General features: G+C 72.3%; 49 protein-coding genes, 1 pseudogene and 1 riboswitch (2 of these 51 cut by a window edge). Of the genes and pseudogenes, 31 read left to right on the top strand and 19 right to left on the bottom strand.

Annotation, left to right across the window (positions count from 1 at the left end):
* Positions 1 to 3, bottom strand: partial view of a bifunctional 2-polyprenyl-6-hydroxyphenol methylase/3-demethylubiquinol 3-O-methyltransferase UbiG gene (locus tag MUY22_RS48390; RefSeq protein ID WP_247055238.1) — the 5' portion only. 627 nt of this gene lie to the left of the window's left edge; 3 of the gene's 630 nt are visible here — the first part of the coding sequence; it begins with the start codon at positions 1 to 3; its stop codon lies off the left edge, out of view.
* A 73-nt stretch (positions 4 to 76) separates the two neighbouring features.
* Here MUY22_RS48390 and MUY22_RS48385 point away from each other — a divergent pair, with 73 nt between their 5' ends.
* Positions 77 to 1732: a folylpolyglutamate synthase/dihydrofolate synthase family protein gene (locus MUY22_RS48385; protein ID WP_247055236.1), complete on the top strand. Its 1656-nt coding sequence runs from the start codon at positions 77 to 79 to the stop codon at positions 1730 to 1732.
* 56 nt (positions 1733 to 1788) lie between these two features.
* Positions 1789 to 2148: a DUF4233 domain-containing protein gene (locus MUY22_RS48380; protein WP_247064493.1), complete on the top strand. Its 360-nt coding sequence runs from the start codon at positions 1789 to 1791 to the stop codon at positions 2146 to 2148.
* A 1-nt stretch (position 2149) separates the two neighbouring features.
* Here MUY22_RS48380 and MUY22_RS48375 read toward each other — a convergent pair whose 3' ends face one another.
* Positions 2150 to 4507 carry a penicillin acylase family protein gene (locus MUY22_RS48375; protein WP_247055234.1) on the bottom strand — a complete coding sequence of 786 codons (2358 nt, stop codon included), beginning with the start codon at positions 4505 to 4507 and terminating at the stop codon, positions 2150 to 2152.
* A gap of 123 nt (positions 4508 to 4630) precedes the next feature.
* Between MUY22_RS48375 and MUY22_RS48370 the strand changes: the two genes are divergently transcribed.
* The 7 genes from MUY22_RS48370 (at position 4631) to MUY22_RS48340 (ending at position 14111) form a co-directional block, all read left to right on the top strand.
* Entirely contained in the window at positions 4631 to 6178 is a 1548-nt protein-coding gene (locus MUY22_RS48370; RefSeq protein WP_247055232.1) for an alkaline phosphatase, read from the top strand.
* Positions 6179 to 6340: 162 nt separating this feature from the next.
* The gene (gene ndk / locus MUY22_RS48365; protein ID WP_247055230.1) at positions 6341 to 6751 is read left to right on the top strand and encodes a nucleoside-diphosphate kinase; all 411 of its coding nucleotides are present in this window, start codon (positions 6341 to 6343) and stop codon (positions 6749 to 6751) included.
* Between the two features lie 49 nt (positions 6752 to 6800).
* Complete coding sequence (locus MUY22_RS48360) at positions 6801 to 7532, top strand: maleylpyruvate isomerase family mycothiol-dependent enzyme (protein WP_247055228.1); 732 nt, start codon at positions 6801 to 6803, stop codon at positions 7530 to 7532.
* 129 nt (positions 7533 to 7661) lie between these two features.
* Positions 7662 to 10991: a phosphodiester glycosidase family protein gene (locus MUY22_RS48355; RefSeq protein WP_247064491.1), complete on the top strand. Its 3330-nt coding sequence runs from the start codon at positions 7662 to 7664 to the stop codon at positions 10989 to 10991.
* Positions 10992 to 11033: 42 nt separating this feature from the next.
* Positions 11034 to 11978 carry an ABC transporter ATP-binding protein gene (locus tag MUY22_RS48350; RefSeq protein ID WP_247055226.1) on the top strand — a complete coding sequence of 315 codons (945 nt, stop codon included), beginning with the start codon at positions 11034 to 11036 and terminating at the stop codon, positions 11976 to 11978.
* 496 nt (positions 11979 to 12474) lie between these two features.
* Complete coding sequence (locus MUY22_RS48345; protein WP_247055223.1) at positions 12475 to 13281, top strand: ABC transporter permease; 807 nt, start codon at positions 12475 to 12477, stop codon at positions 13279 to 13281.
* The gene (locus tag MUY22_RS48340) at positions 13281 to 14111 is read left to right on the top strand and encodes an ABC transporter permease (RefSeq protein WP_247055221.1); all 831 of its coding nucleotides are present in this window, start codon (positions 13281 to 13283) and stop codon (positions 14109 to 14111) included. The genes MUY22_RS48345 and MUY22_RS48340 overlap by 1 nt, the downstream gene beginning before the upstream one ends.
* Positions 14112 to 14137: 26 nt before the next feature.
* Here the strand turns inward: MUY22_RS48340 and MUY22_RS48335 are convergent, their stop codons facing one another.
* Positions 14138 to 15568, bottom strand: coding sequence for a S8 family serine peptidase (locus MUY22_RS48335; RefSeq protein WP_247055219.1), 1431 nt, complete (start codon positions 15566 to 15568; stop codon positions 14138 to 14140).
* 537 nt (positions 15569 to 16105) lie between these two features.
* On the opposite strand from MUY22_RS48335, the gene MUY22_RS48330 reads away from it, so the two are divergent.
* The 6 genes from MUY22_RS48330 to MUY22_RS48305 all read left to right on the top strand — a co-directional run bounded on the left by MUY22_RS48330 (position 16106) and on the right by MUY22_RS48305 (position 24166).
* Positions 16106 to 19186, top strand: coding sequence for a translation initiation factor IF-2 N-terminal domain-containing protein (locus MUY22_RS48330; protein WP_247055217.1), 3081 nt, complete (start codon positions 16106 to 16108; stop codon positions 19184 to 19186).
* Between the two features lie 163 nt (positions 19187 to 19349).
* Positions 19350 to 19664: a 50S ribosomal protein L21 gene (gene rplU, locus MUY22_RS48325; protein WP_247064489.1), complete on the top strand. Its 315-nt coding sequence runs from the start codon at positions 19350 to 19352 to the stop codon at positions 19662 to 19664.
* 41 nt (positions 19665 to 19705) lie between these two features.
* Positions 19706 to 19966, top strand: coding sequence for a 50S ribosomal protein L27 (gene rpmA, locus MUY22_RS48320; protein WP_155545674.1), 261 nt, complete (start codon positions 19706 to 19708; stop codon positions 19964 to 19966).
* A 107-nt stretch (positions 19967 to 20073) separates the two neighbouring features.
* Entirely contained in the window at positions 20074 to 21534 is a 1461-nt protein-coding gene (obgE, locus tag MUY22_RS48315) for a GTPase ObgE (RefSeq protein ID WP_247055215.1), read from the top strand.
* The gene (gene proB / locus MUY22_RS48310; protein ID WP_247055212.1) at positions 21531 to 22640 is read left to right on the top strand and encodes a glutamate 5-kinase; all 1110 of its coding nucleotides are present in this window, start codon (positions 21531 to 21533) and stop codon (positions 22638 to 22640) included. The genes obgE and proB overlap by 4 nt, the downstream gene beginning before the upstream one ends.
* 50 nt (positions 22641 to 22690) lie before the next feature.
* Positions 22691 to 24166 carry a class I adenylate-forming enzyme family protein gene (locus tag MUY22_RS48305; RefSeq protein WP_247055209.1) on the top strand — a complete coding sequence of 492 codons (1476 nt, stop codon included), beginning with the start codon at positions 22691 to 22693 and terminating at the stop codon, positions 24164 to 24166.
* A gap of 8 nt (positions 24167 to 24174) precedes the next feature.
* On the opposite strand, the gene MUY22_RS48300 is transcribed toward MUY22_RS48305, so the two are convergent.
* Positions 24175 to 24639, bottom strand: coding sequence for an SRPBCC domain-containing protein (locus MUY22_RS48300; protein ID WP_247055207.1), 465 nt, complete (start codon positions 24637 to 24639; stop codon positions 24175 to 24177).
* A gap of 95 nt (positions 24640 to 24734) precedes the next feature.
* Between MUY22_RS48300 and MUY22_RS48295 the strand changes: the two genes are divergently transcribed.
* Positions 24735 to 27590: an AfsR/SARP family transcriptional regulator gene (locus MUY22_RS48295; protein WP_247055205.1), complete on the top strand. Its 2856-nt coding sequence runs from the start codon at positions 24735 to 24737 to the stop codon at positions 27588 to 27590.
* 70 nt (positions 27591 to 27660) lie between these two features.
* Complete coding sequence (locus tag MUY22_RS48290) at positions 27661 to 28203, top strand: dihydrofolate reductase family protein (protein ID WP_247055202.1); 543 nt, start codon at positions 27661 to 27663, stop codon at positions 28201 to 28203.
* Positions 28204 to 28224: 21 nt separating this feature from the next.
* On the opposite strand, the gene MUY22_RS48285 is transcribed toward MUY22_RS48290, so the two are convergent.
* The 5 genes from MUY22_RS48285 to MUY22_RS48265 form a co-directional block, all read right to left on the bottom strand.
* Positions 28225 to 28614: a PPOX class F420-dependent oxidoreductase gene (locus tag MUY22_RS48285; protein WP_247055200.1), complete on the bottom strand. Its 390-nt coding sequence runs from the start codon at positions 28612 to 28614 to the stop codon at positions 28225 to 28227.
* Positions 28615 to 28626: 12 nt separating this feature from the next.
* On the bottom strand, positions 28627 to 30348 hold the full coding sequence (gene argS / locus MUY22_RS48280) for an arginine--tRNA ligase (protein ID WP_247055198.1): 1722 nt from the start codon (positions 30346 to 30348) through the stop codon (positions 28627 to 28629).
* Positions 30349 to 30420: 72 nt separating this feature from the next.
* The gene (locus MUY22_RS48275) at positions 30421 to 31692 is read right to left on the bottom strand and encodes an MFS transporter (RefSeq protein WP_247055196.1); all 1272 of its coding nucleotides are present in this window, start codon (positions 31690 to 31692) and stop codon (positions 30421 to 30423) included.
* A gap of 79 nt (positions 31693 to 31771) precedes the next feature.
* Positions 31772 to 32560, bottom strand: coding sequence for an alpha/beta hydrolase (locus MUY22_RS48270; protein ID WP_247055194.1), 789 nt, complete (start codon positions 32558 to 32560; stop codon positions 31772 to 31774).
* Between the two features lie 365 nt (positions 32561 to 32925).
* On the bottom strand, positions 32926 to 35037 hold the full coding sequence (locus MUY22_RS48265) for a RecQ family ATP-dependent DNA helicase (protein WP_247055192.1): 2112 nt from the start codon (positions 35035 to 35037) through the stop codon (positions 32926 to 32928).
* A 197-nt stretch (positions 35038 to 35234) separates the two neighbouring features.
* On the opposite strand from MUY22_RS48265, the gene nadD reads away from it, so the two are divergent.
* The 7 genes from nadD to MUY22_RS48230 all read left to right on the top strand — a co-directional run bounded on the left by nadD (position 35235) and on the right by MUY22_RS48230 (position 41708).
* On the top strand, positions 35235 to 35804 hold the full coding sequence (nadD, locus tag MUY22_RS48260) for a nicotinate-nucleotide adenylyltransferase (RefSeq protein WP_247064488.1): 570 nt from the start codon (positions 35235 to 35237) through the stop codon (positions 35802 to 35804).
* A gap of 60 nt (positions 35805 to 35864) precedes the next feature.
* Positions 35865 to 36260, top strand: a complete 396-nt coding sequence (gene rsfS, locus MUY22_RS48255) for a ribosome silencing factor (protein WP_247055190.1) — start codon at positions 35865 to 35867, stop codon at positions 36258 to 36260.
* Positions 36257 to 36871 carry a histidine phosphatase family protein gene (locus MUY22_RS48250; RefSeq protein ID WP_247055188.1) on the top strand — a complete coding sequence of 205 codons (615 nt, stop codon included), beginning with the start codon at positions 36257 to 36259 and terminating at the stop codon, positions 36869 to 36871. The genes rsfS and MUY22_RS48250 overlap by 4 nt, the downstream gene beginning before the upstream one ends.
* Before the next feature lie 3 nt (positions 36872 to 36874).
* On the top strand, positions 36875 to 37603 hold the full coding sequence (gene octT / locus MUY22_RS48245; protein WP_247055186.1) for a diglucosylglycerate octanoyltransferase: 729 nt from the start codon (positions 36875 to 36877) through the stop codon (positions 37601 to 37603).
* 4 nt (positions 37604 to 37607) lie between these two features.
* On the top strand, positions 37608 to 38471 hold the full coding sequence (locus MUY22_RS48240) for a DegV family protein (protein ID WP_247055183.1): 864 nt from the start codon (positions 37608 to 37610) through the stop codon (positions 38469 to 38471).
* Positions 38472 to 38613: 142 nt separating this feature from the next.
* Complete coding sequence (locus MUY22_RS48235; protein WP_247055181.1) at positions 38614 to 39330, top strand: helix-hairpin-helix domain-containing protein; 717 nt, start codon at positions 38614 to 38616, stop codon at positions 39328 to 39330.
* On the top strand, positions 39327 to 41708 hold the full coding sequence (locus tag MUY22_RS48230; RefSeq protein WP_247055179.1) for a ComEC/Rec2 family competence protein: 2382 nt from the start codon (positions 39327 to 39329) through the stop codon (positions 41706 to 41708). Before MUY22_RS48235 ends, MUY22_RS48230 begins: the two co-directional genes overlap by 4 nt.
* A gap of 62 nt (positions 41709 to 41770) precedes the next feature.
* Here MUY22_RS48230 and thrC read toward each other — a convergent pair whose 3' ends face one another.
* The gene (thrC, locus tag MUY22_RS48225; protein ID WP_247055177.1) at positions 41771 to 43036 is read right to left on the bottom strand and encodes a threonine synthase; all 1266 of its coding nucleotides are present in this window, start codon (positions 43034 to 43036) and stop codon (positions 41771 to 41773) included.
* A gap of 12 nt (positions 43037 to 43048) precedes the next feature.
* A riboswitch (SAM riboswitch) is annotated at positions 43049 to 43182 on the bottom strand.
* 136 nt (positions 43183 to 43318) lie between these two features.
* Between thrC and holA the strand changes: the two genes are divergently transcribed.
* Entirely contained in the window at positions 43319 to 44299 is a 981-nt protein-coding gene (holA, locus tag MUY22_RS48220; protein WP_247055175.1) for a DNA polymerase III subunit delta, read from the top strand.
* 51 nt (positions 44300 to 44350) lie between these two features.
* On the opposite strand, the gene rpsT is transcribed toward holA, so the two are convergent.
* Positions 44351 to 44611, bottom strand: a complete 261-nt coding sequence (gene rpsT, locus MUY22_RS48215) for a 30S ribosomal protein S20 (protein WP_247055174.1) — start codon at positions 44609 to 44611, stop codon at positions 44351 to 44353.
* 351 nt (positions 44612 to 44962) lie between these two features.
* On the opposite strand from rpsT, the gene MUY22_RS48210 reads away from it, so the two are divergent.
* Together MUY22_RS48210 and MUY22_RS48205 are read left to right on the top strand one after the other, a co-directional pair.
* On the top strand, positions 44963 to 45844 hold the full coding sequence (locus MUY22_RS48210; RefSeq protein ID WP_247055171.1) for a DMT family transporter: 882 nt from the start codon (positions 44963 to 44965) through the stop codon (positions 45842 to 45844).
* Between the two features lie 23 nt (positions 45845 to 45867).
* Positions 45868 to 46242: a VOC family protein gene (locus MUY22_RS48205; RefSeq protein ID WP_247055169.1), complete on the top strand. Its 375-nt coding sequence runs from the start codon at positions 45868 to 45870 to the stop codon at positions 46240 to 46242.
* Here MUY22_RS48205 and MUY22_RS48200 read toward each other — a convergent pair.
* On the bottom strand, positions 46239 to 46859 hold the full coding sequence (locus MUY22_RS48200) for a class I SAM-dependent methyltransferase (RefSeq protein WP_247055167.1): 621 nt from the start codon (positions 46857 to 46859) through the stop codon (positions 46239 to 46241). The genes MUY22_RS48205 and MUY22_RS48200 overlap by 4 nt on opposite strands.
* Before the next feature lie 115 nt (positions 46860 to 46974).
* Here MUY22_RS48200 and lepA point away from each other — a divergent pair, with 115 nt between their 5' ends.
* The gene (lepA, locus tag MUY22_RS48195; RefSeq protein ID WP_247055165.1) at positions 46975 to 48816 is read left to right on the top strand and encodes a translation elongation factor 4; all 1842 of its coding nucleotides are present in this window, start codon (positions 46975 to 46977) and stop codon (positions 48814 to 48816) included.
* A gap of 132 nt (positions 48817 to 48948) precedes the next feature.
* Positions 48949 to 49518, top strand: a complete 570-nt coding sequence (locus MUY22_RS48190) for a Uma2 family endonuclease (RefSeq protein ID WP_247055163.1) — start codon at positions 48949 to 48951, stop codon at positions 49516 to 49518.
* Here the strand turns inward: MUY22_RS48190 and MUY22_RS48185 are convergent.
* Genes MUY22_RS48185 through MUY22_RS48175 form a run of 3 tightly spaced genes read right to left on the bottom strand, consistent with a single transcriptional unit; the run spans position 49498 to position 51090 of the window.
* Entirely contained in the window at positions 49498 to 50016 is a 519-nt protein-coding gene (locus tag MUY22_RS48185; RefSeq protein WP_247055161.1) for a PH domain-containing protein, read from the bottom strand. The two genes, MUY22_RS48190 and MUY22_RS48185, sit on opposite strands and share 21 nt — an antisense overlap.
* A 20-nt stretch (positions 50017 to 50036) precedes the next feature.
* Complete coding sequence (locus tag MUY22_RS48180) at positions 50037 to 50618, bottom strand: hypothetical protein (protein WP_247055159.1); 582 nt, start codon at positions 50616 to 50618, stop codon at positions 50037 to 50039.
* 25 nt (positions 50619 to 50643) lie between these two features.
* On the bottom strand, positions 50644 to 51090 hold the full coding sequence (locus MUY22_RS48175) for a pyridoxamine 5'-phosphate oxidase (protein WP_247055156.1): 447 nt from the start codon (positions 51088 to 51090) through the stop codon (positions 50644 to 50646).
* A 95-nt stretch (positions 51091 to 51185) separates the two neighbouring features.
* On the opposite strand from MUY22_RS48175, the gene MUY22_RS48170 reads away from it, so the two are divergent.
* Positions 51186 to 51731: a hypothetical protein gene (locus tag MUY22_RS48170; RefSeq protein ID WP_247055154.1), complete on the top strand. Its 546-nt coding sequence runs from the start codon at positions 51186 to 51188 to the stop codon at positions 51729 to 51731.
* A gap of 526 nt (positions 51732 to 52257) precedes the next feature.
* Here MUY22_RS48170 and MUY22_RS48165 read toward each other — a convergent pair.
* Positions 52258 to 52389: pseudogene (locus MUY22_RS48165) on the bottom strand (TetR family transcriptional regulator); the annotation flags it as partial.
* 220 nt (positions 52390 to 52609) lie between these two features.
* Positions 52610 to 54385: a family 20 glycosylhydrolase gene (locus tag MUY22_RS48160; RefSeq protein ID WP_247055152.1), complete on the bottom strand. Its 1776-nt coding sequence runs from the start codon at positions 54383 to 54385 to the stop codon at positions 52610 to 52612.
* A 117-nt stretch (positions 54386 to 54502) separates the two neighbouring features.
* Here MUY22_RS48160 and MUY22_RS48155 point away from each other — a divergent pair, with 117 nt between their 5' ends.
* Entirely contained in the window at positions 54503 to 55552 is a 1050-nt protein-coding gene (locus tag MUY22_RS48155) for a nitronate monooxygenase (protein ID WP_247055150.1), read from the top strand.
* On the opposite strand, the gene MUY22_RS48150 is transcribed toward MUY22_RS48155, so the two are convergent.
* On the bottom strand, positions 55549 to 57009 hold the full coding sequence (locus MUY22_RS48150) for an amino acid permease (protein WP_247055148.1): 1461 nt from the start codon (positions 57007 to 57009) through the stop codon (positions 55549 to 55551). The two genes, MUY22_RS48155 and MUY22_RS48150, sit on opposite strands and share 4 nt — an antisense overlap.
* A gap of 89 nt (positions 57010 to 57098) precedes the next feature.
* On the bottom strand, positions 57099 to 57551 hold the final stretch of the coding sequence (locus tag MUY22_RS48145) for an alpha/beta fold hydrolase (RefSeq protein WP_247055146.1). The gene runs 597 nt beyond the window's last position; only the last 453 of its 1050 coding nucleotides appear in the window; its start codon lies off the right edge, out of view — the gene reads right to left on this strand; its stop codon occupies positions 57099 to 57101.

Here is a 57551-nt window from a genome sequence, read left to right as displayed (position 1 = left end):
CATGCGTCGAGAGTGCCACCTGAGGCGCACGTAGACTTGCAAGGCAAGCCGAAAACCCCAGGCCGGAGGAGATTCAGTGCCGCAGGATGAGACAGGTCGCAGGCCGGACCTGTCGGATCTGGACAGCTTCGCGGGCGTCGACGAACTGGGCGCCCAGGGGTACGAGGACGACGACGACACCGACCCCGAACTGGACGCGCGGGACACCGCGTTCGACGCGGGCGGCGGCTCGCGCGGCGGGATCGGCGGCGTCGGCCAGCTGGGTGACAACCTCGCCACGGGCCCGGTGCCCGACATGATCACCGCCGAGGACGCCGAGCTGCACGAGCTCGACGACCAGGGCGTCCCCGAGGCGTACGGCCACCCGGACGGCCCCGAGGCGCGGCGCGAGCTGATGGCCGTCGAGGCCGAGCTGAACCAGCGCTGGCCCGAGACGAAGATCGAGCCGTCGCTGACCCGCATCTCCGCCCTGGTCCAGCTGCTGGGCGAGCCGAACCGCGGCTACCCGGTGCTGCACGTGGCCGGGACCAACGGCAAGGGCTCCACGGCCCGGATGATCGACGCGCTGCTGACCCGGATGGGCCTGCGCGTCGGTCGCTACACCAGCCCGCACCTGCAGCTGGTCACCGAGCGGATCGCGCTGGACGGCCGCCCGATCTCCGCCGCGCGTTACGCCGAGCTGTGGCACGACCTGGCGCCGTACGTAGCCATGGTCGACGGCGCCGCCGCGGACGGCGTGGCGATGAGCAAGTTCGAGATCCTCACCGGGATGGCGTTCGCCGCCTTCGCCGACGCGCCCGTCGAGGCCGCCGTGATCGAGGCGGGGCTGGGCGGTGCCTGGGACGCCACGAACGTCGCGGACGCCGAGGTCGCCGTCATCACGCCGATCGGCCTCGACCACATCGAGTACCTCGGCCCCGACATCCTCGGCGCGGCCCGGGAGAAGGCCGGGATCATCAAGCCCGGGTCCGTCGCGGTGATCGCCGAGCAGGACCCCGAGGTGCAGAAGGTGCTGCTGGACCGCGCCGTCGAGGTGGACGCCGCGGTGGCGCGCGCCGGCAGCGAGTTCGGCGTGCTGGAGCGCGAGATCGCCGTCGGCGGGCAGATGCTGAAGCTGCAGGGCCTCGGCGGGGTCTACGACGAGATCTTCCTGCCGCTGCACGGCGCCCACCAGGCCCAGAACGCCGCGCTCGCGCTGGCCGCCGTCGAGGCGTTCTTCGGGGCGGGCAAGGACAAGCAGCTGGTCATGGAGGCCGTGCGCGAGGCGTTCGCGGAGGTCGAGAACCCGGGCCGGCTCGAGCGCGTCCGCTCGGCCCCGACGGTGCTGCTCGACGCCGCGCACAACCCGCACGGCGCCCGCGCGCTGGCCGCGACCGTGGCCGAGGAGTTCGCGTTCCGCCGGCTGGTCGGCGTCGTCGGCGTGATGGCCGAGAAGGACGCCCGCGGCATTCTCGAAGCCCTGGAGCCGGTGCTGTCCGACGTCGTCGTCACGCGCAACTCGTCGCCGCGGTCGATGCCGCTGGAGGAGCTCAACGACCTGGCGATCTCGATCTTCGGCGAGGACCGGGTCGTCGCCGAGACCGATCTGGAGACCGCCGCCGAGACGGCGATCGCGCTGGTGGAGACCAGCGACGACCCCGAAGAGCCCCTCGCGGGCGGCGGCGTGCTGGTCACCGGCTCGGTCGTCACCGCGGGTGAGGCGCGCACGCTGTTCGGGAAGGAGCCGGCGTGAGTGAGACCCCGGAAACCACAGAAACCACGGAAACCGCACCGAAGCCGAAGGACCCGATGAAGGGGTTCCGCGGCGTGATGTCGGGGATGCTGATCCTGGAGGGCATCACCGTCGCCCTCGCGCTGCCGGTGGTGAACAAGCTCGGCGGCGGGATCAGCACCGGTACCGGCTGGACCGTGCTGGCCGTCGCGCTCCTGCACGTCGTCCTCTGCGGGTTCGTCAAGCGGCCGTGGACGGTCCCGGTGCTCCTCGCGCTGCAGGTCGTGCTGATCGCGCTGGTGTTCTGGCTGCCCGCGATCGCCGTGCTGGGCGTGATCTTCCTGGCGGTCTGGCTGTGGCTGCTGTGGCTGCGCAAGGACGTCGCCCGCCGGATGGCGGCCGGCACCCTCGCGAGCCAGCAGCAGCCCCAGCCCTGACTCACCGCAGGACGACGACCCGCAGCGCGGGGGAGCGCAGGATGTCGGCTTCGCAGAAGCGGTCCTTCACCCACTGACCCCGGCTGTAGAGCTTCGTCTGGTCACTGAAGTACGGCGACTCCGGGTTCGCCGACTGCGAGTAGGTCAGCAACGTCGAGGAGTCGGGGCACGCGTGCCCGCTGAACCCGACCACCTGGATGTAGCTGGATCCGTGCTGGATGTCGACGACCCCGCGCGACGGGTCCCACAGCGGCGTCATCACGTTGAGGATGCCGAGCTGGCCGGGTCCGCCGTGGATCGGGATCCGCTCGCCGTCACGGGTGACGGCCTGGCCGTCCCGCAGCGGCGCGTCCGGCGCGAGCCCCGCCTTGCGCAGGTCGGCCAGCGCGTCCCCGAACGCCTTCTGCACGCCGGCGTCCGCCGTGTTGAGCGTGTTCGGCGTGGTCAGCGGCGCCTTCGGGTCGAACGGCACGGTGAACCGCGCCGCGCCGCCGAGCCGGACGGTGAACCGGTGGAACAGCAGCGAACCGCGGCTGTCGAGCGAGTACGTGTGGTCCCAGTTCGCCAGGGTCGTGCACGCGGGCCCGACCGGCTGCGGGCCGGCCGACGACGGCGCCTGCCCGCCGGGGAACGACGCGCACAGCTTCGCCAGGTCCGCCGCCGTCAGGTCGGCGAGCAGGCTGTGGTCGGCGAAGAGCAGCTGCTTCATCGAGTCTGTCGTGAACCCGCCCTTTTCGGCGCTCAGCAGCGCTTCCCGGGTCCGCGGCGAGCGTTCGGTGCCGATGTCGCCGGCGATCCGCGGGTAGCCGGTGATCGGGGTGGCCGCGTTCGCGAGCCACGCGCTGTCGTTCGTGTTCAGCTCGTAGTCCCGGCTCTGCTGCTGCGGCAGCCGCGACGGCGCGAAGATGCCCGGTTCCACCGCGCCGGGGTCGGAACCCCAGTTGCACGACGACTTCGAACCGTCCAAGATGGACAGTCCTTCGGCCGGGAACGTCTGCTGCCCCAGCGGAGTGCTGCACGTCTTCGCCTGCTCGTCCGTGACGTGCGGGACGACCTGGACGTCGGAGTACAGCGCGTGGCCCGCCCGGTCGGTGGCGATCGTGTTGACCCACGGCACCCCCTGCGTGCGGCTCAGCGCGCGGGTGATGTCGGCCGTGCTGCGCGCCTGGTCGAGCTCGAACCAGGTGTTGAGGCCGCGCAGGTTGGTGGCGTTGGCGTCGCGCACCGCGTACGCCGACTTCGCCGTCCACGGCACCGGGATCCCGGCGACGTCGCCGATCACCGGCCCGTACCGCGTCGACCAGAACGTCTGGCGGACCGGCTTCAGCGAGCCGTCGGCCTGGCGCACCTGGACCGAGACGTCGCGCGAGGTCATCTTCTCGGCCTTGCCGTCGACCAGGTAGGTCGTCGGGTCGCCCGGCTTCAGCGGGACTTCGAACAGGCCGAACGTGATCGGCGTGGACACCGTGTGCGTCCAGGCCGCGTCGGCGGTGTGCCCGATCTGGACGAACGGCATGCCGAGCAGGCTCGCGCCGGCCACGTCGAACCGGCCCGGGATGGTCAGCTGGCTCTGCCAGAACCGGCGCCCGGCCTGCCACGGGTAGTGCGGGTTGCCGAGCAGCACGCTGCCCTTGCCGGCCGCGGTGCTGTCGGCGCCGATCGCGATGCCGTTGCTGCCGAGCCCGCCCCCGCCGAGCGTCTCCCGCACGCGCGTCGCGAGCTGATCCGCGGTGCCGGGTTCGGTCGTCGCGCTCGTGGTCGGCGGCGCGGTGAACAGGCCGTCGGTGATCGCGCCCTGCCCGCCGGTGATGGCGATGGCGTAGTAGTGCCGGTAGAAGTCCTGCTCGGTGATCGGCCGGACCCAGCCGGCGCCGCGGCAGGCCGGGTCGCTGATGCCGGAGCGGCCGGTGCGGGCGAGGTAGGCGTTGAAGCCTTTGACGTAACCGGAGACGATGTCGCGGACCTCGGGCCGCGGACCCAGCGGCGCCGGCTGCGCGACCAGCCGGTCGACGACGTGGGAGTCGTTGAGCTGCTGGAAGAACAGGTCGCTGTGCAGGTTGTTCCCGGCCTCGGACAGCGACGGGTAGCCCTCGCCGTCCGGGCCGAAGTACTGCGAACGCTGCGCGCTCACCGTCAGGTAGATGTTCGCGAGCTCGCAGACGTTGTCGGTCGCCGCCGCGAAGCCGTAGCCGTAACCGAGCCCGGCGAAGTCCTTCGCGACGATGTGCGGGACGCCGTGTTCGGTGTAGCGCAGGACGGCTTTGCCGCCGTCCTGTCCCGCTTCCGCGATGCCGGTGCCCAGCGTGGTGACGGTGAGCGCCGCCGTCAGCACCGCCAGGGTTTTCCTGAATGGTCTCATCTGACCCCCTTGTCGTGATCGCCACGTTACCGACGGCGAGCCGCCTCGGACATCGGGGAAACCCCCGGGATCCGTTCACCCGCACGCCATCCGGCGTTGGCCGGGGCGGGGTTGGATCCGCGCATGACCGAACCGACCTGCCACTCCCGCCGCACGCTGTTCAAGGCCGGCCTGACCGGTGCGGCCGCCAGTCTCGTGCTGCCGTCCACCGCCTTCGCCGCGACGCCGCTCGTGCGCCGCGACCGGCCCGTGCTCACCCACGGCGTCCAGTCCGGCGACGTCACGCCCGGGTCCGCCGTCGTCTGGTCGCGCGCGGACCGCCCGTCGCGCCTGGTCGTCGAGATCGCGCGGGACCCGTCGTTCCGGCACGCCCGCCGGATCACGGGCCCCGCCGTCGGCCCGGACAGCGACGGCACCGGCCGGGTGCGCGTCGCCGGGCTGACGCCGGGAACGGAGTTCCACTACCGCGTCACGGCGGAGTCGCCGGACGGGCGCGCCACGAGCGAGCCGCTGACGGGCACGTTCGCCACGGCGCCGGTCGGCCGCAGCAGCGCCCGGATCCTGTGGTCGGGCGACGTCGTCGGCCAGAACTGGGGCATCAACCCGGACCTGGGCGGCATGACGATCTTCTCGGCGATGGCCGCCCGCCGCCCGGACCTGTTCCTGCACAGCGGCGACACGGTCTACTCCGACGGCCCGCTCACCGAGACCGTCGCGCTGCCCGGCGGCCGCACCTGGCGCAACGTCGTCACGGCGGAGAAGGCGAAGGTCGCCGAGACACTGGCGGAGTTCCGCGGCCAGCACGCGTACAACCGCCTCGACGAGCACTTCCGCCGCTTCGCCGCGCAGGTGCCTTCGTACGTGCAGTGGGACGACCACGAGGTCTTGAACAACTGGTACCCGGGCAAGATCCTCGACAACCCGGCCTACACCGAGAAGCGCGTCGACGTCCTCGCGCCGCGGGCCTACCAGGCGTTCCACGAGTGGCACCCGATCGACTCGCGCCAGGCCGTCGACGGCCGCGTCTACCGCAGTTTCCGGTACGGCACGCGCGCCGAGATCTTCGTGCTGGACATGCGGACCTACCGCAACGCCAACACGGCCGACCAGACCAAGCCGGGCTACATCCTCGGCGACCGGCAGGCCCGCTGGCTGGCCGACGCGCTCGGCCGCAGCACGGCGACGTGGAAGATCGTCCAGGCGGACATGCCGCTGGGCCTGGTCGTCCCGGACGGCACCGCGATCGAGGCCGTGGCGAACAACCTGCCCGGCGCGCCCGGCGGCCGCGAGACGGAGCTGGCCTGGGTGCTGCGCGAGATCCAGCGCCGTCGCGTCCGCAACGTCGTCTGGCTGACGGCGGACGTCCACTACACGGCGGCACACCACTATTCGCCGGACCGCGCGGCGTTCCAGGACTTCGACCCGTTCTGGGAGTTCGTGTCCGGGCCGTTGAACGCGGGCGCGTTCGGCCCGAACACGCTCGACCCGACATTCGGCCCGGAGGCGGTGTTCGTCCACGCCCCGCCGGTCGCGAACACCGCCCCGATCGACGGCTTCCAGCACTTCGGCGAGCTGAACATCGACGGCGCCAGCGGCGACCTGACGGTGGACCTGCGCGACGCCACGGGCGCGTCGCTGTGGTCGAAGAAACTGCACCCACAAGGCCGCTGAAGTGAGTCCAAAGCCGTGAAGGCCTCCTTCCCGGCCATAAGAGCCGTGAAGGAGGCCTTCACGGCTTTCAGGCCGGTTTGTGACGTCGACTACGAAGGGCCGGAAGACCGTCGGCTAGGCTCCGCGCACCGACACTTAACCGCAACAAGGAGAAACACCGTCGTGACTGAACGCACGCTGGTCCTGGTCAAGCCCGATGGCGTCGCGCGCGGCCTCGTCGGCGAGGTCATCTCGCGGATCGAGCGCAAGGGCCTCAAGCTCGTCGCCGTCGAACTGCGGACCGTCCCCCAGGCCCTGGCCGAGGAGCACTACGCCGAGCACAAGGAGCGTTCGTTCTTCGGCGAGCTGCTGGAGTTCATCACGTCGGGCCCGCTGGTCGCGCTCGCCGTCGAAGGCCCGCGCGCGATCCCGGCGTTCCGCCAGCTGGCCGGCGGCACCGACCCGGTCGAGAAGGCCACCCCGGGCACCATCCGCGGCGACTTCGCGCTGGAGACCCAGTACAACCTGGTGCACGGCTCGGACTCCGCGGAGTCGGCCGAGCGCGAGCTGAAGCTCTGGTTCCCCGACCTGTGATCGGCACCGGGGCCACCCCCGGGTGGCCCCGGCCCGCCCCGGAGACCCGATGACGACGATGCCGTTCCCGGCCCGCGACTACCTCCCCGTGCTGGGGGAGCTGACCGACGGGTTCGCCGAAGTCCTGCGCACCGCCGACCCCGCCGCGGCCGTGCCGGACTGCGGCGGCTGGACGCTGCGCGACCTCGGCACGCACCTGGGCAACGTGCACCGCTGGGCCACTTCCGTCGTCATCAGCGGGGAATCGCAACGGCAGAGATTCGACGACGGCCCGAGCGCCGACCTCGCGTCCTGGTACGCCGAAAGCGCTCAAGGCCTGGTGGACGCGCTCGAGGCCGCCACCCCCGAGGACCGTTGCTGGCACTTCGCGGGCACGGAGAAGGTCAAGGCCTTCTGGTTCCGCCGCCAGGTCCACGAAACCGCCGTCCACCTGGCCGACGCGCACGCCGCGGCCGGCATCGCGGTCACGCTCGACCCGGCCGTCGCCGCGGACGGCGTCGACGAGGTCCTCACCGCCTGGCTCCCGCGCGTCTCGCGCTGGCACGCCCCGCCGCCGCTGGCCGCGCCGCTCGCGCTGCGCACCACCGACACCGGCGACGCCTGGACGCTGCACCCGGGTGAGCCACCCGCGCTCGGCCCGGCCACCGAACCCGCCGCGACCGCCGAGGCGACGGCGCAGGACCTCCTGCTGCACCTGTGGAAGCGCACCGCCCCCGCGCCGCGTCTCACCGGCGACACCGGGACCGCCGAGCAGTTCCTCCAGGCCCCTTTCACGGCCTGACGCCGCAGCTGTTCTAGACCATTCAGGCGGCGTTCACCGCGAAGCCTTCCCGTGGCCGTGCCGCTGCGCTGTGCTGGTCCGGTTCACTCTCACTCGATACTGGGGTACCCGGTGAAGAAGTCACGCTTCATGCTCTCCGGCGCGCTCTTGGCGCTGTTCACGTCCGGTCTCGTCGTCCCGGCCCACGCCGACCCGCTCGCGGCGCCGCTGGGGACGCCGCCGATCGAGGGCGCGCCCGCCGCGTCGTCGGCCCACGAGGGCCCGGCGACGTTCGCCGCCGCGGACCCCGACGACGGCCTCGTCACCGGCAGCGCGACCACCGAGGTCGCGCCCGGCCTGGACCTCACCCAGTTCGACCGGTACGACCCGGCGGGCTGGATCCGCGGCGACACCCTCGCCGTCGACCTGGGCAGCAAGGTGCTCCGGCCGACGTACCTCAGCCCGGGCACCGTTTCCGCGCGCACACCGCTCTCGCAGCAGGTCGCGCGCACCGGCGCGGTCGCCGGCGTGAACGGCGACTTCTTCGACATCAACGCCACCGGCGCGCCGATCGGCGTCGGCGTCGACCAAGGGCAGCTGCAGACGGCGCCCGCGGCCGGCCACAACCTCACCGCGGCGATCACGGACGAGGGCAAGGCCCGGCTCGCATCGGTCTTCCTCGAAGCGACGGTAACGCTGCCCGGCGGCGCCGTTGAGGCCACGAACTTCAACAGCCCGGTCCTGGACCGCGACGCGATCGGCGTCTACACGCCGTTGTGGGGCCGCTCCGGCCGCGCGACGTCGGTGGCCGGCGCCGCGCGGGTCCTCGAGGTGGAGCTGCGCGACGGCGTCGTCACCCAGGTGCGCACCGCGCCGGCGGACGGCCCGATCGCGGCCGGGACGACCGTCCTGCTGGCCCGTGAGGCCGGCGCGGACGCGCTCGCCGCGCTGAAGCCGGGTGACGCGGTCGGCGTCACGTACGCGCCGCGCTCCGACGCCGGGAAGATCACGGTCGCGGTGGGCGGCAACGAAGTCCTGCTGCGCGACGGCGTCGTGCAGCCCGTCGACAACGTGGCGATGCACCCGCGGACCGCGGTCGGCTTCTCCGCCGACGGCACGAAGCTGTGGCTGGTCACTGTGGACGGACGGCAGGCCGACAGCCGCGGCATGACCGAGCTGGAACTGGCGCGGCACATGAAGAGCCTCGGCGCCGACGACGCGATCAACCTCGACGGCGGCGGCTCGTCGACGCTGCTCGCGCGCACCGAAGGCGAGGCCGCGCCGAGCATCCGCAACGCGCCGTCCGACGGCGGGGAACGCCTGGTGCCCAACGGGATCGGCTTCGGCACGGTGCCCGGCAGCGGCCGGCTGACGGCGTTCGCGCCGGCGCCCGCGGTGGCGACGGCCGACGCGACCCGCGTCCTGACCGGCCTGACCCGGCACCTGGTCGCCGACGGCCACGACGAGACCGGCGCCGCGGTCGCCGCCGACCCGCGCTGGACGACGTCCGACCCCCGGCGGGCCTCGGTGACGCACGGGGTCGTCACCGGCCACGGTCCCGGCGGGGTCGACGTCGTCGCGAAGTCCGGCCGGGCGGCCGGGAAGACGGCGCTTTCGGTGCTGGGCAAGCCGGTCCGGCTCGGCACCAGCACCGAGCAGGTCGCGCTGTCGGCGACCGGCGCGACCAGCACGTTCAAGGTGTACGGCTACGACGCCGACGGCTACGGCACCTGGGTGGAACCCGACGACGTCAAGCTCGATTACGACCACTCGGTCGTGCGCGTGACCCCGGCGGGCGACGGGTTCTCGGTGACGGCGCTGACGGCGTCCGGCGCGTCCGCGATCACCGCGACGGCCGCCGGCCTGACCACCCACCTGGCCGCGTCCGTGGGCACGGTCGCGCAGGTCGCGGCGCCGCTGGACGGCCCGGCGGGCTGGACCGCGACAGTGTTCCCGGCGGTCGTCGGCGCGGCGCTGTCCGCGGCGCCGGGGCGGGACGGCGGCGCCGGGCTCGCGCTGGACTACCGGCTGACCGGCACGACCGCGACGCGTGCCGCGTACGTCACGCCTTCGGCGTCGCTGCCGGTACCGACGGGCACGCAGAAGATCGGCCTGTGGGTCAACGGTGACGGCAAGGGCGCCTGGCTGCGGGCCGAACTGCGTGACGCCGCGAACGTCGCGTCCATTGTGGACTTATCACTGAGCGTGGACTGGACGGGCTGGCGCTACGTCACCGCCGCGGTGCCGGCCGGGCTGCCCGCGGGGCAGCGGCTGGCGCGGTTCTACGCCGTCGAAAACGTGCCGGACCAGCAGTACGAAGGTCACCTGGTGTTCGACGACCTGACGTTCGAGGTGGCGCCGTCGGCGACGGTGCCCGCGGACCCGGCGCCGCACGACCCGGCACTGGTCACCGACGGCACGCTCGCCGGCGGCCTGCGCGTCGCGGTCGTCAGCGACGCGCAGTTCACCGCCGACGACCCCACGGGCCCGCTGGTCGCCCAAGCGCGGCGGGCGCTGCGCGAGGCCGTCGCGGCGAAGCCGGACCTGGTGCTGCTCAACGGCGACTTCGTCGACCGCGGCACCCCGCCCGACTTCACGCTGGCGCGGCAGGTGATTTCCGAGGAGCTGGACGGCAAGGCGCCCTGGTACTACGTGCCGGGCAACCACGAAGCCGAAGGCGGCAACGGCCTCGCCGACTTCCAGGCCGTCTTCGGGGACACCCACCGCGTCGTCGACCTGCGCGGGATCCGGCTGGTGCTGCTGGACTCCTCGCGCGGTTCGCTGCGGGCCGGCGGGTTCGACCAGGTGCGGATGCTGCGCTCGGCCCTCGACTCGGCGGCCGCCGACCGGAACGTGCGCGGGGTCGTCGTCGCGATGCACCACCCGGTGAAGGACCCGAGCCCGACCGGGAACTCCCAGCTCGCGGACCCGAAGGAAGCCGCGCTGCTGACCGGCTGGCTCACCGGTTTCGAGCAGACGTCCGGCAAGCCCGCGGCCGCCGTCGCCTCGCACGCCGGCGTGTTCTCACTGTCCCGTGTGGACGGTGTGCCGTACCTGGTCAACGGCAACTCCGGCAAGGCACCCGCCGCCGCACCGGGCGACGGCGGGTTCGTCGGCTGGACGCTGCTGCGCGTCGACCCGGCCGACCGCGCCCAGCCGGTGCGGTTCGAGACGCGCCCGAACGTCGACTCGCTGACCCTCACGGGTCCGGCCGAGCTGTCCCGGGGTGCCCACGCCGACGTCCGCGCGACGCTGCGCCAAGGCACCCGCGACGTCCCGGTGTCGTACCCGGTCAGCGCGGACTGGACCGGCGCGTGGGGCACACACATCGCCTCCTCCGGCTGGCCGCCCGCGCCGTGGGACGTCGCGTCGTTCGACCCGTCGACCGGGGTGCTGACGGCGTTGCGCCCGGGCGTCGCGCGGCTGTCGGTGACGGTCAACGGGGTGACGAAAACGCTGGTGTCGACCGTTCGCGGCTAAACCGTTCGGTTTTTGTCGGTGGCGGGTCCTAGGGTTCGGGATGTGGACCAAACGGAGGAGCGAGAGCCGGCGCTGGTGCAGGCCAAGGCACTGGTGAAGCGGTTCGGCGAGTTCGAAGCCGTGCGCGGGATCGACGTCGAGGTGCGGCGCGGGGAGGCGTTCGGCTTCCTCGGCCCCAACGGCGCCGGGAAGTCGTCGACCATGCGGATGATCGCGTGCGTGTCACCGCGGACCGACGGCGACCTGCGGGTGCTCGGCCTGGACCCGGACGCGGCCGGCCCGCGGATCCGCGCGCGCCTCGGCGTCGTGCCGCAGCTGGACAACCTGGACGTCGAGCTGACCGTCCGGGAGAACCTGATCGTGTACGCCCGGTACTTCGGGCTGTCGCGGGCGGTGGCTCGCCGCAAGGCCGAAGAGCTGCTGGAGTTCGCCCAGCTGACGGACCGGGCCGATGACAGGGTGGACCCGCTGTCGGGCGGCATGAAACGGCGTCTGACGATCGCGCGGTCGCTGGTCAACGACCCCGAACTGCTGCTGCTCGACGAACCGACGACAGGCCTCGACCCGCAGGCCCGGCACCTGCTGTGGGACCGCTTATTCCGGCTCAAGGCCCAGGGCACCACGCTGATCGTGACCACGCACTACATGGACGAGGCGGAGCAGCTGTGCGACAGGCTGGTGGTGATGGACCACGGCCGCATCGCCGCGGAAGGCTCACCGGCCGAGCTGATCAGCCGCTACTCGACACGCGAAGTCGTCGAGCTGCGGTTCGCGTCGGGGGAGCAGGAGTCGGCGGCCGCGCAGGTGGCGGGCCTGGCGGAGCGGGTGGAGGTGCTCCCGGACCGGGTCCTGCTCTACAGCAACGACGGCGAGGACGCCCTGGAACGCACCCACGCCCGAGGCGTCCGCCCGCTGTCGAGCCTGGTGCGCCGCAGTTCCCTGGAGGACGTGTTCCTCAGGCTGACCGGCCGGACGCTGGTGGACTGATGGACTCGGGTTCCCTTGGCGCACACCGCTGTCCCGCGCCCCTCGGTTCTCCCGGCGAGTCGGCCACTCCGGGCGTTGTGCTGGCCAATCCGGTCGGTGAGTTGGCTGTTCCGGCCGGTGAGTTGGCCCTTCGGGGTGGCGAGTCGGCTGCTCCGGTCGGTGAGTCGGCAGTTTCGGGTGGCAAGCCTGCCGCTCCGGGTGGCGAGTTGGCCGCTCCGGTCGGCGAGTTGGCTGCTCCGGGTGGCGAGTTGGCCGTTTGGGGTGGCAAGGCGGCTGTTTCGGTCGCGACCCTGGCCCTGGCCCGGCGACCCCGGCCACGGCTCCGCCGGGATCCGGCCGATGCCCATCGCCGGAGGGACCCGCGGGGGAGTAGCTCCCGCGGCCCGCGCGCGCACTCTTGTTGGGCGACGGGGCGATCGTGCCTCTGCCGGGAGACTCCGCGCGCGCACCCCCGCCGGGACACTCGGCAAGGGCACCTCCGCCGGAAGGACCGGCCATGACCACCGTCGAATCCACCGGCCGGGTCGTCGGTCGCTGGCACGGGGCCTGGCTGCGCGTTGAAGGGCACTGGACCTGGTACCGCCGGCACTGGCTGTCCACTTTGTACTCCACCGGCCTGCAGCCGGTGCTGTTCCTCGCCGCGATGGGCCTCGGCTTCGGGTCGCAGGTGCGGCCCGGCACGGTCACCGGCGGCCTCTCCTACCTGCAGTACATCGCGCCCGCGCTGCTCGCGGCCGGTGCGGCGCAGCAGGCGATCGGCGAGTCGAGCTACCCCGTTCTCTCCGGGTTCAAGTGGCAGAAGGACTACCTGGCCGTCACCGCCACGCCGGTGTCACCCGGCCAGGTGTTCGGCGGTCACCTGATCTGGTCGGCGCTGCGGCTGACCCTGGCCGGCGCGATCTACGCGTTCGTCGCGTTGTTCTTCGGCTCCTGGACCGGCCCCGGCGTCCTGCTGGTGATCCTGGCCGGCACCGTCACCGGGCTCGCCTGCACCACGCCGATGGCCGCGCTGGCGGCGAGCACCCACGACGAGGGCCAGCGCTTCGGGCTGATCTTCCGGTTCGTCGTCATGCCGATGACGTTGTTCAGCGGCACGTTCTTCCCGATCGCCCAGCTGCCCGCCGCGATCCGCTGGCTGGCCTGGATCTCCCCGCTGTGGCACGGCACCCAGCTGGCCCGCGGCGTGAGCGTCGGCGGGGTCGGCGGCTGGGCGATGCTCGGCCACTTCGCCGTGCTCGCGGCGTTGTTCGCGGCCGGGTGGGCGCTCGCGCACCGGGCCTTCTACAAGAGGCTGGTGGTCTGATGGTGAGCGTCCAGGCCCCACCGGCCCGCGGCGGGCTGCTGCTGCGGATCCTCCCGCCCGGGCTCTACGCCGGCCGGGCGAGCGCGCTGATCGAGCGCGCGGCCATGGTCTACCGGAACAGCTGGCTGATCTTCCTGTCCGGCGCGATCGAGCCGTTCCTCTACCTGATGGCGTTCCAGCTGGGCTTCGGCAAGCTGGTCACCGAGGTCGCGGGCCCGGACGGGCGCCCGATGAGCTACGTCGCCTTCGTCGCCCCGGCGCTGCTGGCGATGTCGGCGATGAACGGCGCCGTCTTCGAGTCGACGTACAACCTGTTCTTCAAGCTGCGCTACGCGAAGCTGTACGACGCGATGCTGGCCACCCCGATCGGCCCGCTGGACGTCGCGCTCGGCGAGATCGGCTGGGCGGTCCTGCGCGGCGGCTTCTACGCGGTGGCGTTCCTCGGCATCGCGGCGGCGATGGGCCTGCTGACGTCGTGGTGGGCGCTGCTGATGGTCCCGGCGGCGCTGCTGGTGGGCCTGGCCTTCTCGGCGGTCGGCATGGCGCTGGTGACGTTCGTGAAGTCGACGGCCCAGTTCGACTACATCCAGCTGGTGCTGACCCCGATGTTCCTGTTCTCGACGACGTTCTTCCCGCTGTCGGTGTACCCGGAGCCGGTGCAGTGGGTGGTCCGCTGCTTCCCGCTCTACCACGCGATCGAGCTGATGCGCGGCCTCGCGACGGACATCCTGTCGCCCGGCATGCTGGGCAACCTCGCCTACCTGCTGGTCCTCGGCGGCGTGGGCCTGTGGGCCTCGACCCGCCGCATCGCGAAACTCCTGCTGACGTGACGTGACGTGACGTGACGTGACGCGGCTCAGCGGGCCGGGTCCGGCCGCCCGGTCCGCGGCGCCACCGCCGCCATCGCGTCCACCATGCCGTGGCCGTAGAAGCCGTTGAACCCCTCGTACCCCGCGCAGTACGCGTCCTGGATCCCGTCGCCGGTCAGGTCGTAGTCGGCCGGGCACGCCATCGGCGTCGCCTGCTCGTCCAGCGACCGCCGCAGCTGGCGCGGCCCGGCGCCCGGGTGCTGGGACGCCAGCAGCGCGAGCACCCCGGCGACGTGCGGCGCCGCCATCGACGTCCCGCACAGCGGCGCGTACCCGCCCGGGACCGTCGAGAGCACGCACCGGCCCGTCTCGCCGCCGGGCGCGGTGACGTCGATCACGCCCAGCCCGTACGAGCTGTAGCCCGCCTTCACCCGGTCCGCCCCCACCGCCGACACCGCGACGACGTCCCGCAGCCCGGCCGGCAGGGCCTCGCACCCGGTGCCCGCGCCGGGCGCGCCCGACCGAGCGGACGGCGTCAGGCCGACGGCCTCGTTGGTCGCCGCCGCGACGTTCAGCGTGCCCGCCGACGTGCTGTACTCCACCGCTCTGGCCAGCACCTCGTGCACGACGCCGCGGTCATCGCCGCGGATGCACGACAGCGACCACGGGTTGACGAAGTAGCTGCTGTTCGTCAGCTGCATGTGCCGCGACGCCGCCCACATCAGCCCGCACACCGCGGCCTCGGGGTCGGCGTACCCGCGGTCGTCGATCACCTTCACCGAGGCGACGCGCACGCCGGGCGCCACGCCGGTGACGCCGTGGCCGTCGTCGGCCGCCGCGATGATGCCGGCCACGTGCGTGCCGTGCACCGACGTCGTCGGCGCCCACGCGCTCCGGTCCTGGTCGGGGGCGCCGGTGAGGCAGCCGGCGGAGTCGTCGCGGTCCAGCGCCGCGGTCAGGTCCGGGTGGGCCGGGTCGATCCCCGAGTCGAGCACGCCGACCACGACGTCGCGGCTGCCTTCGGACACCCGGTGCGCCCAGCCCGCGTTGATCGCCTGCATGTCCCACTGCCGGGAGCTCAGGTCCGTGCCGGGCACCCGGGCCGGGTCGGTCGCGGCCAGCGCCGCCCGCGCGGGCTGGGGCCTGACCGGGTCGGTCGCGCGCTGCGCGGCCAGCCGCTCGCCCTGGGCGCTGAACGTCCGGTCGAGGCCGATCCGCGGCCCGAACCCCGGATCGCCGGACGTGGCCACGGCGACGGCGATCTGCGGGTAGTACACGGTCGTGGCGCCACAGGCGCCGGAAATCTGCGCGCGGGCGGCGGACTCGGTGGTGCCGCGGTCGAAGGTGACGACGTAACGCAGGGTCCGCCCGGGGGCGCAGGACGGCTCGCCGGCCGCCGCCGGACCGGCGGTGACGCATCCCGAAAGCACCAGCACGGTGCACACGGCCGCCCGCAGCGGCCGCGCCAGCAGGGACACTTGACCTCCCACCGGACGCCGGAACGCGGGTGCCGGCGCGCGTGCGCCCGGCCACCCCGAGCCGCACGCTAGCCACCCCGCGCCCGGCGGACAAGCTCTGCAGCCAAGTTCGCCCGGCCGGTGCCCCGCGGCACGCCCGGGCGGCCTGCGTGAGGTACCGACTACACCGGTGCGGTCACCGGGTGTGGGATACTCGGGGTGGCCACTGGGCCGCGGGGCGCACGTGAGAGGTGCTGCCTGCGGCATTGTGGCCCGGCGAAGTGCATGAACCAGCACCACGCGCGTCGCCGCCCGCAGGCCGGGCGGCTGGACGACGTGGCGGGCGGCCCGGGGGCCGCGAGGCTTGGGCAGGCACCCGCCGAGCAGACCTTTGACCGGGTTGCGCGCCATCGGGAGTCGGTGGTGCGGCGCCCGGTCGTCGGGCAAGGATTCCCGCCGCTGGTGACCACCACGGCGGAACGAACAGAAAGGGGCCCCTGCGCGGCCGCGTCCCTGCCGGGTTGAACCGGCAGACGCGCCCGGGGGCGGAGGAGACACATGTCGAACGCGGAAACACCCGCCGAGCACACCGGCGGGAATCCCGCCACACCCACGACCGGCCCGCTGGCCGACCTGCCCGCCCGGATCCGGGTGCACGCGCTGGCCAAGCTGCTCGAGTCGCACAGCCGGGACGTCCTCGCGAAGCTGGGCGAACTGGGCGAAAGCGTCCGCAGCGCGCAGTCGAGCGTGACCCGGGAAGTGGCCCTCAAGGTCGCCGAGGCGTTCTCCGGCGGCGACGTCGAGGTCGCGCCGGCTTCCGGTGGTGACGTCGAAGCGGCGCCGGCTTCCGGTGGCGACGTCGAGGTGGCCCCCACCTCGGGCGGTGACGTCGAGGTGGCGCCCACCGGGCGGACCCGGCGCAAGCCGGAACCCGAGCCGGCACCCGCCGAGACCGAGAAGCCGCGCCCGCGGCAGAAGAGCCGCGCGCACCTGCCGGTGTTCGCCGCGCCGTCGCCGGTCTTCCTGCCGCCGGAGCCCGCCGCGACCAAGCCGGCGCGCAAGCCGGCCGACCCGTTCGCGGAGCCGCCGGCCCCCGCCCCGGTGAAGCAGAAGCGCCAGCAGCCCGAGCCCGAGATCGTCGAAGAAGAAGAGGCCGAGGACACCACGCCGGCCATCGACGCCGACGACGACGGTGACGACGCCAACAGCCGCCGTCGCCGCCGCCGTGGCCGCCGCGGCCGCGGCCGGGGCAAGGGCGCCGACGGCAGCGACGAGAACGAGGGCGACGACGCCCAGGCCGAAGAGGAGCAGCCGGCGCCCGCGCGTCGCCGCTCCCGCAACGGCAACACGGACGAAAAGCCCGCGAAGGACGAATCGGACGTCGCGGAGGAGCCCGAAGGCGACGACTCCGACAACGACGGCGACAGTGACGGTGAAGGCGGCAGCAAGCGCCGTCGCCGCCGTCGCCGCCGCAAGGGCTCGGACGGCGACGACGCCGGGGACACCGGCACCGACGACCCGCCCAACACCGTCACCCACGTCCGCCAGGCCAAGGCCGAGCAGGCCGAACGCGCCGAGCGCGAGCGCCCGGCGGCGCGCGACGAGGTGCGCAGCGTCCGCGGCTCGACCCGGCTCGAGGCCAAGCGCCAGCGCCGCCGTGACGGCCGCGAGGCCGGCCGCCGCCGCGCCCCGATCCTGTCCGAGGCCGAGTTCCTCGCCCGCCGCGAGGCGGTCGAGCGCACGATGGTCGTCCTCGAGAAGGGCGACTCCACGCAGATCGCCGTGCTCGAGGACGGCGTGCTGGTCGAGCACTTCGTGACGCAGTCGGGCTCCGGCTCGATCGTCGGCAACGTCTACCTCGGCCGCGTCCAGAACGTGCTGCCGAGCATGGAGGCCGCGTTCATCGACATCGGCCGCGGCCGCAACGCCGTGCTCTACGCCGGTGAGGTCGACTGGGACGCCGCCGGTCTGGAGGGCAAGGCCCGCAAGATCGAGCAGGCGCTGTCCACCGGCGACTCCGTGCTCGTCCAGGTGACCAAGGACCCGGTCGGGCACAAGGGCGCCCGGCTGACCACGCAGATCTCGCTGCCCGGTCGCTTCCTGGTGTACGTCCCCGCGGGCGGCGCCACCGGCATCTCCCGCAAGCTGCCGGAGAACGAGCGCCGCCGGCTCAAGGACATCCTCAAGCGGATCGTCCCGGAGGACGCGGGTGTGATCATCCGCACCGCCTCCGAGGGCATCGGCGAGGAGGAGCTCGGCCGCGACGTCGACCGCCTGAAGGCCCAGTGGGACATCATCAAGGAGAAGGCCGACGCCGGCTCCGGCCGCAAGGGCGGCGCGCCGACCATGCTCTACGAAGAGCCGGACCTGCTGGTCAAGGTCGTGCGTGACCTCTTCACCGAGGACTTCACCAAGCTGGAGATCCAGGGCAACCGGTCCTGGGACACCATCGACGACTACGTCCGGCACGTCGCGCCGGAGCTGGGCGAGCGCCTCAAGCGCTACACCGGCACCGGCGACGCCTTCGCCGACCACCGGATCGACGAGCAGATCACCAAGGCCCTCGACCGCAAGGTCTGGCTGCCCTCGGGCGGGTACCTGGTCATCGACCGCACCGAGGCGATGACGGTCATCGACGTCAACACCGGCAAGTTCACCGGCTCGGGCGGCAACCTCGAGGAGACGGTGACCCGCAACAACCTGGAGTCGGCGGAGGAGATCGTCCGCCAGCTGCGGCTGCGGGACATCGGCGGCATCATCGTGATCGACTTCATCGACATGGTGCTCGAGTCCAACCGCGAGCTGGTGCTGCGCCGCCTCACCGAGTGCCTCGGCCGCGACCGCACCCGCCACCAGGTGGCCGAGGTCACCTCGCTCGGCCTGGTGCAGATGACCCGCAAGAAGATCGGCACCGGGCTGCTCGAGGCGTTCTCGACGCCGTGCGAGCACTGCAAGGGCCGCGGCGTGGTCGTCTCGACCGAGCCGCAGCGCACGGCCGGCGGCACCGCCGCCCACTCTCCCAGCGGCAACGGGGGCAACGGCGGCAACGGTGGCGGTGGCGGCAACGGTGGCGGCGGTGGCGGGGAGAAGAGCTCCCGCCGGTCGCGCGGCCGTGGTGGCAAGGGCGAGGAAGCCGCCAAGGAGCAGGCCGAGGCCGCCAAGGCCGAGGTGCACGCCGTCCCGCCGCCGGAGAAGCGCGAGTCGATCGCGTCCGCGGTGGCGGCGATGGCCAACGCGTCCAAGGTCGCCAAGGAGCAGCCGCACGAGCACGGTGCCCTCAACGGCAACGGGCCCGTCCCGGAGGTGACCGACACGGCGGAGGCCGGTCAGGCCACCGAGACGCCGGCCGAGGCCGTGGTGGCCCCGGAGCCGGCGACCGAGGTCGCGGACGTCCCGGTGACCACCGAGGCGGACGAGACGCCGGCGCCGCTCGAGGAGCTGCCGGCCGTCGAGCGTTCGTCGGCTCCCGAGCCGGCGGAAGAGCCCGTCACAGAGACTTCGGAGGCCGCTGAGCCGGTCGCCGAACCCGAGGTCAGCGTGCCCGAACCGGCCGTGCGCTCCACCCGGCGCCGTCCGCGCCGGGCCGCGTCACGCCCGGCCGGTCCGCCGGTGAAAGCCTCGGAGCAGAGCGCTAACTGAACACCAGGGGGACCCCGGTGGTAACGCACCGGGGCACCCCACGTAACCTGTAGTACGGCCTACCACCAGAGTAGGCCGCCTGCGTGAGAGCAGGACCGCCTTCCCGGAGGCGGGCCGATCGCGCGGGGCCCCCACCCATTGTCGAGTAATGCAGGAGACTTCCGTGTCGGCGTACGCGATCGTCAAGACCGGCGGCAAGCAGTACAAGGTTGCCGTCGGCGACGTGGTCGAGGTCGAGAAGCTCGAGGGCGAGCCGGGCACCGAGCACATTCTCCCCGCCGTGTTGTACGTAGACGGTGGCGATGTCACCACGGACGTGGACGCGCTGGCGAAGGTCTCGGTCACCGGCAAGGTCGTCGAGCAGACCAAGGGTCCGAAGATCCGGATCCACAAGTTCAAGAACAAGACGGGCTACCACAAGCGTCAGGGTCACCGGCAGAAGCTGACCCGCGTCGAGGTCACCGCCATCTCCATCTGAGGACTTTCCGGATCTTCGCAAGACTGAAAGAGGACTGAGCTATGGCTCACAAGAAGGGTGCGTCCAGCTCCCGCAACGGTCGTGACTCGAACGCGCAGCGCCTCGGCGTCAAGCGCTTCGGCGGCCAGGAAGTCAACGCCGGCGAGATCCTGATCCGCCAGCGGGGCACCAAGTTCCACCCCGGCGTGAACGTCGGCCGTGGCGGCGACGACACGCTGTTCGCGCTGGCCGCCGGTGCGGTCCAGTTCGGCGAGAAGCGTGGTCGCAAGACGATCAACATCGTCGTGCCCGTAGAAGCCTGAGTTTCGGCTTCGACGCTAGACCTCAAACGAGGGGTGGAGCCGGAATATCCGGCGCCACCCCTCGTTTGTTTTGTGTATCCCCTGCTCGCGAATGAAAGAGGCAAGTGATGGCGTCCCGGTTCGTGGACCGCGCGGTGATCCACCTGACCGCCGGCGACGGTGGGAACGGCTGCGCCTCGGTGCACCGCGAGAAGTTCAAGCCCCTCGGCGGCCCGGACGGCGGCAACGGCGGCAACGGCGGCGACGTCCTGCTGGTCGTCGACCCGAACGTGCACACCCTGCTCGACTTCCACTTCCGCCCGCACGCCAAGGCGGGCAGCGGCAAGCTGGGCCAGGGCGGCGACCGCGCGGGCGCGGCGGGGGAGACCCTGGTGATGAAGGTGCCGTCCGGCACCGTCGTGTTCACCGAGGACGGCCAGATGGTCGCCGACCTGATCGGCCCGGGCACCACGTTCGTCGCGGCGCAGGGCGGCCGCGGTGGCCTCGGCAACCGCGCGCTGTCGTCGAAGGCGCGCAAGGCGCCCGGGTTCGCGCTGCTGGGCGAGCCGGGTGAAGCCCGCAACCTCGTGCTGGAGCTGCGTTCGGTCGCCGACGTCGGCCTGCTCGGCTTCCCGTCCGCCGGCAAGTCGTCGCTGATCTCGGTGCTGTCCGCGGCCAAGCCGAAGATCGCCGACTACCCGTTCACCACGCTCGTGCCGAACCTCGGCGTGATCACCGGTGGCGACACCGTCTTCACGATGGCCGACGTCCCCGGCCTGATCCCCGGCGCGTCCGAAGGCAAGGGCCTCGGGCTCGACTTCCTGCGCCACATCGAGCGCTGCGCGGTGCTGGTGCACGTCGTCGACTGCGCGACGCTGGAGCCCGGCCGCGACCCGGTGTCCGATGTGGACGCGCTGGAGCTGGAACTCTCGAAGTACACGCCGGGCCTCGGCGGGAAGCTCGAAGAGCGCCCGCGTGTGGTCGTCCTCAACAAGATCGACGTCCCGGAAGCCGCCGAGCTCGCCGAGTTCGTCCGGCCGGAGTTCGAAGCCCGCGGTCTCCAGGTGTTCGAGATCTCCACGGCGTCGCGCAAGGGCCTGCGTGAGCTGACCTTCGCGCTCGCCAAGGTGGTCGAGGAGTACCGCGAGATGCAGCCGGTGCTGGAGCCGGAGACGATCGTGCTGCGGCCCCTCGCCGTCAACGACGAAGGGTTCACCGTCGACGTCGATCCGGAGGAAGAGGGCGCCTTCATCGTGCGGGGCTCGCGCCCGGAGCGGTGGATCCGCCAGACGAGCTTCGGCAACGACGAAGCCGTCGGCTACCTCGCCGACCGCCTCAACCGCCTCGGCGTCGAGGACAAGCTGGCGAAGCTCGGCGCGCGCCCGGGCAGCCCGGTCACGATCGGCGACGTCCAGTTCGAGTGGCAGCCGTCGACGCCGAGCGTCGCGATGCACCTTTCCGGTCGCGGCACCGACGTCCGGCTCGAGAACCACGACCGGATCGGCGCGTCCGAGCGCAAGGAAGCCCGCCGGATCCGGCGCGACGGCCCGGACGAGCCGGAAGGCGCCGACGGGGACCTGGACGCGTGAGCGGCACGCGGGAGGCGATCGCCGCCGCCCGGCGGCTGGTGGTCAAGGTCGGTTCCTCGGCGCTGACCACCGCGGGCAGCGGCCTCGACGCGGCCCGGCTCGACGCGCTGGTCGACGCGATCGCGCACCGGGTCGCCCGGGACACGCAGATCGTGCTGGTCTCTTCCGGTGCGATCGGCGCCGGCCTGGCGCCGCTTTCGCTCGGCAAGCGGCCGAAGGACCTCGCCACCCAGCAGGCGGCGGCGAGCGTCGGGCAGCTCGCCTTGGCGCACGCCTACGCCGAGTCGTTCGGGCGGTACTCGCTGACGGTCGGGCAGGTGCTGCTCACCTCCGACGACGTCGTGCGCCGTTCGCACTACCGCAACGCGCAGCGGACGTTCTCGCGGCTGCTGGCGCTCGGCGCGGTCCCGGTGGTCAACGAGAACGACACGGTGGCCACCGAGGAGATCCGGTTCGGCGACAACGACCGGCTCGCCGCCCTGGTGGCGCACCTGATCGGCGCCGACGCCCTGATCCTGCTGTCCGATGTGGACGGTCTGTACGACGGCGACCCGCGCGAGGGCGCCACCCGCAAGCTCACCGAGGTGCTCTCGGAGTCCGATGTGGACGGTATCTCGGTCGGCATGTCCAGCTCCGGGCTGGGCACGGGCGGCATGGTGTCCAAACTGGCCGCGGCCCGCACCGCGGCGGGGGCGGGCATCCCGGTCCTGCTCGCGGCGGCGTCGGAGGCGTCCCCGGCCCTGACGACGGCGTCGCCGGGCACGGCGTTCGCCCCGGCGGACACCCGCCTGTCGGCCCGCCGCTTCTGGCTGGGCTACGCGGCGGACACCACGGGCAAGCTCCGCATCGACGACGGCGCGGTGACGGCGGTGGTCCGCCGCCGCAGGTCCCTGCTGGCGGCCGGGATCATCGGCGTCGAGGGCGACTTCCAGGCGGGCGACGTCGTCGACCTGGTCGACACGAACGATCGCGCGGTGGCGCGCGGCGTGGTGGCGTTCGACGCGACCGAGCTGCCGGACCTGATCGGCCGCTCGACCCCCGAACTGCCGCCGGAGCAACGACGCGAGGTCGTCCACGCCGACGACCTCGTCCCGCTGCGCCGCTGAAAGCCGCTGATCGGGGACCTGTCCCGGACGCCCCGTCCTAGGCTCCGCGCATGACCGGCCCCGCCGACATCCTCCGCACCGCCGCGCGGCGCCACCCCGACCGGACCGCGCTCGTCACCGCGACGCGCACGTTGACCTACCGCGAGCTGGACGCGGCCGCGGCGGCCGTGGCCGGCGGTCTGCGTGACCGCGGCATCGCGCCGGGCGACGTCGTGACGCTCTACGCGCCGAACCGCTGGGAATGGCTGGCCGCCTACCACGGTGCGCTGCGGGCCGGCGCGGTCGTCAACCCGGCCAACGCCCTGCTCACCGCCGAAGAACTCGGTTACGTCACCCAGGACTGCCGGGCCGCGGCCGTGATCACGACCAGCGCGCTGCGCGAGCGGGTCACCGGCGTCGAGCTCGTCGTGGACCTCGACGACGGCGCGGACGCCGTCCCGTTCGCGGACCTGCTCGATGCGGCACCCCGGGAACCGGTCGACGTGGACGGTCCGTGCACCATCGCCTACACCTCCGGCACCACCGGCCACCCGAAGGGCGCGGTGCAGAGCCACTACGGCGTCCTGGTCAACTGCGCGCTCACCGCCACGATGCACGCCCGCCGCGAAGACGACGTCGTCGTCACCGCGTTGCCGCTCCCGCACGTCTACGGGAACGTCGCCGTGCACAGCACCTTCTGCGCCGGCGGAACCGTGGTGCTGCGCGAACGGTTCTCACCCGGAGACGTCTTCGCCGCGATCGAAGAGCACCGCGCGACCCTCTTCGAAGGCGTGCCCGCGATGTACGCGATGCTGCTCGCCGACCCGGCCCTCGCGGGCGCGGACCTCTCGTCGCTGACCCGCAGCACGGTCGGCGGCCAGACGATCGCCGTCACGACCATGCGGGCCTGGCAGGAGCGCAGTGGCGCGCCGCTGCTGCAGGTCTGGGGGATGACCGAGCTGTCCGGGCACGCCACCACGCACAGCCCGCACGCGCCCGAGGTCCTCGGCTCCATCGGCGTCGCCTACCCCGGCGTGCAGATCCGCGTCGCCGACCTCGACGACCCGGCCCGCGACGTCCCGGACGGCGTCCGCGGCGAGCTGCTGGTGCGCGGGCCGGTCGTGATGCTCGGGTACCACGACCAGCCCGAAGCCACCGCCGAGACGATCGACGCGGACGGCTGGCTGCGCACCGGCGACCTCGGCTACCGCGACCCCACCGGCCACCTGTTCGTCGTCGACCGCAAGAAGGACCTGATCATCACCGGCGGCTACAACGTCTACCCGGCCGAGATCGAGCGAGTGCTCGCCGGGCACCCGGCCGTCGCGATGGTCGCCGCCGGGCCGGTGCCCGACGCCGTCAAGGGGGAGCTGGCCTGCGCGTACGTCGTCCTGCGCCCCGGCGAGACCGCCACGGCCGACGAGCTGATCGCGTTCACGACCCCGCACCTCGCCCCGTACAAGCGGCCGCGGCTGGTCCGGTTCGTCGACCGGCTGCCCGCGACACCGTCGGGGAAGATCAAGCGGCGCGAGCTGGCCGGGCTGTGAGACCGCGCTCAGCCCCGGCCGGCCAGCTGCGCGCCGAGCTGGTCGAAGAAGACCCGCGTCCCGGCGTCCAGGGCCGCGAAGTGCTCGTCGGTCACCACGCCGGTCTGCCGGAACTCCTGACGGGTGCCGCCGTCGACGTCCGTCAGCGTCACGGTCATCTCGGTGCGCATCGGCTCGTCCGGCGACGGGTCGTCGCTGAGCCCGAGCACCAGCCGTTCACCCGGGACGACATCGACGTAGAACCCGGCGAACGGCATGGTGAAGTCGCCGGCCTCGGACGACTGCTTCGCGGCGAACCGGCCGCGCGGCTCGACCTCCATGACCAGGTCGTGGGTGCGGAAGCCGGGGCCGACCCACCAGCCCGCGAACCGCGCAGGGTCGGTCCACGCCGCCCACACCTCGTCGCGGGACACCGGGAAGGTGTCGGTGAGCACCAGCTCGTGCGGCGTTTCCACTGCTTCTACTTCGGACATCCGGACCACTCCTCGGGTTCTTCGGTGACTGGAGCCACCTTCGCCGGGCGGCCCATCCGGCCGCTATCGATCCGCTATGGACGACACTGGTGACGATGACCGAGCCCGCCACCCCGCCGCGACTCCGCCTGCTCGGACCCGCCGAGCTCGGGTCCCCGGCCACTCCCGTGGGCAGCCCGCGCGAGTCGGTCGTGCTCGCCGTCCTCGCGCTCGACGCCAACCGCGAGGTCGGGGCCGACCGGCTGGTCGACGCGCTCTGGGGCGAGCAGCCGCCGGCGACGGCCCGGTCGCAGGTCCAGATCTGCGTGTCCGCGCTGCGCCGCCGGCTGCGGGACGCCGGCGGGTTCGCGACGATCACCACCCGCGCGCCGGGCTACCGGCTCGACGTCGCCGCCGAAGACCTCGACCTGACGCGGTTCGCGGAACTGGCCGTGCGGGCCCGGACGGACGACGACGCCTGCGAAGCGGCGCTCGCGTTGTGGCGCGGTCCCGCGTTCGCCGGCCTGGACAGCGATGCGCTGACCCGCGCGGCCACCCGGCTCGCGGAACGCCGGCTGGACCTGGTCGAGCAGCGCGTCCGGGCCCGGCTCGAGCGCGGCGACGACGTCCTGCCCGAGCTCACCGCCCTGGTCGACGAGCACCCGCTGCGGGAGCACCTGCACCTGCTGCTGATGCGGGCGCTGCACCGCGGCGGCCGCCGGGCCGACGCGCTGACCGCGTTCCGGCGGGCGCGGGACGTCCTGGTCGACGAGCTCGGCGTCGAACCGGGCCCGGAGCTGCGTGACCTGCAGGCCGCGATCCTGGCCGGGGAGCGGCCGGCCGTCCGGGACGTCGTCGCGCCGCCCGTCCCGCGTCAGCTGCCCGCGCCCGCCACCAACTTCACCGGCCGCGACGCCGCGTTGCGCGCCATCAGCGCGCGGTTGTGCGGACCCGCCGACCCGCAGACGCCGTTCGCGGTCCGGGTCGTCGGGATCTCCGGCGCCGGCGGCGTCGGCAAGTCGGCGCTGGCGGTGCGGGCCGCGCACGAGCTCGCCGCGCAGTTCCCGGACGGCCAGCTCTACGCCGACCTGCACGACGACTCGGCCGAGGACAGCACGACCTGGTCGGCGCGGGTGCTCGGCAGTTTCCTGCGCGCTCTGGGCATGGCCGAGGAGCTGCTGCCCCGCGATCCGCGCGAACGCGCCGAGCTGTACCGCACGCGGCTGGCCGACCGGCGGGTCCTCGTCGTGCTCGACGGCGTCCGGCGGGAGGCGGACGTCCTGCCGCTGCTGCCCGGCTCGGCCGGCTGCGCGGTCCTCACGACGTCACGGGCGCGGCTCACCGGCCTGCCCGGCGCGGCCGGCGTCCAGCTCGACGTGCTCGAGGAGGACGTCGCGCTGCGGCTGCTCGCGACGTTCGTCGGCGATGATCGGCTGCGCGCCGAACCGGAGGCGGCCGAGGCGCTCGTCGCCGCGTGCGACCGGCTGCCGCTCGCGCTGAGCATCGCCGGGGCGAAGCTCGCGTCCCGCGACCACTGGGCGCTCGGCGACCTGCTGGACCGGCTGACCGACGAGAAACGGCGGCTGGACGAGCTGTCCTTCCGCGGGGTCCAGCTGCGGTCGACGATCGCGTTGTCCTACCACGGCTTGAGCGAGCCGGCCCGGTCCCTGTTCCGCCGGATGGCCACCCCGCAGCACCCCGACCTGCCGCACTGGGCGCCGGGCGCCCTGCTGGACCTCCCGCACGTCACGGCCGAAGACGCGCTCGCCGAACTGCTCGAAGCCAACCTGATCGCCGACGGCGCCCCGCCCTCGGCGTTGTCCCGGCGCTGGCGGTTCCACGACCTCGTGCGCGTCTTCGCGACCGAGCGCGCGTCGGCCGAGGACAGCGTCGCCGAGCACGCGGCCGCCCTGCGCCGCCTCGGCTCCGGCTGGCTCGGCCTCGCCGAGCAGGCCCAGCGCCCCGAGTTCGGCGATCGCCTCGACCTGCGCGGGACCGCGCCCCGCCGGGAGCCACCGGCCTCGGCGACGGCCGCCGTCCGCCGGGCGCCGTTGCAGTGGGTCGACGAAGAGCGCTTCGCGCTCGTCGCGGCCGTGCGGGAAGCGGCGGCCGCGGAGTGGGACGACCTGTGCTGGGAGCTGGCCGTCACGGCCGCGGCGCTGTTCGAGATCCGCGGCTACTTCGACGACTGGCGGGAGGTCGCGCAGCTCGCGATCACGTCGGCGGACCGCGCCGGCGACCCGGTCGGTGCCGCCGCGGCCCGCTATTCGCTGGGCGCGCTGCTCGTCCACCAAGGCCGTCCGGACGACGCGGCCCGGTACCTCGAACCCGCGCTGGCCGGGTTCCGCGCCGCCGGCATCGGCCACGGCGTCGGCGCGACGCTCCGGCAGCTCGCCACGGTCCGGCGGCTGAACGGCGACCTCGCCGCGGCCCGGGCCTGCGCCACCGAGGCGTTGCCGCTGCTGCACGCGGCCGGCGACCGCAGCGGCGAAGCCCACGCGCGGTCCGGACTCGCCCGCCTCGACCTCGACGCTTGCGCGCTCGGCGACGCCGCCGGCCAGGTGGCCGAGGCGCTGCGGCTCGCGCGGGACGCGGGCGCGTCGCGCACCGAAGCACAGATCCGCTACCGCAGCGCCGACGTCGAATTGGCTGCCGGGCACGTGGCCGCCGCCGGGGTGGCGGTGGACCGGGTCCTGGAGATCGCTTCCGGTCTGGGGGACCGGATCGGCGTCGGGTACGCGTTGTTCGGCCAGGGCCGCGTCGCCGTCGCGGCGGGCGACGCCGTCACGGCCACCGCCCGGTTCACCGAGGCGGTCACCGTGGCCGGCGTGACCGGCGACCGGCACCTGCAGGCGCGGGCGCACCGGCGGCTCGGCGAGCTGGCCGGGGACGCCGTGACGGCTGCGGAGCACGCTCGCCGGGCCGAGCTGCTCCTCGCCGACGTCGCGCAGCACGCGAGCGGCGGCCGATAGCGCGTCGATAGCCCACCGGAAGCGTCACCGCCGAATCTCGGGGCCCAGCAACCGAACCCGGGAGACTCCGATGCGCAAGATCGTCAACTCGACCTACGTGACCCTCGACGGCGTCGTCTCCGAGCCGCACCTGTGGTCCCTGGACTACTTCGACGAGGCCGCCGGCGCGTTCGCGCTCGACCAGCTGCGCGCCAGCGACGCCCTGCTGATGGGCCGGGCCACCTACCACAGCTTCGCCGGAGCGTGGCCGGCCCGCAGCGGCGACGAGTTCAGCGACACCATGAACAAGATGGCCAAGTACGTCGCCTCGACCACCCTGACCTCGCCGGAGTGGAACAACACGACCGTGCTGACCGGCGACCTGCCCGACGCCGTGCGGGAGCTGAAGCAGGCACCGGGCGCGGACATCCTGGGGTACGGCTACGGTCCCGTCGCCCGCACGCTCGTCACGCACGGGCTGCTCGACGAGCTGCGCCTGTGGATCCACCCGGTGCTGCGCGGCGCCGGCGAGCAGCTCTTCGGCGAAGGCGTCACCGGGCGGTTCGGCAAGGTCGAGACCCGCACGTTCGCGAGCGGCACGGTGGTCCTCATCCTGTCCGAACCCCGGAGCTGACGGCCGACGAGCTGCCGGCGCCTACGTCCCGCTGATCCGGTCCGGCTTGATCGTCAGCAGCAGCCGCGTCTGGTCGCGCCCGCCCCACCACGGGTACGGGCCGCCGAGGTACCGCTGCGCCAGCTTCTCGATGTGCTCGACCGCGCCGTCTTCGGTCATCCCGACGACCTGGCCGCGGATCGCGTAGTAGCGCGACGTCCGCTCGCGGTCGGCGACGTTGAGCGCCACCCGCGGGTCACGCTCGATGTTGCGCTGCTTCTGGTGGCCCAGCACGGTGTTCACCAGGACGTGCGTGCCGTCGGTGTCCACCCAGGTCTGGGTGAGCTGCGGCGAGCCGTCCGGCATCGACGTCGCCAGGAAGCAGAGGCTGGGCTCGCGCAGCAGTGCGAGCAGGTCGCCGGGCAGTTCCACAGTGGTCTCCCGCTAGAGCTGGTCGGGCGCGTCGATGCCGAGCAGGGAAAGCCCGAGCGCGAGCGTGTGCGCCGTCAGCGTAGTCAACCGCAGCCGGGACGCGCGCAGCTCGGGGGTCGGCGCCTTGAGGACCGGACAATCGTCGTAGAACCGGGAAAACGCGACGGCGGTCTCGTAAAGGTACGTGCAGAGCTTGTGCGGCGCGTAGGCGCTCGTCGCGGCCTGAAGGGCTTCGCCGAAGCGCAGCAGCTTCAGCGCGAGCGCCCGTTCCGCCGGTTCGTCCAGCAGGATCCGTGTGCCCTCGGGCTCGCCGCCCGCCTTGCGCAGGATCGAGCGCGTCCGCGCGTGCGCGTACTGGAGGTACACCGAGGTGTTGCCCTCCTTGGCGAGCATGCGTTCCCAGGCGAAGACGTAGTCGCGCTCGCGGTCGCCGGAGAGATCGGCGTACTTGACCGCCCCGATGCCCACCGCGCGGGCGACCTCGGCCTGCCCCGCCGCGTCGAGCTCACTGCGCTCGGCGACGACTACGGCGGCCTGCGTCACGGCTTCGGTGAGCAGGTCGGCCAGCTTGATCGTCTCGCCGGCCCGCGTCCGCATCGTCTTGCCGTCCGCGCCCAGCACGGTGCCGAAGCCGACGTGCTCGGCGTGCCCGGTCAGCCAGCCCGCCGTGCGGCAGGCCGAGAACACCATCGCGAAGTGCTGCGCCTGCGGCGTCCCGACGACGTAGAGCAGGTCGGTGGCGCCGCGCTCGGCCGTCCAGTACCGGACGGTGGCCAGGTCCGTGGCGGCGTAACCGTAGCCGCCGTCGCGCTTGCGGACGATCAGCGGCAGCCGGTCGCCTTCCCGGTTGCGGAACCCCTCCGGGAACACGCAGACGGCGCCGTCGCTGATCTCGGTCAGCCCGGCCGCTTCGAGATCGTCGACGACTGCGGCGAGGTAGGAGTTGTAGAAGCTTTCGCCGTAGATGTCCTTGTCCGTCAAGGAGATCCCGAGCAGGGCGTAGACCTCGTCGAAGTGCCGGGTCGACTCGTCGACGAGGGTCCGCCACACGGCGAGGGTGTCTTCGTCGCCGCTCTGCAGCAGCACGACGCGGGTGCGCGCCCGCGTCGCGAACGCTTCGTCGCTGTCGAACTTCCGGCGCGCTTCGCGGTAGAAGGCGTCGAGGTCGGCGATCGCGCGCTGCTCGGACGGGACGTCGAGCAGGTGCTCGATGAGCATGCCGAACGGCGTGCCCCAGTCGCCGAGGTGGTTGTGCGGCAGCACTTCGTGGCCCGCGAAGCGCAGCAGGCGCGCGAGGGCGTCGCCGATCACGGACGAGCGCAGGTGCCCGACGTGCATCTCCTTCGCGACGTTCGGGCTGCTGTAGTCGAGCGCGATCATGCGCGGCTCAGCCGTCTTCGGCACGCCGAGCCGCGGGTCGCCGAGCACCGCGGCCGTGCGTGATTCCAGCCAGTCCTTGCGCAGCACGAAGTTGAGGAAGCCCGGCCCGGCGACCTCGGGCGCGTCCGCGATCCCGGCCAGCTCCACGGCTTCGGCGATCAGCGTCGCGACCTCGCGCGGCGGCCGGCCGAGCTTCTTGCCGAGGCTCATCGCGAGGTTGGCCTGGTAGTCGACGCCGTCACGCGGCGACGCCTGGATCAGCGCCTGCTCCGGCGTCAGGTCCACGTCCAGAGCCCGGCCGACGGCGGCCACCACGCGGCGCGCCAGCTCCTCGGTAACGTCGGCGGTGTGCACGGTGTCCCTCCTTCGGGGCTCGGTCGGCGGAGCCCGCAGCCTAGCGAGCGTGACCGGCCGGCGACGAAGGGATTACCCCAGCTCGCTGCCCTTGGTCTCCGGCAGCGTCAGGATCACGGCGAACGCGATCGTGGCACCGGCGGCGACGTACCAGAAGTAGAGCGTCGGCGAGATCGCGCCGAACACGGTGATGAGCAGGGGAGCGGTCCCGCCGAAGATCGCGACGGTCAGGTTGTACCAGGCCCCGATCCCCAGCCCGCGCAGCTCGGTGGGGAACAGCTCGCTCATGATCGCCGGCGCGATCGACGTCATCGCCGTGTACAACCCCAGCCCGACGCAGAACACGACGAGCAGGCCGCCGATGTTCGGGCCGATCAAAGTGGACAGGGGCACGATGACGACCGCGGTGGCCCCGGACCAGACGAGCAGCTGCGGCTTCCGCCCGACGCGGTCCGCGAGCGCGCCCATCGGGTACTGCAGCGCGATGAACAAGGCCGTGCCGATCGAGAGCGCGAGGAACACGGCATCGGCGTCGGCGTGCCGGTTCTTCACCGCGAACGAGGTGAGCGCGCTGAAGAACGTGTAGTAGCAGAGCGTCGAGAGCATGGAGAACCCGACGAGCCGGCCGACGGCCTTCGGGTGGTGCGTCAGCGTGGTCAGCAGCGGCCGCTCGAGCTTCCGCGCCTTGGTCTTCGTCCGCTCGAACAGCTCGGTCTCGGCGAGGCTGCGGCGCAGCCACAGCCCGACCACGCCGAAGACGCCGCCCAGCAGGAACGGCAGCCGCCAGCCCCAGGACGCGAGCTGTGCCTTGTCGAGCGTCCGCGACAGCACGAACCCGAGCACGGTCGCGACGAGCACCGCGGAGCCGGTCGAGATGTAGAAGAACGCCGAGTACCGGCCCCGCCGCGCGGCCGGCGCGATCTCGCCCAGGTATGCCGACGCGTTCGACACCTCGCCGCCGAGCGAGAGCCCCTGCGCGATCCGGGCGAGCAGCAGCAGGAGCGGCGCGAGCCAGCCGACCTGCGCGAACGTCGGCAGCACGCCGATCGCGACCGAGCCGCCCGCCATGAGCACGATGGTGAGGATCATGGCGGGCTTGCGGCCGCGGGTGTCGGCGAAGCGCCCGAGCAGCACTCCGCCGAGCGGGCGGAAGAAGAACGCGAGCGCGTAGGTGGCGAACGTGTTGATCAGGGCGAGCGTGTCGTTGCCGGACGGGAAGAACGCGCCGGCGAAGTAGATGCTGAACGTCGCGTAGATCGTCCAGTCGAACCACTCCAGCGCGTTGCCCGCGCTCGCCGCGAACAGCTTGCGCACCGGCAGCCGGTGCTGGACCCGCACGGTCATGGCGGCCTCCACGTCCCCCGAAGGTGGAACGCGACTTTGCCACATCCGTCCGCGGTGCGAAAGATCCCGACCGTCCGGTTCAGCCGGCGGAACCCGTCGTCTGCTCGACGGCCCAGCTCAGCGCCTTGTCGGCCACTTCCTCCCAGCCGTCCTGCCCGACGGTGTAGTGCGTTCGCCCCGGGAACTCGACGTAGTCGGTGACCGACGGCGCCCGGTGGTAGCGCCGGACGTTCTCCTTGTTCAGCGACGGCGGCACGATGTGGTCCGCACCGCCGGCGATGAACAGCAGCGGCGTCTTCTTCGCGGCGAAGTCCACCTTGGTCGGCGACTTGGGGTTGAAGTTCGCGAAGGCGCCCTGGAACAGCACGCGGGCGGAGCCGGGGACGTGGTACCGGTCGTAGACCTCCCGCGACTGCTGCTCGGTCAGCGTGTTGGTGAAGGCGTAGCGGAACTGCTTCGGCGTCAGCGGCACGGCTTTGGTGCGGTTGAAGGGATTCCCGAGCACGGGCCGCGCCGACCGCAACGTCGACAGCGGCAGCCCCAGCACCCCCTTGACGGGCCCCGAGTCGATCGCGACGCCCGCCGCGCCCACCCCGCGGTTCAGCAGCAGCTGCGTGAAGGTGCCGCCGAAGGAGTGCCCCATGATGATCGGCGGCTCGTCGAGCCCGCGGATGATCCGCTCGTAGTGGTCGACGATCTCGCCGATCCCCAGCCCCGCAAGCGGGCTCGGGTCCTTCCGCAAGGCCTCGACCCCACCTTCCAGCCCCGGCCACGACGGCGCCAGCACCCGAAACCCGGCGGCCTCGTACCGCTCGACCCACCCCTCCCAGCTCAACGGCGTCATCCACAGCCCATGCACCAGAACCACAGTCCGAGCACCCACGACAACCTCCACCTGATACAGAACGTTCTGTCTCAACCGCCGTTCAGCATGCCGCCCCGAACTCCCACGGTCAACCAAACAAGACAGATCGTTCTGTCACCTAAATCACGCGACGCCCGACCCCAGCCCGACCGCCCAGGCACGCGAGTCGTCCCTTCAATCACGCGTGATGCCCGCTTGATCGCGCGAGATCCGCGTTCAATCACGCGAGTCCCGCCCTTGATCACGCGAGATCCGGGCTCGATCACGCGAGTTTCGCCGCCAGTCACGCGAATCGGGGCTCAATCACGCGCGTCGGCCCGCCCGCCGAGGGGTGCCGCCGCGGCAAAATCCCGCCGGGCGGCCCGAGGTCAGGCCGTGCTGGCCAACGCGAACGGCAGCACCGCGGGCGCCCCGGCCCGCCGCAGCAGCCGGGTCGCCAGCGTCATCGTCCAGCCGGTGTCGATGACGTCGTCGACCAGCAGGATCGGCCCCGCGGGCAACGCCGCGGCCAGGTCGGCCGGCATGCTCAGCCGCCGCCACAGGTCGGCCAGCCGTTGCGCACTGTTCGCCTGGCGCGGTGGCGGGCCGTCCGCGTCGAGCGCTCCGAGGAAGTCGAGCTTGCCGATGTCCGCCAGCTGCGTCGCCAGGCTGTAGACCAGCTGCGGCCGCGTCGACGACGGCACCGCGACCACCGCCACCGGCCGCTCCGACCACTGCCACCCGGCCAGCACCTGGACGCACGCCTTGAACACCGAGTCCGGCACGTCCGCGTCCTGCGCCGCCGGGCCGACGAGCTCCCGCAGCCGGTTGCCCCAGCCGACGTCCGTCAGCCGCCCGAGGACCTGCCCCGGTTCGGCCTGGTCGTCGGCGCCGATCCGGCCGGAGACCGGAACGTCCAAAGAGGACATCCCGGTGGGCCACTGCTTCCGCGGCGCGACCTCGACGCCCGGCCGCTGCAAGCGTTCCCGCGTCGCGTTGACGACCTCGTCGGTCACCGACGTGTCCCAGTGCTGCCCGGTGCAGTTGTCGCACCGCCCGCACGGCGCCGCGTCGGGGTCGTCGAGCTGACGCCGCAGGTACTCCATCCGGCAGTCGCCGGTCGCCAGGTAGCCGAGCATCGCTTCCTGCTCGCGGTCACGCGCTTCCGCGACGCGCTGGTAGCGGCTGCGGTCGTACTGCCAGTCTTCGCCCGTGCTCTCCCAGCCGCCCTTCACGCGCCGGACCGCGCCGTCGACGTCCAGCACCTTGAGCACCATTTCCAGGCGGGAGCGGGAAAGCTCCACCGACGGCTCGAGCGCGGCCGTCGAAAGTGGACGGTCGGCGTAGGCGAGCGAGTTCAGCACCTGCGTCACCCGCAGCTCGTCCGGGAACGCCAGCGACCCGAAGTACGCCCAGATCGCCCGGTCCTCCTCGCCGGGCAGCAGGACGACCTCCGCGCGCTCCACACCACGCCCGGCGCGGCCGACCTGCTGGTAGTACGCGATCGGCGACGACGGCGCCCCGAGGTGCACGACGAACCCGAGGTCCGGCTTGTCGAACCCCATGCCCAGCGCGGACGTCGCGACCAGCGCCTTGACGCGGTTGCCGAGCAGGTCGTCCTCGGCCGCCTGCCGGTCGGCCGGGTCGGTCTTCCCGGTGTAGGCCGCCACCGGGTAGCCGCGGTCCTTCAACAGGGAGGCGACGTCGTGCGCCGCCGCGACCGTCAGCGTGTAGATGATCCCCGACCCCGGCAGTTCGGCCAGGTGCTCCGCGAGCCACGCGAGCCGCGCCTGCGACGTCGGCAGCCGGCAGACCGACAGCCGCAGGCTTTCCCGGTCGAGGCTGCCGCGCAGCACCAGCGTGTCGCCGCCGCTGCCCATGCCCAGCTGCTCGGCGACGTCGGTGACGACGCGGTCGTTCGCCGTCGCGGTGGTCGCCAGCACCGGCACGCCGTCGGGCAGGTCGCCCAGCAGCGTGCGCAGCCGCCGGTAGTCCGGCCGGAAGTCGTGGCCCCAGTCGGAGATGCAGTGCGCTTCGTCGACCACCAGCAGGCCGGTGCTCGCGGTCAGCTTCGGCAGCACGTTGTCGCGGAAGTCCGGGTTGTTCAGCCGCTCGGGGCTGACGAGCAGGACGTCGATCTCGCCGGCCGCGACCGACGCCTGGACGTGCTCCCACTCCTGCGGGTTCGCGGAGTTCATCGTCGCCGCGTGGATCCCGGCCTTCGCCGCCGCCGAGATCTGGTTGCGCATCAGGGCCAGCAGCGGCGAGACGATCACCGTCGGCCCGCTGCCCTGTTCGCGCAGCAGGGCCGTGGCCAGGAAGTAGACCGCCGACTTGCCCCACCCGGTGCGTTGCACGACGAGCGCGCGACGCCGCTCCGCGACCAAGGCCTCGATGGCCGTCCACTGGTCTTCGCGCAGCTTCGCCGAGTCGCCGGCGAGCGCCCGGAGGAGGGTCTCGGCGCGGTCGCGGAGTGCTGGGGTGGTGCTGGTGGTGTCCACGTCCCCACGTCTACCCCATGCCACCGACGAACCGGGAATCGGCGGCGGCGCGAACGGACCGTTCGTGTCGAATACCGGCCGTAATGTGAGCTGAATCACAATTCCTGCACGGTCGGGCGAGGTGTGCTGCTGGACCGGACGGCCCACGGGTCCGGTGTATAGGCTCGGGTCCCATGTCACCACGGCGGATCGGGGTCATGGGCGGCACTTTCGACCCCGTGCACCACGGCCACCTCGTTGCGGCGAGCGAGGTCCAGTCCCGGTTCGGGCTCGACGAAGTGATCTTCGTGCCCACCGGGCAGCCCTGGCAGAAGACCGATCGCAAGGTCACCAAGGCCGAGGACCGCTACCTGATGACGGTCATCGCGACCGCGTCCAACCCGGTCTTCTCGGTCAGCCGCGTGGACATCGACCGCGCCGGCCAGACCTACACCGTCGACACCCTGCGCGACCTCCACGCCGAGTACCCCGGCGACCAGCTCTACTTCATCACCGGCGCCGACGCGCTCGAGCAGATCCTCACCTGGCACAAGGCCGACGAGCTGTTCGACTTCGCGCACTTCATCGGCGTCACGCGGCCCGGCTACCGGCTCAACTCGCACCACCTGCCCAGCGGGAAGGTGAGTCTCGTCGAGGTCACCGCGATGGCGATTTCGTCGACCGGCTGCCGCGACCGCGTCGAGCGCGGGGAGCCGGTCTGGTACCTCGTTCCCGACGGCGTCGTCCGCTACATCACCAAGAAGGATCTCTACCGGAAGAGCGACTGAAGCACCGCTGGTCGCGGCGGGTACTCTTCTCGGGCGAACCCGATCCGGAAAAGGAGCACCGTGACAGCCACGTCCGAGGCACGAGAGCTGGCCGTAGCGGCCGCACACGCGGCGGCGGACAAGAAGGCCAGCGACGTCGTCGTGCTGGACGTGTCCGAGCAGCTCGTCATCACCGACGCCTTCGTCATCGCCTCCGCGCCCAACGAGCGCCTGGTCGGCGCGATCGTCGACAACGTCGAGGAGCAGCTGCGGGTGGCCGGGCACAAGCCGGTCCGCCGCGAAGGCGCCCGTGAGGGCCGCTGGGTCCTGCTCGACTACGTCGACGTCGTCGTGCACGTCCAGCACGTCGAGGAGCGCAGCTTCTACGGCCTCGAACGGCTGTGGAAGGACTGCCCGCGGATCGAGGTGGCCGGTCTCGAGGAGCCGCCCGCCGATGAGGACGCGGACGCCCGGTGAGCCCGCGGCGGCTGGTGCTCTGGCGCCACGGCGAGACGGACTACAACGCCGCCGGGCGGATGCAAGGTCACCTGGACTCGGCGCTGACCCCGGTCGGCTGGAACCAGGCTCGCTTCGCCGTCCCCGCGCTGGCCCGGTTCTCGCCGGACCTCGTGATCGCCTCCGACCTGCGTCGCGCGACCGACACGGCGACCGTGCTCACCGACGCCATCGGCGTCCCGCTGCGCATCGACAAGCGGCTGCGCGAGACGCACCTGGGCGAGTGGCAGGGGAAGACCGGCGCCGAGGTCGACGCCGAGTACCCCGGTGAACGCGCCCGCTGGCGCACCGACGCCACCTGGGCCCCGCCGGGCGGCGAGAACCGGCTCGACGTCGCCGAGCGCGCCGGCGAGGTCGTGTCCGACCTGCAGCAGGCCAACTCCGACGTCGGCGACACCGTGCTGCTGGCCGCCCACGGCGGGTTGATCATCGCCCTCACCGCTGGCCTGCTGAAGCTGCCGGTCGAGATCTGGCCGTCCCTCGGCGGGATCGCCAACTGCCACTGGGTCGAGCTCGGCCTGCGTGACGGCAAGTGGCGGCTGCACGCCTACAACGCGGGGATGACCGGCTAGCCGATGGGGCCACACCTGGTGGTGTTCGGCGACTCGCTGAGCTTTCACGGCCCCGAGGGGCCCTGCGCCGCGGACGAACCGCGGCTGTGGCCGAACATCGCGGCGGCGGCCCTCGGCGGCACCGCCGACCTGGTCGCCGGGATCGGCTGGACCGCCCGCGACGTCTGGTGGTCGCTCACCGGCGACCCGCGCGTCTGGGCCGACCTGCACCACGTCGACGCCGTCGTGCTGGCGATCGGGAGCATGGACACGCTGCCCTCGCCGTTGCCGACCTACCTGCGCGGCGGGCTGAAGTACCTGCGGCCCGATCCGGTGCGACGGGTGGCGCGCAAGGCTTATCTCGCCGCGCAGCCCCGGCTTTCGGTCGCGTTCCGCGGCCGTCCGCGGGTGCTGCCGGTGAAGCTGACCGTGCAGTACCTCGACACCGCCGTGGAAGCGTTGCGTGTCCTGCGTCCCGAGCTGCCGATCTTCGGGATGCTGCCGTCGGTGCACCGGGCCGCGGCCTACGGCGGGGTGCACACCGCGCGGCCGGGCGCCGAAGCCGCGATGAGGGCCTGGGGCGAGCGCGCCCGCGTACCGTTGCTGGACCTGAAAGAGGTCGTCGGCGAGCACGTCCTGAGCGGCGCGGGCAACCCGGACGGCATGCACTGGGGCTGGGCCGGGCACGCCGCCGTGGGCGAGGCGATGTCCGTGTTGCTGGCCCCGATAGCGGCCCCCGGCCACGTAGGCTGACGGCGTGTCGGTCGCCGTAGTCACGGATTCCACCGCCCACCTGCCGGAGGGGTTCGCCGAACGGCACGAGGTCCGGGTGGTGCCGCTGCACGTCCTGGTCGACGGCGTGGTGTCGCTCGACGGCGTGGAAACCGGCCCGGCGGCGGTCGCCGAGGCGATGAGCCAGCGCAAGATCGTCACGACGTCCCGGCCGACCCCGGCCGAGTTCGCGAAGGAATTCCGGGCGGCGCTCGCCGACGGCGCGGACGCGATCGTCTCCATCCACCTTTCCCGCGAGCTGTCGGGCACCTGGGAAGCGGCGGTGCTGGCGGCCCAGGAGGTCGGGCCGGACCGGGTGCGCGTGGTCGACTCGCGCACGACCGCGATGGGCCTCGGGTTCGCCGCGCTGCACGCCGCGGACGCCGCCGCGGCCGGCGCGGATCCGAAGGCGGTCGAGGCGGCGGCGATGACCGCGGCCAAGTGCTCCTCGACGTTGTTCGTCGTGGAAACCCTGGAGTACCTGCGCCGCGGCGGCCGGATCGGCCCGGCGGCGGCGCTGCTCGGGACGGCGCTGGCGGTGAAGCCGGTGCTGCACATGTCCGACGGCCGGATCCTGCCGCTGGAGAAGGTCCGGACCATGAACCGGGCGATCGCGCGGCTGGTCGAGCTGGCGGCTCGCGCGGCGGACGACGACGACGTCGAGCTCGCCGTCCACCACCTCGCGTCGCCGGACCGGGCGGTCGAGCTGGCGAACCGGCTGGAAGAAGCCGTGCCGCGGTCGGCGGGCTGCGTGGTCTCCGAGCTGGGCGCGGTGATCGGCGCGCACACCGGCCCCGGCGTGCTGGGCGTGGTCGTGCAGCGCACGGTGCCGGCCCGGCCGGACGCCTGACCCTCCAGCATCTCATCCGGGTACGACGAAAACCGCCGTTCCCGGGCCCGGCCGGCGGCATCCGTCCACAACACCCCACTTGTCCACAGGACGCGGCGCCACCCCTGTCGCCCGCCTCCCCGCGGCCCCTAACGTCGATCGTGTGTTCGAGCAGCCCGCCCGGGATCCGGGCCTCCCCGTCAACGACCGGCTCGCCTGGCTGGCCGACCAGCTCTCGCCCGACGCGAGCACGGTCGGGCCCGGCGGCCGGTTGGTCCGGCGCTGGCTGCCGGGTGGAGCGACCGGCGCGGGCCGGCGCCGCTGGGCGTTCGCCGGTGTCTTCGTGGCCGTCGTGGTGCTCGTCCTCGGCTCGGTCGCGCTGCTGGGCGACCGTCCGGCGCCCGAGCCACCGCCTCCGCTGCCCAGCGCGAAACCCGCGGCCGAGGCGCCGGCCGCACCCAAGGCCGGTCTCGTCGTCAGCGTGATCGGCCGCGTCCGGTCGCCCGGCCTGGTCACCGTGCCCCAGGGATCCCGGGTCGCCGACGTGCTGCGCGCCGCCGGGGGAACCGACCCCGGCGCGGACCTCAGCGCCGTGAACCTCGCCCGCAAGGTGACCGACGGCGAGCAGCTCGCGGTCGGGATCCCGGCGCCCATCGCGCCGCCCGGTGTCTCCGAAGGCGGCGGCGGGAAGGTCGACCTCAACGCGGCGAGCCCGGACCAGCTGGACACCCTGCCCGGCGTCGGCGAGGTGATGGCCAAGCGGATCGTCCAGTGGCGCGCGGAGCACGGCGGCTTCACGAAAGTCGAGCAGCTGCGCGACGTCGACGGCATCGGCGAAAGCAAGTTCGAGAAGCTCCGCGAGCAGGTGACGGTCGGATGAACACGATTCCCGCGACCGACACCCGGCAGGACATGCGGCTGGTCCCGGCGGCGCTCGCGTGCTGGCTCGCTGCACTGGCCGGGCTGCTGCTCGGCTGGTGGACGGCGGTCGCCGTCGGTCTCGCCGCGGCCGTGCTCGCCGGGGTGCTGCTCTGGCGGGCGCGTGGCCGGTCCCGGGTGTTCGGCGCTGCGGCGGCGCTGCTGGTGCTCGGCCTGGTCGCCGCCGGTCCGATCGCCTGGCGGATCCACGACGCCGAGCGTGACGGCCTGCGTGCGGCCGCGGCCCAGGGACTGCCCGCGACGCTCACGGTGGTCGTCGCGGAACGGCCGAAGCCGGTGCGGAGCGCGGGGTACGCCGATCGGCAGGCGGGCGCCCGGTCCGTGGTCCTGTCCGCCGACGTGCGCGCGGCGTCCGTCGACGGACAGCCGGTCGTCTCGTCCGGGCGGGTCCTGCTGCTCGCGCCCGTCGCGGACTGGGTGGGCGTGCTGCCGGGGCAGGAAGTCCGGGTGGCGGGCCTGCTGATGCCACCTCGTGGCGCGGACCTGACCGTTGCGGTGCTGTCCGTGCGAGGCCCGCCGGGTGAGCCGGGCCCGGCGCCGTGGTGGCAGGAGGCCGCGGCCGGACTGCGGTCCGGCCTGCACGACCTGAGCCAGACCCTGCCGGAGGAACCCGCGGGACTGCTGCCGGGCCTGGTCCTGGGCGACACGAGCGGGTTGTCCCCTCGGATCGAGCAGGAGTTCGTCACCGCGGGGCTTGCTCACCTGACAGCGGTGAGCGGCGGAAACCTCGCCGTGGCGTGCGGCGCGGTCCTGCTCCTGCTGCGAGTGCTTCGGCTGGGCCCGCGGTTGTCGGCCGTGGCGGCGGGCCTGTGCCTGGCCGGGTTCCTGGTCCTGGTCGGTCCCGAACCGAGTGTGCTGCGCGCCGGGGTCATGGCGGCGGTCGCGTTGCTGGCCCTGGCACTGGGACGGCGGGGCTCGGCGCTGCCCGCGCTGGCCTTCGCGGTGTGCGTGCTGGTCGTGGCGGATCCGGCGATGGCCACGGACTTCGGGTTCGCGTTGTCGGTCTTCGCCACCGCCGGGCTCGTCCTGCTGGCTCCGCGCTGGGCGGGTGTACTGGTCCGCCGCGGCGTCCCACCGGGCTTCGCCGAAGGGCTGGCGATCCCGCTCGCCGCCTTCGTGGTGACGGCGCCGGTGCTGGCCGGGATGGCGGGCACGGTGAGCCTGGTGTCGGTGGTGACCAACGTCCTCGCCGCGCCCGTCGTCGCCCCGGCGACGGTGCTCGGGGTGCTGGCGACGGTCGTCGGGCCGTGGTGGCCGGGCGGCGGGGCGTTCCTGGTGCACCTGGCCGGCCCGGAGGCCGAGTGGCTGATCTTCGTGGCGCGGCACGGCGCGCGAGCCCCGGGCGCGGTCGTTCCCTGGCCCGGCGGCTGGGCGGGCGCATTGCTCGCGGCGGCCGTCCTCGCGGTGCTCGTGTTCGCCGCGCGGTACCGGCGGGTCCGGCTGCTCCTGGCGGTGCTGATCGTCGGCGCTTTGCTGGTGTTCGTGCCGGTGCGGGTGCTCGCGCCCGCGTGGCCGCCGCGGAACTGGGCGATGGTCGAGTGCGACGTCGGCCAGGGTGACGCGGTCGTGCTGGCGACGGCCGAGCCGGGGCGGGCCGTGGTGGTGGACACCGGGCCCGAGCCGGGGCCGGTCGACGAGTGCCTGCACCGGCTGTCGGTCGACCGGATCCCGTTGCTGGTGCTGAGCCACCTGCACGCCGACCACATCGGCGGGCTCGCGTCGGTCTTCGACGGCTGGTCGGTCGGCGGGATCGCCGTCGGGCCGGGGCGGACGCCGGAGTGGGCGTGGCGGCAGGTCGCTGCGGAGGCGTCCCGCCGCGGCGTGCCGCTGGTGGAGCTGAGCCCGGGCGAGCGGGTCGACCTGCCCGGGCTGGCGCTCGACGTGCTCGGGCCGCGGTACGTGCCGTCGCGGCCGGCCGGCCGGCAGGACGGCACGACGATCAACAACAGCTCGGTCGTCCTGCGGGCGGAAACGGCCGCCGGCCGGGTGCTGATGACGGGAGACGTCGAACTGGCGGCCCAGTCGGACCTGCTGGCCGACGTCGGAGACCTGAAAGCGGAGGTGCTCAAGGTGCCCCACCACGGTTCGCGGTACTCGCTGCCGGCCTTCCTCGCCGCGGTGGCGCCGCGCGCGGCGCTCATCAGCGTCGGCGCGGGCAACACCTACGGCCACCCGAGCAAGTCCACAGTGGACACCTTGACGGCGCTGGGTGCCTTGGTGACCCGGACCGACGTCGACGGCGACACCGCTGTGGTCCCGGACCCGTCAGGCCCGGCGATAGCCCGCCGAGGCGAACCGCGCGGCCCGCCCCACCGCTGACTTCCGTTGCCCGGCAACGCGTTCCCGCCGGGGCGGGCGTGGCTCGCCCCGGCGGGGAGACGTCAGTAGCCGAGGGCCTTGTTCACGGCCGCGGCCGAAGCCGGCACGGTCGCCTTGGGGCCGACGTGGTTCTCGATGGCGTCGAGGGTCTTGAGGCCGTCGCCGGTGATGAGGAGGACGGTCTCGGCGTCCGGGTCCAGCTTGCCCGTCTCGATGAGCTTCTTCGCCGTGGCGACGGTGACCCCGCCGGCCGTCTCGGTGAAGATGCCCTCGGTGCGGGCCAGCAGCCGGATGCCTTCGACGACCTCTTCGTCGGTGACGTCTTCGATCGAGCCGCCGGTGCGGTTGACGATGTCGAGCACGTACGGGCCGTCGGCCGGGTTGCCGATCGCCAGCGAGCGGGCGATGGTGTCCGGCTTCACCGGCTGGACGACGTCCTGGCCGGCGCGGAACGCGGCCGAGACCGGCGAGCAGCCGGTGGCCTGGGCGCCGAACACCTTGTACGGGCTGGCGTCCACGAGGCCGAGCTGGCCCAGTTCGCGGAAACCCTTGTCCACCTTGGTGAGCTGTGAACCGGAGGCGATCGGCACGACGATCTGCGGCGGGATCCGCCAGCCGAGCTGCTCGGCGACCTCGAAGGCGAGTGTCTTCGAGCCCTCGGAGTAGTACGGGCGGACGTTGACGTTCACGAAGGCCCAGCTCGGGTGCTCACCGGCCAGCTCGGTGGCGAGCCGGTTGACGTCGTCGTAGTTGCCGTCGACGGCGATCAGGTCGCCGTCGTACACCGCGGTGGTGAGGATCTTGGCGCGCTCGAGGGACTTGGGGATCAGCACGACCGACTTCCAGCCCGCGCGCGCCGCCGCGGCGGCGACGGCGTTGGCCAGGTTGCCGGTCGAGGGACAGGCGAGCACCTCGAAGCCGAACTCGCGGGCCGCGGCGAGCGCGACGGCGACCACGCGGTCCTTGAAGGAGTGCGTCGGGTTGCCGGTGTCGTCCTTGACCCACAGGCGCTTGAGGCCGAGCTCCTTGGCCAGGCGGTCGGCGCGGATCAGCCGCGTCGAGCCGGGCTCGGTGTTCGGGATCTCTTCGATGTTGGACGGAACTGGGAGGAGCTTCTTGTAGCGCCAGATGTTCTTGGGGCCGGCCTCGATGTCTTCACGGCGGACGCGGCCGAAGTCGTAGGCGACCTCGAGCGGCGAGAAGTCTTCGGCGGAGACGAACTCGGGGGCGAGCGGCTGCCGGTGGCCCTCTTCCTTCGACACCAGTTCGACGGCCGGTCCGAGATCCGGGGTCTTGGTGGTGGAGGTCGTGCCGAGGGTTGCGGTCATCGCGAGGTTCCTTCCTCATCTGCCCCGCCGAAGCGGGCCGGAATTGGCACCGTGGTCGTCAGCTATCCCGCGATCGCGGGATGACAGGCTGTACGCCGGTTGCCGGGGCTTCGTCGGGCCGTTCCCTCTGCCCCTCTGGATGAGCGGTATTCAGTTGTCGGAGCGCGCGAGAAAGCGCGCCGCCTCCAGGACACCGTACGACATGGCACTCGGGCCGTGCCATGGTGGCCGCTCGACATCACCGGAGCGGGCGCACGAAGCAGCAAGTGAGAAGATTCCCGGGTGACCGCGCAAGCCACCGCCCCGGCCCCGCTCCACCTGGTCCTGGGTGAGGAAGAACTGCTGATCGAGCGGGCCGTCCGCGAGACGCTGGCCGCGTCCCGCGCGATCGACGCGACGGCCGAGCTGACGCGGGCCCGGGTGTCCGATCTCACAGCTCCCGAGCTGGCCGAACTCGTCAGCCCGTCGCTGTTCAGCGAAGGCCGGGTGATCGTCCTCGAGTCGGCGCAGGACATCTCGCAGGAGCTGGCCGACGCCGTGACGTCGTACCTGAAGGACCCGGCGGCCGGGATCGTGCTCGTCGTCGTGCACACCGGCGGCGGGCGCAGCAAGGCGGGCAAGACGCTCCCGGCGGTGCTGAAGAAGGCCGGCGCCGAGGTGACGGAGTGCCCGAAGCTGACCAAGCCCGCCGAGCGGGAGCAGTTCGTGCGCCACGAGGTGCGCCGGGCGGGCGGCAAGATCGACCCGGCCGGGGTCGCGGCGCTCATCGACGCCGTGGGCTCCGACCTGCGGGAACTGTCCTCGGCCGCGATGCAGCTCGTCGCGGACGCCGGCGGCGTGGTCGACGCGGACGCGGTCCACCGCTACCACCGCGGCCGCGCCGACGTGACCGGGTTCGCGGTGGCGGAGAAGGCGGTGAGCGGCGACCGCGCGGCCGCGCTGGAGTCGCTGCGCTGGGCGATGCAGCTCGGCGTCCCGTACGTCCTGGTCGCCGACGCACTGGCCGACGCGGTCCGCACGATCGCCCGCGTCTCCGGCGCGGGCCGCGGCAACCCGAACCAGCTGGCCGGGGAGCTGGGCATGCCGCCGTGGAAGGTCCGCAAGGCCCAGGGCCAGTCCCGCGGCTGGAACCAGGACGGCCTCGCCACGGCGATGCGGGTGGTCGCCCGGCTGAACGCCGAGGTCAAGGGTGTCGCGGCGGACCCGGGTTACGCGCTGGAACGCGCGGTCCTGCAGGTCGCGGCGGCCAAAGGCGACCGCTGAACATGAAGAAAGCCCCGGCCGGGGCCGGGGCTTCTCCAGAGATCAGTTAGCTCAGAGCGAGTTGACGCGCTTCGCGAGCGCCGACTTCTTGTTGGCGGCCTGGTTGGCGTGGATGACGCCCTTCGAGACGGCCTTGTCCAGCTTCTGGGCGGCGTCGCGCTGCAGCTCGACGGCCTTGGCCTTGTCACCGGAGTCAGCGGCTTCGCGGACCTTGCGGATCGCGGTCTTCACCGAGGACCGGATCGCCTGGTTGCGCTGACGCGCCTTCTCGTTCGTGGTGATGCGCTTGATCTGCGACTTGATGTTGGCCATGAGGCGCTCCTGCTTTCACTCGGTGAGATTCGCCGCCGCGCTGGTGTGGCCCCGCTGAAGCGGGTTTCCTCCATGACGGAATGCCGCACGGCAACGAGCAGCAACTTTAACAGCCCGGCCCCGGCCCGCCGCGAGCGCGTCCGGCCGGGCGTGGATCACCGGGAGTACGGTGGGCGGCGGCAGTGCCTAGGGTTCCGTCACCGGTCCGCCCCAGCCAGCAGGACAACCAGGATCCGGTGGGTCTGGTCCGAGCGGCACCATCGGCGGGTCCGGAAGGCCCGCCGTTCATCTGACGGGGCAAAAGCCTGGAGGACCCGGGTTTCGCGCGCGCGAAACCCGTAAGGGGTCCCTGTGAACACCACCGCACTGTCCTTGGTCGTCGTGGCGGCCGTCGTGCACGCCGCGTGGAACCTCGCCGCCAAGCGGGTCCGCTCCGGCGGCACCCAGTTCGTCTGGCTCTACTACACGGTTTCCGCCGTCGCCCTGCTGCCGGTGACGGTCGTGCTGGTGGCCGTCGAGCCGCAACGTCCACAGTGGAGCTGGCTGCTGGCCGCGGCGGGCACGTCGGTGCTGCACGTCGCCTACGGCATCGTCCTGCAGCGCGGCTACCGCGTCGGCGACCTCTCCGTCGTCTACCCCGTCGCGCGCGGCACCGGGCCGCTGCTGTCGGTGCTGGCCGCCGTCCTCGTCCTCGGCGAACGGCCGGGCTGGCTCGGCCTGCTCGGCGCGTTCCTGGTGATCACCGGGGTGCTCGTGATCAGCACCGGCCGCCGGGGCGCCGCCGCTGACGACCCGGCCGCGGCCAAGGCCCGGCGCGCCGGGATCTTCTACGGCGTCCTGACCGGGGCCGTCATCGCCGGCTACACGCTCTGGGACGCGCACTCGGTGACCGGCATCGGCATGCCGCCGATCGTGTACCTCGGCCTCGGCACGCTCATCCAGAGCGCCATGCTCCTGCCGAGCGCGCGGGCGGGCCGGTCCGAGGTGACGCGGCTCTGGCGAGAGCAGCGGCGCGAGGTGCTGATCGTCGGCCTGCTGTCGCCCGTCGCCTACATCCTCGTGCTGTTCGCCCTGACGATGGCGCCGGTCAGCCTGGTGGCGCCCGCCCGGGAGCTGAGCATCGTGCTGGGCGGTCTCGCCGCGTGGCTGGTGCTGGGCGAGCGCGACGCCGTGCGGCGGCTCGCCGGGTCCGTGATCGTGCTGTCCGGCATCGTCGCGATTGCGGCGGCCTGAGGACCTCCGGTAGGGATGGTCGGATGGAAGTCCTGAAGAGCAGGCTGCTGATCCGCCCGCGCGACGCCGAGGCGTCGACCGCGTTCTACCGCGACACCCTCGGCCTGGCCGTGGAGCGTGAGTTCCCCGGTGGCACCGTGTTCTTCCTGGGGCACGGCTCCCTGGAGGTGTCCGGCTCGGGCGAGGCGGGCGCGTCGCCCGACCTGGTGCTCTGGGTGCAGGTCCGCGACCTGGCCGGCGAGCTGACCGAGCTGAAGGCCAAGGGCCTGACGCCGGTGCGGGACGCCCAGCGCGAGCCCTGGGGCCTGGACGAGGCCTGGATCGCCGATCCGGACGGCACGCGCATCGTGCTGGTCGAGGTGCCGGAAGGACACCCGATCCGCACGGACACCCGCTAGGCGGGCTTGACGGCCCGCAGCTGCGCGGCGAGCGCGGTGAAGCCGGGCGGTTCCCAGGTCCACGTCTGCAGGTCGGCGAAGCCCGCTTCGGCGGCTTCGTCGGCCAGCACGTGCCTGCTCACGGGCAGCCACTTCTCGTGCGCGGACAGCAGCAGCCGGCCACCCGGGCGCAGGACGCGGAACAGCTCGGCGAAGCCGGCCGCGCGGTCGTCCCAGAGCATGACGTTGTTCACGGTGAGCACGACGTCGACGGACTCGCCGGGCTCGCCGGTGTGCGCCGCCGACCCCTCCCGGAGCTCGGCCCGGTCGCCGCAGCGCTCGTGGCACAGGGCCAGCATCGCGGGGGAGGGGTCGACGCCGATCGTGCGCCCGGCCAGCCGTGCGGCGGCGTCGAGGCCGACGCCGGGGCCGGGACCGACGACCAGGACGGTCTCGTCCGGCTCGAGCTTCGCCAGGTCGACGACGCGGTGCTCGGTGGCGGAGTTGCCCCGGGCCATGAGCCGGCCGCCGAGGCGGCCGAGCAGGCCCGAAGGGTGACCGAAGACACGGTCGAGAACCCGGGCGAGGCCGTCCGGATCAGGCTGGGGAGGTGGTGCGGGCTGGTGCGATGTGCTCATACTTCGAGGGCACCACGGATCACGTGGGCTCGCATCGGGGATGACCCCCACTCGCACCCGGAGCGCCATGGGAACATAGAGGTGGCCATCCCCGACTTTCCGAGGACTCATTCGAGTGACGACGTTCGCCGACACGACCTTCACGCCTCCGGAGCTCATCCGGAACTTCTGCATCATCGCGCACATCGACCACGGCAAGTCCACCCTGGCCGACCGCATGCTGCAGCTCACCGGCGTCGTGGAAGAGCGGGCCATGCGCGCGCAGTACCTCGACCGGATGGACATCGAGCGCGAGCGCGGGATCACGATCAAGGCCCAGAACGTCCGGCTGCCCTGGCAGGTCGACGGGCAGGACCACGTCCTGCACATGATCGACACCCCGGGCCACGTCGACTTCACCTACGAGGTCTCCCGGGCGCTGGAGGCGTGCGAAGGCGCGGTGCTGCTGGTCGACGCCGCGCAGGGGATCGAGGCCCAGACCCTGGCCAACCTCTACCTCGCGCTGGAGAACAACCTCCAGATCATCCCGGTGCTCAACAAGATCGATCTGCCCTCGGCCGACCCCGACAAGTACGCGGGTGAGCTGGCCCACATCATCGGCTGCGAGCCCGACGACGTGCTGCGGGTCTCGGCCAAGACCGGCATCGGCGTCGGCGCGCTGCTCGACGAGGTCGTGAAGTCGGTCCCGGCACCGCAGGGCGACGCGGACGCGCCGGCCCGCGCGATGATCTTCGACTCGGTGTACGACACCTACCGCGGCGTCGTCACCTACATCCGGGTGGTCGACGGCAAGATCACCCCGCGCGAGCGCATCAAGATGATGTCCACCGGCGCCACCCACGAGCTGCTGGAAGTCGGCATCATCTCGCCGGAACCCAAGGCCAGCAAGGGACTCGGCGTCGGCGAGGTCGGCTACCTGATCACCGGCGTGAAGGACGTCCGCCAGTCCAAGGTCGGCGACACCGTGACGTCCGAACGCCACGGCGCCAAGGACGCGCTGGCCGGGTACCGCGAGCCGAAGCCGATGGTCTACTCCGGACTGTATCCGGTGGACGGTTCGGACTACCCCGAGCTGCGCGAGGCCCTCGACAAGCTCCAGCTGAACGACGCCGCGCTCGACTACGAGCCGGAGACGTCGGTGGCGCTGGGCTTCGGCTTCCGCTGCGGCTTCCTCGGCCTGCTGCACCTGGAGATCACGCGTGACCGGCTCGAGCGCGAGTTCGGCCTCGACCTGATCTCCACGGCACCGAACGTCGTCTACGACGTGGTGCTCGACGACGGCAAGGAAATCCACGTCACCAACCCGTCGGACTGGCCGACCGGCAGCAAGATCGACAAGGTGCTGGAGCCGGTCAGCAAGGTCAGCGTCCTGGCGCCGTCGGAGTTCATCGGCACGATCATGGAGCTGTGCCAGAACAAGCGCGGTCAGCTGCTCGGCATGGACTACCTGTCCGAGGACCGGGTCGAGCTGCGGTACAACATGCCGCTGGGCGAGATCATCTTCGACTTCTTCGACACGCTGAAGTCGCGTACGCGCGGCTACGCGTCGCTGGACTACGAAGAGGCCGGCACGCAGGCGGCGGACCTGGTCAAGGTGGACATCCTGCTGCAGGGCGAGGGTGTGGACGCGTTCTCCGCGATCGTGCACAAGGACGACGCCTACAACTACGGCAACCGCATGGTGAACCGGCTGCGCGAGCTGATCCCGCGGCAGAACTTCGAGGTCCCCATCCAGGCGGCCATCGGCGCCCGGATCATCGCGCGCGAAACGATTCGCGCGATCCGCAAGGACGTTCTGGCCAAGTGCTACGGCGGTGACATCTCGCGTAAGCGCAAGCTGCTGGAAAAGCAGAAGGAAGGCAAGAAGCGGATGAAGACCGTCGGCCGGGTCGAGGTCCCGCAAGAGGCTTTCGTCGCCGCACTGTCCACTGAGGACTCCGGCAAGAACAAGAAGTAAGTGTTCCGCTGATGTGACACCGGCGCCTGTATTCACGCTTCCGTGTGAATGCAGGCGCCGAACTCGTGTTCGACATCGTTTTTGTCGGTGCTCTCTGGTGTGCTCTGGTGCGAAGAGCGAAAGGAGCGCACCATGACGGTCATGGCAGACATCGAGCATCCCGCCGATTCGGGCCCCCTGACGGTGCAGGACCTCGAGGGGATGCCGGATAACGGGCGAAGATACGAGCTCATCGACGGGGTGCTCATCGTGAGTCCCGCGCCTGGTCTCAGACATCAGACAATCGGGTATCGGCTCTACGGTGTGCTCGAGTCCGTGTGTCCAGCTGAGTTCTACGTCGTCGGAGCACCGTTCGCGGTGCACTCGGGCGACAAGATCGAACTGCAGCCGGACGTCCTGGTCGGCCGGGACGAGGACTTCACCGAGAAGGATCTCCCGGCATCCCCGGTGCTGGCCGTCGAGGTGCTGTCGCCCAGCACGGCGATCTACGACTGGAACCTCAAGAAAGCTATCTACGAGCGGCTCGGTACCGCCGGTTTCTGGGTGATCGATCCGGCCGAGCCCGCGTTGACGGTGTTCGAGCTGGACGTGGACGGCAACTACCAGCAGGTGGCCAAGGCCGCGGGCGACGAGGTCTTCGAGGCCGAGCGGCCGTTCCCGGTGCGGATCGTGCCGCGGGAGCTACTGGGCCGGCTCGGCTGAGCCCGGCTGTTCCTGGGCCTGGCGCACGTCGCGCAGCGCTTGGACCACGCCGGTGAACTCGGCCGGCCCGAGCTTGAGCCAGCGCCGGGTGCTCACCCGCTCGCCTTGCTGCGGGTGGTCGTAGCGCACCACCTGGGTCTGGATCCGCTCGTCGTCGGCGGTGACGATCCAGAGCGCGGTGTAGGACGTGTCGGCGCCGAGGTGCTGCGCGGGCGCGGTCGTGATGTCGGCGACCTCGGACCACGGCAGCTCACGGACGGTCAGCAACCGCCGGAGGCGAAGGCCGCGCGGACCGGCCTGGATCCCGGAGAGGGCGCTCAACGCCATCACGACACCGGCGACGGCGATGAACACGAGGAGGAAGATGGCCTGAGGCACGTGACCGAGGGAGATCGACACCCCGGTCAGGGCGAGCCCGATCGCGCCGAGGACAACGGCGTTGCGCTTCGCGAGATGCCGGTGCGCCTCGGGAGGTGAGATGCGCTGCCATTCGCTCATGGCGGAAGTATGCCTGAGCGTCAGCGACGCCGGAGGCGGGGTTCGCCGCGGGTGTCGGCGTGCAGCCGGCGGTGGCGCAGTTCGCGGCGGAGCCGGTCGATCACGGCGTTGAACAGGGCGGGGTCGAGGATCGCGGTCTGGTCGAACTGCCGTCTTCGCGCCGGTGCCGGTTCGAGCCGGCTGCGCGGCGCGAAGCACTGCACCGAGCTCTCGACGCCCTCGCCGGTGACCAGGTCGAGCCAGATCGCGTCGCGCAGGTAGCCGTCGCCGAAGCGGGCCGAGCGGCGGGCGGTGACGTCGGCGATCTCGGCCCACGGCACCAGCCGGGTGCTCATCGTGCCCGCGGGCAGACGGATGCCCTCGTCGCCGAGGGTGAGGTCGCGCAGGCCGTCGAAGCCGCGTTTGAGCACGCGGGCGCGTGACGTCCGGAAGATCAGCACCGCGACGAGCACGGTCGCCGCGTAGGCGCCGGCGATCAGCCAGGCGGGCAGGCCGCGCACCAGCCCCAGGGCGAGGGCCGCGCCGAAGCCCGCGTCGATGACGGCGAGCAGGCCGATGAGGACCTTCGCCGGAATGGTGACGCGGGGCGGGGACTCGGACAACGGACGCTCCTGGGGCCGGACGGGCTCAGCGGTTGCCGATTATCCGGTCCGCCGTGATGAACACCGCAACCCGCCGCTCTTCGGCCATCACGCGGTCGTACTCGGCCCAGTCGTCGTGGGTGCCGGTGGCGGCGATGAAGACGTCGCGAAGCAGCTTCGGCAGCCCGGCGGCGTCGAAGGCCGGGTCCGGGTCGTCGGGCCCGATCAGGTGAGTGGCGCCGGTGACGGAGTGCCAGTTCCAGCCGCGCCGGAACGTCACCGTGGCGTGCCCGGCCAGCCGCAGCAGCGCGAGCTTGTGCGCCCGGCCGAGGGCGACGAACGCGACGCCGGGTGCCCCGGTCACCGGGTCCTCGTACACCCCGGCGTTGACGACGGAGGAGTGGACGGTGCCGTCGGCGCGCGTCGTGGAGATGGTGGCGAGGCCGTTTTCCTGCAGCGACAGGGTGCGAACCTGCTCGAGATCAGCGCTCATGACCCAAGCTAACCCGGTTGCGGCGCCCGGTGTTCCGGTTTCACGGGGTGGAGTGCGGCCTTGACTGTCCGCACCGGCCGGGGAAGCCTCGTTCCATGCGGCTGGGCATCGCCCACCACTTCGGGTGGGCAGTGGCTGTCACGGCGTCGGCCGACCACCGGGTCGTGGACCGCCGGCGGATCGAGCTGGTCGAGCCCGGAGTGGCGGCGGCCCCGATCCACCACGACGGCAAACACCTCGACGACCCGGCCGCGGCGGCCCTGGTGGCGCTGGTCCGCGCGTCGGCGACCCGGGCGGCGTCGACCGAACTGGACCGCCTCGCGGCCGCACTGCCCGGACCGATCGTGTCGATGTCGCTGAGGGCATGGCCACCGGACTTCCCCGAGGACATCGCGGTCCAGCGCCGCGTCCCGTACGAGGCCCGCGCCGACTCGGTCATGTACCGCCAGGTCCTGGCGGAACTGGCCCACGCCCGCGGCTGGCAGGTGCACCTCTACGAAGCCAAGGACGTAGAACACCAAGCGGCGGCCATCCTCGGCCCACGGGCGGACGAGGTGCTCCACGGCCCGCGCGCGGCACTGGGCCCACCCTGGACGAAGGACCACCGAACGGCCTTGGCCGCAACGATCATGGCCGGCTGAAGTACGCCCTCAACCGCCCGCACAAGCCGGCCGGATCACCGTGCGGCGCGCCCGGCCAATCGACGTCAATCCAGCTGCGCTCGGCTGGCGTACCCCGATAACGGACGAAGACGTGCTGGTGGAAGTGCGCCACCGAGCGTCCCGCCACGAAGGTGTGCACGGACTCCGCATCGAGTTCGGCCCGCAGTGCCCGCGCCGCCACCAGACGACCCACGCGACCGCGAGCGCCTCGGACTCGGTGAGATCGCCAAGGCCCGCGACGTGACGCCGGGGCTCGACGAAGAGATAGCCGAGCAGATCAGGCTCGGCCCGATGGGTGACGACGACCTGATCGTCGGACCAGACTTCCGGACACGCGAGCGGCCCGCCACCCCGGTGTTTGGCACAGATCGGACAGGGCTCAGCCATCACCGCAGACTAGCGGCGCCCGCCGGCGCCACCGCTCGCCGATCGTTGTCTGCGGAATCGCCGCTCGCCGGGAGCTGCCGTCGATCGGAGCTGTCGCCCGCCGGATCGCCGCGTGGGGGAGCCGCCTTCCGCTGGAACTGCCACCGGCGCCGATGTCGTCGATGCCGAAGCCGTGGAAGCCGTGGTGGGCGAACAACTCGGCGGCCGCGGACGTGATCCTGTGGGAACACCGGCCCCTGGAATCCGCCACCGATCGGAGCTGTCGCCCGCCGGATCGCGGTGTGGAGGAGTCGCCGCCGCTGGAACCCGCCGCCCGCCGGAAGCGCCGCGATCCACAGGCGGAGTCGAATGTGGACAACTCCGCCCGTGGACCGCGCTCCGGCCGGTCCTGTCGGTGGGCGCCGATAGACTGGACGTGGGGACGCCCCCCTTGGGAGGGTGGGGGGACTTCGCGCTCGGGTCGGGATGGCTCAGCAGGGGCCGTTGTCGGTCCAGGCTCCCCACTGGCCTGTGGTTCCCGGCTCCTCGCCTTGGGTCCACCACTTCGCCGTCCACTTGTGGCCGTTGTGGGAGACCGCGTTGCTGCCCGTGTACACCTGCGATGCGCTCCACGCCGGGTCCGTGCACGTGCCTGGGTTCGTCGTGCCGCCCGTGTCCCACGCCACCTGGGATGAGCGGTAGAAGTTGATCGACTGCGCTGTCCAGCGTGGGGCCTGGGCGCCCAAGCGGGTGCGGAACGTCGTCCAGTCGTGCGTCGACCACGGGGACCAGCCCAGCTCCGCGTGCGCTGCCAGGCGGGGGAAGGCCAGGTAGTCGATGTCCGCCGGGGTGACCACCGTTTCCGCCCACAGCGGGGATTCCACTCCTCGGACCGCCGATTCGCCCACGCCCGACAAGTACGCGCCCGGGTTCCAGTTGTACGCGTCCTGGACCTCGATGTAGCCCGCCCACGACAGGCCGATCGGGGTCGAGCTGTTGTACTTCATGTCCAGGTACGCCTTGTTCGCCGGCGACAGGATCACCTTGCTGCCGCGGGAAACCGCCGCCGACACCCCCGTGTCCGAGGTGGAAGTCCCCCAGAACTGCGGGGTCGCAGTCGAGGGTAAGACCGCCTTCGCGATGTCGTGCCAGCCGATCGCCGACTTGCCGGTGGCCGTCACCAACGGCATTACCTTGTTCACGAACGTCACGTAGTCCGCCGCCGATGTCGATGAGGCCTCGTCGCCGCCGATGTGGAGGTACGGGCCCGGGGTCAGGGCCGCCAGCTCGCGCAGGACGTCCGCGATGAACGTGTACGTGATGTCCTTCGAGATGCACAACGAGCTGTAGCCGACCGCCGTGTCCGTCCGCAGGGCCGGTGCGACGCCGTTGCAGTTCAGCTCCGCGTACGACGCCTGCGCCGCGTTCACGTGCCCCGGCATGTCGATCTCCGGGATGACCGTGATGTGCCGCGAGAGCGCGTAGTTCACGATGTCCGTGTACTGCGCCTTCGTGTAGTAACCACCCGCGCCGCCGCCGACCTGGGTGCTGCCGCCGTACGTCGTCAGGCGTGGCCAGCTGTCGATCTGGATGCGCCAGCCCTGGTCGTCGGCGAGGTGCAGGTGCAGGTTGTTGATCTTGTACTGGGCGAGCTGGTCGATGTAGCGCTTGACCGTCCCCACCGGGTGGAAGTGCCGGGCGACGTCCAGCATCGCGCCGCGGTAGCCGAACCGCGGGTAGTCCACGATCGTCGCTCCCGGGACGCTCCACGGCCCCGGCTGGGCCGACGCGCTCTCGACGCTGCCGGGCAGCATCTGCCGCAACGTCTGGACGCCGGCGAAGAGCCCGTCCGCCGTCTGGGCCCGCACGGTGACCGACGACGCCGTCGACACCAGCTGGTAGCCCTGCGCGCCGACCGAGGCCGGCGCGCCGCTCAGCAGCAGCGCGATGCTGTCGGCCGGCACGGACGACGGGGCGTCGGACACCGGCAGCGCGTAGCCGGTCGACGGCCGCAGGACGCCGCCGAGGTAGGTGCCGACGTCCTTGGCCGGCGCCGAACCGGCCTCGGTGACGATCTTCGTCGTCGAGACCAGGGGGAAGCTGACGCCGGCCGCCGCGGTCACCGACACCGGCACCGGCACGATCGACTGCAGCGCGGGCGTGGCGGCCGACGCGGCCGGGGCGAGCTGGGCGGCCGTCGTACTGGCGCCGACCAGGGCCACTACGGCGAGTGCGCGGCCGAGGCGCCGCGTGCGGGCTGTCTTCACCGGTCCTCCTGGCGGGAAGGGCGCGACATCGCCGTCGCACCTGCCCGGATCGTCGCATTTCCCGCGTTCCTGGTCTAGACCAATCTGGGTGGTTTGCGCGGGACTACGCTCGGAAGCATGTTCGACGAGCTGACGTTCCCGGTGATCGCCGCGCCGATGGCCGGTGGTCCGACCACTCCCGAGCTGGTCGCCGCGGTCACCGAAGCCGGTGGCTTCGGCTTCCTCTCGGCCGGCATGCTCACGCCCGCGGCCCTGGCCGCGCAGATCGACCGGACCGCCGCGCTGACCGCCGGCGCGTTCGGCGTCAACCTCTTCGTCCCGCAGCCGGACACCGGCGCCGACCTCACGGCCTACCGCGAACGCCTGCTCGCCGTCGCCCGCGAATACGACGTCGAGCTCGGCGAAGCGGAGTGGGACGACGACGCGTACCCGGCGAAGCTGGACGTCGTGCTCGAGAAGTGTGTCCCGGTGGTGTCGTTCACCTTCGGGCCGCCGTCGCCGTCGGACGTCGTCCGGCTGCACGAGGCCGGCAGCAAGGTGCTCGTCACCGTCACCACGCCGGAAGCCGCCGTCCGGGCGGCGAGCCTCGGCGCCGACGCGCTGGTCCTGCAGGGGTTCGAGGCGGGCGGGCACCGATCGCTGTTCACCGACGACGCCGATCAGCCCGGCGGCGGCGCGGAGTACGGCGTCCTCGCGCTGCTGCGGCTCGTCGCCGCCCGCGTGGACGTGCCGCTCGTCGCGGCCGGGGGCCTGGTGCACGGCGGCGACGTCGCGGCCGTGCTCGCCGCCGGTGCGGCGGCCGCCCAGCTGGGCACGGTCTTCCTGCGCGCCGACGAAGCCGGCACGTCCGAGGCGCACCGCAAGGCCCTGGTCGTCGCCGAGCGCGAGACGGCGTTCACCCGCGCCTTCAGCGGCCGGCCGGCGCGCGGGCTGGTCAACCGGTTCATGGACGAGCTGTCCGACGGCGCGCCCGCCGCGTACCCGCAGGTCAACCGCATGGCCGGGCCGGTGCGCAAGGCGTCGGCGGAGGCCGGTGACCCGGAGGCCATCTCGCTGTGGGCGGGCCAGACCTACCCGCTCGGCTACGACGCCTCGGCGGCGGTGATCGTCGAGCGGCTGAAGGTCGAGGCGCGCGCGGCCGCCGCACGCCTCGACCGGATCCGCTAGTCCGTCTTCCCGGCCTCGCCGCCCGTGCGGTTCATCAGGGAGTGCCGCTTGCTGTAGGCGAAGTAGATCACCATGCCGATCAGGAACCAGACGGCGAACCGCACCCAGGTCGCTGGCTGCAGGAACGTGATCAGCCAGATCGAGAACACGACGCCGACCGCGGGCACCACCGGCATGCCCGGCGTCTTGAACGTGCGCTTGAGGTCCGGCCGCTTGTAGTGCAGCACGATCACCGCGACGCAGACGACGACGAACGCGAGCAGGATGCCGATGTTCGTCAGCTCGGCGGCCTCGCCGATGGGCAGCACCCCGGCGATGATCGCGGACGCGCCGCCGAGGATCCACGTCATCCGGCTCGGCACCTGGGTCTTCGGGTGCGTCTTGCCGAACCACGGCGGGAGCAGGCCGTCGCGGCTCATCGAGTAGCCGACGCGGGTGGCGCCCATCAGGAACGTGAACAGCACCGTGAGGATGCCGATGATCGCGCCGATCGCGATCACGGTGGCCAGCCCGTCGAGGCCGACCGACTTGAACGCCGTCGAGAAGCCGCTCTTCGGGTCGATCTCGGTGTACTTCTGCATGCCGGTCAGCACCAGGCAGGCCAGCACGTACAGCACCATCGAGATCGCCAGCGAGTAGATGATCGCCTTCGGCATGTGCCGCTGCGCGTCCTTGGACTCCTCGGCCGCCGTCGACATCGCGTCGTAGCCGAACACCGCGAAGAACACCGTCGCGGCGCCGGTCACCGCGCCGCCGAAGCCGGCCGGGGCGAACGGCGTGTAGTTGCCGGTCTTGACGTAGAAGAAGCCCACCAGGATGACGACCAGCACGATCAGGACCTTGATCCCGACCATCACCGTCTCGAACCGGGCCGCGCTGCGGATGCCGCGGTTGAGCAGGTACGCGATCAGCAGGCACAGCAGCGCGGCGAACAGGTCGACCTTGTGGCCGGGCCCGGTGCCGGGCGCGCCCAGCATCCACGCGGGCAGGTCGAGCCCGAGCTGCCCGAGCAGGAAGCTGAAGTAGCCCGAGATGCCGATCGCCACCACCGACACGATCGCGGTGTACTCCAGCAGCAGGTCCCAGCCGATGAACCAGCCGACGACCTCGCCGAGCACCGCGTAGCCGTAGGTGTAGGCCGAGCCGGCCTTCGGGATCAGGCCGGCGAACTCGGCGTACGAGAACGCCGCCGCCGCGCTGGCGACGCCGGCGATGAGGAACGAGATGAGCACGGCCGGGCCGACGCCGGGGATGCCCGCGGCGTCGTCGCCGTGCGCGACGCTGCCGGCGAGGGCGAAGATCCCCGCGCCGATGATGCCGCCGATGCCGATGGCGGTCAGCTGCCACAAGCCCAGGGTGCGTTTGAGGCCCGCGGCTTCGGAGGTGTCGGGGATCTGGTCGATCGGCTTGCGCCGGAAGATGCCGGAGCTGCTGCCCAGGCCTCCTGGAGCGGACATCATCGTCTCCCGAACGTCGGTGAACGGCCCGGATCACGGACCCAACGGGGCAACCTACCGGCAACTCCGCCGGGCTACAGCGCGAGCGATCAGCCCGCCGCGGTGTCCTCGCTCACGCCGTCGGCGGCACTAGCCGCGGCGCGCCTCGCCTGTGTGGTGCGGACCGCGCTCGCGGCGAAGAACGTGAGCAGCTCGGCGATCTCCGCCGGGTCGTCCAGCTGCGGGCAGTGCCCCCAGTCCTCGCGGACCAGCAGCCTGCTGTGCGGCACCAGCGTGTGCAGCTGGCGCCCGGACGCCGCGGTGACGAGCTTGTCCTTGCCGCACGCGACGACCAGCAGCGGCACCGTGACGGAGTCGAGGCGGTAGGCGTCGGCCAGCTCGGCGACGAGCTGCCGGGCCTGTTCCAGGCGGCTCTTGGTCGCGCGGTAGTCGGGGAAGAGCGCGGTGAAGCGCTGCACCTGGGCGACGTCGGCCGCGTGCGCGTCGGCGTAGAGGAACCGCGGGACGAGCTGCTCGGCCACCTTGCGCACCAGGAAGCCCGG

It is taken from the genome of Amycolatopsis sp. WQ 127309, from assembly GCF_023023025.1.
Lineage (GTDB): Bacteria > Actinomycetota > Actinomycetes > Mycobacteriales > Pseudonocardiaceae > Amycolatopsis.
The sequence above is the reverse complement of the archived record's forward strand: the minus strand, read 5'-3'. Positions and strand labels throughout refer to the sequence as shown.

Excerpts from the sequence above, each read along its gene's own strand:
- MUY22_RS48150 (WP_247055148.1), bottom strand. The coding sequence starts at position 57,009 with ATGTCCGCTCCAGGAGGCCTGGGCAGCAGCTCCGGCATCTTCCGGCGC.
- MUY22_RS48370 (WP_247055232.1), top strand. The coding sequence starts at position 4,631 with ATGACCGAACCGACCTGCCACTCCCGCCGCACGCTGTTCAAGGCCGGC.
- MUY22_RS48275 (WP_247055196.1), bottom strand. The coding sequence starts at position 31,692 with ATGACCGTGCGGGTCCAGCACCGGCTGCCGGTGCGCAAGCTGTTCGCG.
- MUY22_RS48290 (WP_247055202.1), top strand. The coding sequence starts at position 27,661 with ATGCGCAAGATCGTCAACTCGACCTACGTGACCCTCGACGGCGTCGTC.
- MUY22_RS48230 (WP_247055179.1), top strand. The coding sequence starts at position 39,327 with ATGAACACGATTCCCGCGACCGACACCCGGCAGGACATGCGGCTGGTC.
- MUY22_RS48345 (WP_247055223.1), top strand. The coding sequence starts at position 12,475 with ATGACCACCGTCGAATCCACCGGCCGGGTCGTCGGTCGCTGGCACGGG.
- MUY22_RS48360 (WP_247055228.1), top strand. The coding sequence starts at position 6,801 with ATGACGACGATGCCGTTCCCGGCCCGCGACTACCTCCCCGTGCTGGGG.
- MUY22_RS48190 (WP_247055163.1), top strand. The coding sequence starts at position 48,949 with ATGACGGTCATGGCAGACATCGAGCATCCCGCCGATTCGGGCCCCCTG.
- nadD (WP_247064488.1), top strand. The coding sequence starts at position 35,235 with ATGGGCGGCACTTTCGACCCCGTGCACCACGGCCACCTCGTTGCGGCG.
- MUY22_RS48175 (WP_247055156.1), bottom strand. The coding sequence starts at position 51,090 with ATGAGCGCTGATCTCGAGCAGGTTCGCACCCTGTCGCTGCAGGAAAAC.
- MUY22_RS48200 (WP_247055167.1), bottom strand. The coding sequence starts at position 46,859 with ATGAGCACATCGCACCAGCCCGCACCACCTCCCCAGCCTGATCCGGAC.
- octT (WP_247055186.1), top strand. The coding sequence starts at position 36,875 with ATGGGGCCACACCTGGTGGTGTTCGGCGACTCGCTGAGCTTTCACGGC.
- MUY22_RS48295 (WP_247055205.1), top strand. The coding sequence starts at position 24,735 with ATGACCGAGCCCGCCACCCCGCCGCGACTCCGCCTGCTCGGACCCGCC.
- MUY22_RS48340 (WP_247055221.1), top strand. The coding sequence starts at position 13,281 with ATGGTGAGCGTCCAGGCCCCACCGGCCCGCGGCGGGCTGCTGCTGCGG.
- MUY22_RS48380 (WP_247064493.1), top strand. The coding sequence starts at position 1,789 with ATGAAGGGGTTCCGCGGCGTGATGTCGGGGATGCTGATCCTGGAGGGC.
- MUY22_RS48305 (WP_247055209.1), top strand. The coding sequence starts at position 22,691 with ATGACCGGCCCCGCCGACATCCTCCGCACCGCCGCGCGGCGCCACCCC.
- MUY22_RS48375 (WP_247055234.1), bottom strand. The coding sequence starts at position 4,507 with ATGAGACCATTCAGGAAAACCCTGGCGGTGCTGACGGCGGCGCTCACC.
- rpmA (WP_155545674.1), top strand. The coding sequence starts at position 19,706 with ATGGCTCACAAGAAGGGTGCGTCCAGCTCCCGCAACGGTCGTGACTCG.
- MUY22_RS48205 (WP_247055169.1), top strand. The coding sequence starts at position 45,868 with ATGGAAGTCCTGAAGAGCAGGCTGCTGATCCGCCCGCGCGACGCCGAG.
- thrC (WP_247055177.1), bottom strand. The coding sequence starts at position 43,036 with ATGACCGCAACCCTCGGCACGACCTCCACCACCAAGACCCCGGATCTC.
- MUY22_RS48155 (WP_247055150.1), top strand. The coding sequence starts at position 54,503 with ATGTTCGACGAGCTGACGTTCCCGGTGATCGCCGCGCCGATGGCCGGT.
- MUY22_RS48185 (WP_247055161.1), bottom strand. The coding sequence starts at position 50,016 with ATGAGCGAATGGCAGCGCATCTCACCTCCCGAGGCGCACCGGCATCTC.
- MUY22_RS48170 (WP_247055154.1), top strand. The coding sequence starts at position 51,186 with ATGCGGCTGGGCATCGCCCACCACTTCGGGTGGGCAGTGGCTGTCACG.
- rpsT (WP_247055174.1), bottom strand. The coding sequence starts at position 44,611 with ATGGCCAACATCAAGTCGCAGATCAAGCGCATCACCACGAACGAGAAG.
- MUY22_RS48330 (WP_247055217.1), top strand. The coding sequence starts at position 16,106 with ATGTCGAACGCGGAAACACCCGCCGAGCACACCGGCGGGAATCCCGCC.
- obgE (WP_247055215.1), top strand. The coding sequence starts at position 20,074 with ATGGCGTCCCGGTTCGTGGACCGCGCGGTGATCCACCTGACCGCCGGC.
- MUY22_RS48355 (WP_247064491.1), top strand. The coding sequence starts at position 7,662 with ATGCTCTCCGGCGCGCTCTTGGCGCTGTTCACGTCCGGTCTCGTCGTC.
- MUY22_RS48300 (WP_247055207.1), bottom strand. The coding sequence starts at position 24,639 with ATGTCCGAAGTAGAAGCAGTGGAAACGCCGCACGAGCTGGTGCTCACC.